Genomic DNA, 40,984 nt, shown 5'->3' on the forward strand with positions numbered 1-40,984 from the left:
GAGCAGCTCGCCGGACTGCCGCCGGCGCTGGTCGTCACCGGCGAGGCGGACGTGCTGCGCGACGAGGGCGAGGCCTACGCGACCAAGCTGCGCGCCGCCGGGGTCCCCGTGACCGCCGTACGGTTCCAGGGCATCATCCACGACTTCGTCATGCTCGACGCCCTGCGTAACACCCACGCGGCGCGGACGGCCGTCGAGCTGGCCTCCCGCACCCTGCACAAGGCGCTGCACCCGAACTGAGGCCGCCACCGCCGCGGTTGACCGGCGCACGCCGGCGGGATTTGATGAGGCCCATGTCCGGCAACTCGTCCCACACGACCGATCCGGTCCTCTCCTTCGCCACCCAGCGGGCGTGGGAGAAGTGGCTGGAGGAGAACCACGAGGACGCCACCGGGGTCTGGCTGAAGCTCGCCCGGAAGAACTCCGCGGCGCCCGCACCCGACGGCGTCGACTACCCGACCGCGCTCGAATCGGCGCTCTGCTTCGGCTGGATCGACGGCCAGAAGGGGAAACTGGACGAACGGCACTGGCTCCAGCGCTTCACCCCGCGACGGCCCACCAGCAGATGGTCCCAGGTCAACCGCCACAAGGCCACGCAGCTCATCGAGGAGGGCCGGATGCGGCCCGCCGGTCTGCGCGAGGTGGAGCGGGCCCGCGTGGACGGCCGCTGGGCGGCGGCCTACGCCGGCCAGCGCACCGCCACCGTCCCCGACGACCTCCGAGCGGCCCTGGAGGCCACCCCGGCGGCCGCCGCCTTCTTCACCACCCTGGACAGCCACAACCGCTACGCCGTCCTCCACCGCGTCGAGGCGGCGAAGAAGCCCGAGACCCGGGCGGCCCGCATCGCGCGGTTCGTCGCCATGCTCGCGGACCACAAGAAGCTCCACCCCTGAGGCGTGCCGTGGCTCTTGCCGAGTGACGGTGACACCGGTCCCCGTAGGGTGGGTGGCATGGCAGGGGCTGGTGAGGCGGAGCGCGCGGCGCTGCGCCGTGCGTTGGACGAGTTGGTCGCGCGGCTGGCCGCGGACGCCGATCGCGGGCCCGGCGCACGCCGTCGGTTCGAGCCGCTGGTGGAACGGCTGCGGACGCCGGCAGCGGCGTTCCTGCGAGCCGAGTTGGAGCAGCGACTCGCCCGTCACGTCGACGCGGACGACTCGTTCGCGCGGGACCACATGGCTCACGCGCTGGCGGGTGCCTGCGGCCGGGACGCCCTGCCGGCCCTGCTGCGCGCCATGGTGACCGACCGCAACGACGACGGTGACTCGTTGCAGCTCGACGTCCTCGAACTCTTCGAGGCGTGGCCCGAAACCTCGCTCGACCTGGCTCTGGACTTCTCCGTCTCCGACGATCCCGGGATGCGGAGAGTCGGTCTGTGGGGCCTGTGCGTCATCGATTCCGCGGGCACCAGGTATTTCGGGCGGGTCGCCGACGCGGCCCGGGACCCCGACCCGGGGGTGCGCGCCGACGTGACGAGCACGCTCGGCACCCTCTTCGGCACGGGTGATCCCGCACGCGCCCTGGCCGTCCTGACGACCGGCACGAAGGATGCCGCGCCCGGCGTCAGGCGAGCGGCCGTGGCGGCACTGGGGTCGTCCCGCGAGGACACGGTCACCGACGTCGTGGTGGCCTGCACCGGCGACGCCGATCGCCGGGTACGGTACTGGGCCGCGTGGTCGCCGGCGCGAAGGCCGGCCCCCGAGGCCCGAGCCGCGCTCGAACGGCTGACGACGGACCAGGACGCGGACGTGCGCGAAGCCGCGCGCAGGGCCCTGGCACCGCCGGTCACCTGGCCGTGAAGGGATCTTCGGCGGACGGGGACCCGCGTCAGGGGGTCGCCTCGGGGAGAAACGCGCACCACTGCGTCGTGTCCGCGCAATCCCCCGCTCCAGCGCTTACGATGCGGAAGCGAAGCCTCATCCCTCCGCCGACCCTCCCGACTGGAGCAGCCATGACCGGTGGTCCCGAGCCGATCAGTGCCGAGGCGCGACGTGCGTTGGAGCAGGAGCTGGCGGATCTGCTGGAGGAGCGGCGGATGGTCGCCGGGACGCTGAAGGACACTCCCGACGTGGGTGACCAGGCGGATCAGGCTGACGAGTTGCAGCGGGTGGACCAGCTGGACCGGCTGGACGGCCGGATCACGGACATCACCGAGCGGCTTCGGGAGGCGGATCTCGCGGGGCCCGCGCGGACCGACGCGGTCGGGGTGGGCAGCACGGTCACCGTGCGGTTCGCGGACGGCTCGGTGGAGACGCTGCAGATCGGCGAGGGGGCCGAGGCGCTGGACCAGAACCTGGTCACCGCGGACAGCCCGCTCGGCCGGGCCCTGCTCGGGTGCCGGGCGGGGGACAGCGTGCGGTACGACACGCCGGACGGGCCCGCGAGCGCGGTGGTGGAGTCGATCGGCGGAGCGCCCTCGTGAGCCTCAGGCGTTCTTGTTGACCGAGCAGTGCAGGGAGTCGCTGACCACGTCGGCGACGATCGTGTCCCCGGGCTCCGCCTCGCCGCTGAGCAGCAGCGTGGCGATGCGGTTGTCGAGCTCCGTCTGGATGGTGCGGCGCAGCGGGCGGGCGCCGAACTCCGGCTGATGGCCGTGGGCGATGAGCAGCTTCTTCGCGGCCTCCGTGACCTCCAGCGTCATGCCCTGGGCGTGCACCCGGTGCTTGCTCCGGTCCAGCAGATGGTCCACGATCTGCGACAGATTGTCCTCCGTGAGCCCGTGGAAGATGATGATGTCGTCGATGCGGTTGAGGAACTCGGGCAGGAAGCGGCCCCGCAGGTCCTCCATCAACTCGTCCTTCAGCTCAACCACATCGCCCTTGTGGCCGAGGATGCGGCGCGCGCCGATGTTGGACGTCATGATGACGACGCAGTGCCGGAAGTCGACGGTCCGGCCCTGGGAGTCGGTGAGACGGCCGTCGTCCAGGATCTGGAGAAGGGTGTTGAAGACGTCCGGGTGCGCCTTCTCCACCTCGTCGAACAGCACGACGCTGTACGGCTGCCTGCGCACCTTCTCGGTGAGCTGGCCGGCCTCCTCGTAGCCGACGTATCCGGGCGGCGCGCCGACGAGGCGGGCGACGGTGTGCTTCTCCTGGAACTCGCTCATGTCGAAGCGGACCATGCGGTCCTCCTCGCCGAACAGCAAGGCGGCGAGGGTCTTGGCGAGTTCCGTCTTGCCGACACCGGTCGGACCGAGGAAGAGGAACGAACCGACCGGGCGGTCGGGGTCGCCCATGCCCGCGCGGTTGCGGCGTACGGCCTGGGAGACCGCGGTGACCGCCTCGTCCTGGCCGACGATCCGCGCGTGCATCTCCTCCTCCAGCTTGAGGAGCTTCTCCTTCTCGCTGGCGGTGAGCTGGGAGACGGGGATACCGGTGCGCCGGGAGACGATGTCCGCGATGTCGGAGGCGGTGACGGAGACGACGCCCTCCCGGCGCTCCTCGATGCCGGCGAGTTCGGCCTCCACCTCGGCGACCTGCCGCTTCAGCTCCGAGGCCCGTTCGAAGTCCTCGGCGGAGACAGCCTGTTCCAGCTCGCGGCGCAGCTTGGCGATCCGGTCCTCGCGGCTGACCACCTCGGTGGAGCGGCCCGCGCTGCGCAGTCGTACCCGGGCGCCCGCCTGGTCCATGACGTCGATGGCCTTGTCGGGCAGGAAGCGGTCGGTGATGTAGCGGTCGGACATCTCGGCCGCGGCCGCCAACGCGCCGTCGCCGAAACGGACTTGGTGGTGCGCCTCGTAGGCGTCCCGCAGCCCTTCGAGGATCTGCACGGTCTCCTCGACGGTCGGCTCGGGAACCATCACCGGCTGGAAACGGCGCTCCAGGGCGGCGTCCTTCTCGACGTACTTGCGGTACTCGTCGATGGTGGTGGCGCCGACGACGTGCAACTCGCCGCGTGCCAGGGCGGGTTTGAGCATGTTGCCCGCGTCCATGGAACCCTCCCCCGTCGCGCCCGCGCCGACGACCGTGTGCAGTTCGTCGATGAAGAGGATGATGCTGCCGCTCGCCGCCTGGACGTCCTCGATGACCTTCTTCAGCCGCTCCTCGAACTGGCCCCGGTACTGGGCGCCCGCCACCATGCCCGACAGGTCCAGCGCGACGACCCGCTTGTCCTTGAGGGTGTCGGGGACCTCCCCGGCCACGATGCGCTGCGCGAGGCCCTCCACGATGGCGGTCTTGCCGACACCGGGCTCGCCGATCAGCACGGGGTTGTTCTTGGAGCGCCGGGACAGGATCTCGACGGTCTGCTCGATCTCCTCGGCGCGCCCCACCACCGGGTCGAGCTTGCCGGCCTTGGCCTCGTCGGTCAGGTCGCGGCCGAACTCGTCCAGGGTGGTGGCCGGCTGCCTGCGTTCGGGGGACGTGTTCTCGGGGCGGGCTGCCTGTTCGGCGAGGCCCGCCAGCTTCTGGCTGCCCATGCCCTCGGACCGCAGCAGCCGGGCGGCACCGCTGTCGCTGTCAGCGAGCAGCGCGGCGAGGATGTGCTCGGGGCCGATGTACGACACCCCGGCCGCCTGGGACCGGGCGTAGGCGGCGCCCAGGGTGCGCTTGGCCGCCGGGGTGAGCCCGGGCTGCGCGGAGGGCTGGCCTGACTCGCGGGGCAGTACCTTGGCGATCTCGTTGGCGAGGGTGTCGGGGTCCACGTCCACCTGGAGCAGCAGCCTGCGCGAGGGCTCGACCTTCGTGGCCGCCCACAGCAGGTGTTCGGTGTCGAGGTCGGCGGTGCCGTCCTCGGCGGCCCGCTGCGCGGCCAGGTTGAGGAGTTCCTGCGACGACTCCGTCAGCAACCGTCCGATCGGCACCCGCTGCACCGCGGGGGGCGAGGACGCCGGCGACATCCCGAAGAAGCGGTTCAGCAGTTCACTGAAGGGGTCCTGGGAACCGAAGGGGGCGCCGAACGGCATCGACATGAGAACTCCTGGAGCGCAAGGGGTCAGTACTCACTGAACCCCGGCGCCGTGTGGCCCGCAAGCGGAGGCCGGGCAGGGAGGTCGTCGAGGAAGTCGATGGTCGGCACGTGGAAGAGGCAGCCCGTGACCGGCACCGAGAAGTCCAGGATCCGGTCGTGCGCCGCGGGCCCCCGGCCGAGGAACATGTTGCGCAGCATGGACTCGGTGACCTCGGGTGTGCGGGCGTACCCGATGAAGTAGGTGCCGAACTCGCCCTGCGCGATGCTCCCGAAGGGCATGTTCTCGCGCACGATCCTGCGTTCGTTCCCGTGCTCGTCGGTGACGGTGTTGAGGGCCACGTGGGAGTCGGCGGGTTTCAGGTCGTCGGGGAGTTCGATGTTGGCGAGTCGGGTGCGCCCGATGGCCTTCTCCTGGTCCTCGACCGACAGGGCGTTCCACGCCTTCATGTTGTGCAGGTACTTCTGCACGATCACATAGCTGCCGCCGCGGAACTCCGCGTCCTCGTCGCCGACGAACACGGCGTCGTCCGCGACCTCGCCCTCGGGGTTCTCGCTGCCGTCCACGAAGCCGAGCAGATCGCGTTCGTCGAAGAACTTGAAGCCGTGCGCCTCGTCCACCACGGTGGCCGCGCCGTCGAGCCGCTCGGCGAACAGGCGGGCCAGCTCGAAGCAGAGGTCCATGCGGCGGCAGCGGACGTGGAAGAGGAGGTCGCCGGGGGTGCCCGGGGCCCGGTGACGGGGACCCGCCAGTTCCCTGAAGGGGTGCAGATCGCGGGGTCGCGGCCCGTCGAACAGGCGGCTCCAGACGGCCGACCCGATGCCGACGACGCAGCTCAGCTCCTCCGGCGGGGCGCGGAAGGCGACCGAGCGTCGCAGGGCGGACACGTCCTGCAACAGGTCCCGGACGGTGTCCTCGCCGCCCTGGTCGACGGTGACCACGAGGAACACGGCGGCCCGGGCGGGCGGGACGACGACGGGCTGCGACTCGGGCACGGGGACTGCCTCCTCGCACGGGGCGGAGCCGGACCGTTCCAGCATCACGCGGACCCGTCGGCTCGGCACGCCCGGCGCGGGCTCACACGGGGGTGTGCCCCTCAAGGTAGTCGCGCACGGCCGGGGGGAGCCCGGCGGTCGCGGTCTCCTCGATCGGCGTCCAGCGGATGTGCTCGGACGCGAGCCGGGCGCCGTCCGAGGGGTCCTCGCTGAGGAGTTGGCACACCACGGCCGAGGTGCCGTCCAGGGGTGTGGAGCCGTCGGCGAGGTAGCCGGTGAGCTCGTAGACGACGCGGGCGGCGGTGGCCTCCGCCGTCTCGGCCGGCTGACCGGCGCCCGACGGCAACTGCCAGCCGCCCGCCTCCCGCACCAGCAGCAGCCGTCCGTCGTACACGACGACGGCCCGCACGACGTTCTCCATGCGCTTCCTCCCCCTCGTCCGCCACTCCCCCGGTCGCTGCTCGACTACCCCGGCGGACGGGGCGGCACACCGGGTCAGGCCCGATCCAGCGGCCGGTACAGCACGGGCAGGTCCCCGGGCCGTACCCGGACGGTCACCGGCAAGGTGGCCTCCACCTCGCCGTCGGCACCGTAGGGAACGGGACGGGTCGCCTCGATGCGCAGTTCCCTCGCGTGCAGGACGCGTACTTCGGGGCGGTGTATGTGGGTGCCGGTCTTCAGCTCGTTCATCAGGGTGAAGAACAGCCGGCGGGGCGCCTCCCGGATCATCACGACGTGCAGCAGGCCGTCGTCGACCCGGGCGCCGGGGGCGATCCGGCGGCCGGAGCCGTAGTAGGGGGAGTTGGCGGCGACGACCGTGTAGCCGCGGTGGGTGTGCTCCTCGCCGTCGACGGTCACGCGGTAGTCGGCCGGCCGCCAGCTGGTCACCGCGCGCAGGCCGCCCGCGTAGTACGAGGCGGAGCCGCGCAGCAGCCGGGCGTGGTTGGCGTGCCGGTTGGCCAGCGCGTCGACCCCGGCGTAGACGCTGCCGAGGACCACCGTGCGCTGGTGGACGGCGGACTCCACCTCGATGGTGTCCACGGGCCGTGGCTCGGCGTGCAGCAGGATGTCGGCGAGTGCGGCGGGGTCGGCCGGCAGGTCGAGGGCGCGGGCGAAGTCGTTGCCGCGCCCGGCCGGCACGAGGCCGAAGACGGTTCCGGTGCCGCTCAGCGCGCCGCCGATGCCGCCGGTGATGCCGTCGCCGCCGACGGCGAGCACGATCCGGCCGTGCTCGCCGGCCCGGCGGGCGATGTCCTGGGCGTGTGCCAGGCTGCTGCTGTACTCGGTCTGGAGACCGGCCCCGGCCTCCCTCAGCAGGCGGGCCACCTGGAGCAGCGTGGCCGCCGCGGTGGAGCCGCCCGCGGTCGGGTTGACGACGGCGGTGAACTGGCGCATCGGGGGTGCCTCCGGGGCAGGCGGTCGGGTGGGGTCAGTCGGTCGGCAGCAGGACACCGGGGTTGAGCAGGCCGTCGGGGTCGAGGCGGCGCTTGACGGCGCGCAGTGCCTCGACGGCCAGCTCTCCGGCCTCCCTGACATACCAGTCCCGGTGGTCGGTGCCCACCCCGTGGTGGTGGGAGATGGTGCCGCCGGCGGCGAGCACGGCCTCGTTGGCCGCGTGCTTGGCGGGCGTCCAGTGGGCCACCGGGTCCTCGCCCTGGGCGCTGACGACGGTGAAGTACAGCGAGGCGCCGTTCTCGTACACATGGGAGATGTGGCACATCACCAGGGGCGGGGTGCCGGCTTCGGTGAGGGTGTCGGTGAGCGCCGTGCGCACGGCCGCGTACAGCTCGGGGACGCGGGACCAGAAGGCGGCGGTCTCCAGGGTCTCGGCGAACGCGCCGACGTCGAGGAGGGCGTCGCGCAGGTACGGCGCGGAGAAACGGCCGTGGGCCCAGCGCTCGCCGGGTTCCGTGCCGAGCGGGGTGCCGCCGCAGGCGGTGAGGACGGCGGCGGCCTGCTCACGCCGGTACACGGTCTCCTCCGGCGTGCCCTCGTAACCGGCGATGGCGAGGCAGCCGGCGTCGCTCTGCCCGAGGCCGGTACCGATCTTGTCGGGCGAGGCGAGGCCGATGAGGGTCTCGGTCTCGTCGGACAGGCGCAGCACGGTCGGCCGCGGTCCGTCCTGGGCGAGCCTGCGCAGCGCGGCGGCGCCCTCCTCGAAGGAGGCGAACCGCCAGCCCTCGTAGATCCTGGTCTCGGGCCGGGGGCGCACGCGCACGGTCACGGAGGTGATCACGCCGAAGGCGCCCTCGGAGCCGAGGATCAGCTGGCGCAGGTCCGGGCCCGCGGCGGAGCGGGGGGCGCGGCCGGTGTCGACGGTGCCCGCGGGGGTGGCGAGGGTGAGGCCGAGGACCATCTCGTCGAAGCGGCCGTAGCCGGCGGAGGCCTGGCCACTGGAGCGGGCCGCGGCGAAGCCGCCGATGCTGGCCCACTCGAAGGACTGCGGGAAGTGGCCGAGGGTGTAGCCCTGTTCGGCGAGCAGGGCCTCGGCCTCGGGGGCGCGCAGGCCGGGCTGGAGGACGGCGGTGCGCGAGACGGGGTCCAGGTCGAGCAGCCGGTTCATGCGGCGCAGGTCGAGGGCGACGAACGCGCCGCGCTCGGGGGCGAGTCCGCCGACGACGGAGGTACCGCCGCCGAACGGGACGGCGGCCAGGCCGTGGTCCGCGCAGGCGCGCAGCACGGCGAGGACCTCGTCGTGGGTGGCGGGCAGCACCACGGCCTGCGGGACGTCCGAGGTGTCGCCGGCGCGGATGCGCAGCAGGTCGGGGGTGGACTTGCCGCGGGTGTGCCGGATGCGGTTCTCGGCGTCGGTGCGGACGTGTGCGGCGCCGCCGACGGCCTCGGCGAGTGCCGTCAGGGCGGCGGGGCCGGCCGTGGGGGCGGGCAGGTCGATGTCGTCCAGGGCGAGCGCGGGGGTGCTGCGCGGCTTGACGCCGAGCAGGTCGCGCAGCAGCCCGGTCACCGAGTCGGGCAGCGGGGCCGCCTTGGCCGGGTCGCCCCAGCCGTTCCACAGCATGTCCATTGAACGGTCGTCCTCACAAGGTCGGTGTGCTCGGTCCGGGTGGCGGCCGTCGGGTGGTGCGCCGGGCGGCGGTGGGCCTCCGCTGGTTCCGCCCGACCCCCGGGGCGTTACACTGTGACACATGACGCCTATTCGTCACAACGGCCCGGACGGTTCCGGAGGCCCGGACAGCGATCCGGTGCTCGACGCGGTGCGCGACTGCGTGCTGGCCGTCGGGGTCCGCCGCACCACGCTCGCCGACGTGGCCCGCCGCGCCGGTGTCTCCCGGATGACCCTGTACCGGCGCTGGCCCGATCTGCGGACGCTGGTGGGCGATCTGATGACCCGTGAGTGGATCGACGTGGCCACCCGCGCGATCCCCGCGCCCGCGCCCGGCCTCGACACGCGCGCCCGGATCGTGGAGGGGATGGTGGCGGGCGTCCAGGCGTTCCGGGCGCACCCCCTCTTCCACAAGATCATCGACGTCGATCCGGAGCTGCTGCTCCCCTATGTGCTCGACCGGCGCGGGGCGAGCCAGCTGGCGCTGCTCGCGCTCCTGTCCGAGGCCCTGCGCGAGGGCCACACGGACGGCTCCGTACGCCCCTGCCACACCGAACGCCAGGCCCGCACCCTGCTGTTGACCGTGCAGTCCTTCGCCCTGTCCCTGCGCACGATGACCGACGAGGACGATCCGGAGCTGGACTCCGCCGCCTTCCTCGGCGAGCTGCGCACCCTCCTGGAGAGGATCCTCACGCCATGAGCCACACCGAGGCGATGCCCGGCTCGTCCCTCAGCGCGGCCCGGCGTACCCGGGAACTGGCCGAGGCCGCGGACGGCCGGACGGCCGACGTCCTGGTCGTCGGGCTCGGCGCCACCGGGGCCGGTGTGGCCCTGGACGCGGCGGCCCGCGGTCTGGACGTCGTCGCGGTGGACGCGCACGACCTGGCCTTCGGCACCTCGCGCTGGAGTTCCAAGCTCATCCACGGCGGGCTGCGGTATCTGGCGTCCGCGCAGTTCGAGGTGGCGCACGAGAGCGCGGTGGAGCGGGGAGTGCTGATGACCCGTACCGCCCCGCACCTGGTGGCCGCGCAGCCGTTCGTCCTGCCGCTGACGCCGATGGTGTCGACGGCTCAGGCGTCCATCGCCTGGGCCGGACTGCGGGCCGGGGACATGCTGCGGCTGGCCGCGCGCACCCCGCGCCAGGTGCTGCCCGCGCCGCGCCGGCTGTCGGCCACGGAGGCGCGGCACCTGGCGCCCTCGGTGCGGGGGGCCGGGCTGCGCGGCGGGCTGCTGTCCTGGGACGGCCGGGTGACCGACGACGCCCGGCTGGTGACCGCGCTGGCCCGTACGGCGGCGGCGCACGGGGCGCGGGTGCTGACCCGGACCCGGGTGCTGGAGCTGACCGGCACGGGCGCCCGTGTCCGTGACGAACTGACCGGTGAGGAGGGCGAGATCAGGGCCCGCGCCGTGATCAACGCCGCCGGGGTGTGGGCGGGCGGCCTGGTCGAGGGCATCCGGATCCGGCCCTCGCGCGGCACCCATCTGGTCCTGCGCTCCGAACGGCTCGGGGACCTGCCCGCCGGACTGCACATCCCGATCCCCGGCGAGACCAACCGCTTCGTGCTGGTGCTCCCCCAGGGCGACGGCCGGGTGTACGTCGGCCTCACCGACGAGCCGGTCGAGGGCGGCATCCCCGAGGTACCGGAGGTGCCCGAGACGGACATCGGCTTCCTGCTGGACGTGCTCGGCTCGGCCCTGGACACGCCCGTCGGCCGGGACGAGGTCGTGGGCGCCTTCGCCGGGCTACGCCCGCTGCTCGACACCTCGGCCGGTGACGCGCCCGCCCGCACCTCCGACATCTCGCGCCGGCACGCGGTGCTGACCTCGCCGGACGGGGTGACCACGGTGGTCGGCGGCAAGCTCACCACGTACCGCCGGATGGCGCAGGACGCGGTGGACGCCGCGACCGAGGCCCGGGGACTCCCCGTACCTCCGTCTCCCACCGCCGGCCTCCCGCTGGTCGGCGCCGCCGCGCCCGAACGGCTGCGCGCCCTGCCGGTGCCGCGCCGACTGGTCCGGCGCTACGGCACGGAGGCCCTCGCCGTGCACGCCCTCTCCACCGAGGACCCCGCCCTCGCCGCGCCGGTCCTGCCCGGCCACCCGGTCACCCGCGCCGAACTCGAGTGGGCGGCCCGGCACGAGGGCGCCCTGGACGAGTCCGACCTGCTGGACCGGCGCACCCGCATCGGCCTGGTGCCCGAGGACCGGGAGGCGGCGCTGGGGGCGGCGCGGGACGTGCTGGCGGAAGGGGTCCTGGGCTGAGGCGGCGCGTCCGCGGGGGCGGCGTCCCCGGCATCCGGCCCGGGGCGTGACCCTCCCGCGAGGGCGGCGGCCCGCGGGGCTCCGGCGACCACCGCCGGCCTCGCGCCCCGGAGAACGGTCGCCCCGGACACCGTTTCCGGAGACGGCCTACGGCGGCACACCCCGACGACCGCCGTGCGCACCCTGCCCCGCGGACGGCGGCCGGCCGCACACCCGCCACGACGGCCGCCGACGAACCGGTTCCGGAACGAGCTTCCGGCGCCCCCGACCAGGCCCGCCCGAAAAGCCGCTCGGGAGACGACCACCGGCGACACCCCGACGACGGCCACGCGCGACCCGCCCCGCCGACGGCACCCGGAGCCTCCATCCGCCGGCGGCGGTCCGCGGCTCGCTCCGGTCCTGCCGTCGCGGCTCTCTTCCCGGCCCCTGCCGCGCATCCGCCTCACACCAGCCGCCGGATGTCCCCCCGCACCCGGTAGAAGCCGCCCGCCGCCGGATGCAGCGCGTCCACGACGTAGCGCGCGCCCGGCTCGCGTATGGCGCGCGGGAACTGGACGTTCCAGGAGGTGTCGTAGCCGTCGGACACCACATGGACGCGGACCCGGCCGGCCTCCCGGACGCACTCCACGACGACCGATCCGGTGGGGGCCTGGGCCACGGTGGCGACCGCGTGGACGGCGGTGGCGGGGGCGTACGTCGGCAGGGCGGCGGCGAGTTTGACGTCACGGACCACCGGCACCGAGCCCTGCTGGGCCGCGCCGATCGCGGCTTCGCTCGCGTCCACGCAGACCAGGGAGCCGTCCGTGGTCACCAGGTACAGCCGTTCGTCGCGGTACTGCATCGACAGCGCCGAGCCGCCGCCCGTGCCGAGCTTCCACAGCCGGGTCCCGTCGCGGTCGAAGCAGTAGACGGACGACGCCGCGTCCCCGGCGAAGACGAACCGGCCGCCCGGCGAGGTGGCGCAGGAGTACACCGCGCTGTCGCAGGAGTACGTCGCCTCGATCGCGCCGGTCGCCTTCGACAACCGCTGCACCACGCGGTGCCCGGTGCCCGCGTACACCGCGTCGTCCTCCTGCCAGCCGAACAGCACCCCGCCGCGGGTGCGCGTGTGCCACAACTCGCCGCCGCCGTCGGGGCGGTAGGCGGTGACACCCTGATGGTGGCCGTGGTAGACGGCGTGGTCGTCGGCGCGCACCATCCAGGCGTGCTCGCCCTGGCTGCGGCGGGCCCACTGGTGTTCGTCCTCGTGGTCGATGACGGTGAGCCGGCCGGCGCGGTCGGAGACGTTGAGTACGCCCTCGTGAATGTCCAGCCAGAAGATGTCGACGTCGGCGGTGATGTCGTAGGCGGCGAAGGGCAGTTTGGAGGACAGGTCGTAGACCTTGCCGTCGTCACAGCCCGCGTAGATCCAGAAGTCGTCGGCGACCAGGCACTTCACGCCGTCCGGCAGTCCGAAGCGGGCCAGCACGGCGCCCTCGTGGTCCAGGGTGTAGACGTCGCCCGCCTGGTTGCCCACCCAGCAGTGCTCGTCGTCCACATGGATGCCGAACGCCGCCGAGCCGGTCCGGAACCGCCACAGCACCGGCGCCACGGCGCGGGCGGTGGAGGGGGCGGAACCGACCTGGCGCCGGGTCACCGGTCGCGGGGACCGGCCGCCCGGCACCGCCGGGGCGTACCCCTTGCGGACCTTCTCCCCCACCTTCTTCGCCGCGACGGCCCGCGCCTTCTCCATGGTCGGGAACGTGCTGGTCTGCGTCTGGCCGCCGGCACCGATCCGGCCGTACCGCACCGTCACCACCAGGCCGTCGACGCTGACCTCGTAGAACTTGTGCGCGCCCCCGCCCTCCTGGGACAGCTCCAGATACGTCGTCTCCGCCGTGCTCGCCACGGACATGGCACACCCCTCCCCACAGCGGACCCGACGGCCGTCCCCGCGGGTCCTCACTGGTCACACCGTAGGCGGGGGCACTGACAGTCGACCGGACGGCGAGAGCACCCCGCGGTCAGCCGCCCAGCAGTTCCGTGAACCGGCGCGTGTCGATGTTGCCGCCCGAGGCGATGATGCCGACGCGGGGCGGGAGGTCGTCGACGCGACCGGCGAGGAGGGCGGCCAGACCGGTGGCTCCGCTGGGCTCGAACACGGTCTTCAGGCGGTCGAAGGCGAAGCGCATGGCGTCGACGACCTCGGCGTCGCTGACCAGGGCGACGGAGTCGACCAGGTGCCGGTTGACGGCGAAGGTCAGCTCGCCGGGGACGGAGACGGCCTGGCCGTCGGCGACGGTGTGGGGCACGGGGACGGTCACGCGGGTGCCGCTCTCCAGCGAGCGCTTGGTGTCGTCGCTGCCCTCCGGCTCCACCCCGATGACCTTGATGTCCCGGTGCAGCCCCTTGGCCGCCACGGCGCTGCCCGCGATCAGGCCGCCGCCTCCGACGGGCACCAGCAGGGCGTCCAACGGGCCAATCTCCTCAAGGAGTTCGAGGGCGGCGGTACCCTGGCCCGCGATGACGTCCGGGTGGTCGTAGGGCGGGATCAGCGTGAGGCCCCGCTCCTTGGCGAGCGCCGTGCCGAGCGCGACGCGGTCCTCGGTGTAGCGGTCGTAGGTGACGATCTCGGCGCCGTACCCGGCGGTGGCCGCCATCTTGGAGCGCGGTGCGTCCTCGGGCATCAGGATGACGGCACTGGTGCCCAGTTCGCGGGCGGCGAGGGCGGTGGCCTGGGCGTGGTTGCCGGAGGAGAACGCGGCGACGCCCTTGGCCAGTTCCCCGGGTGCGAGCCGGGCGATGGCGTTGTAGGCGCCGCGGATCTTGAAGGCGCCCATGCGCTGGAGGTTCTCGCACTTGATGAACACCTTTGCGCCCACACGGGCGTCGAGGGTGCGCGAGGTGAGGACCGGGGTGCGGTGGGCGAAGCCCTCGATGCGCGCGGCGGCCGCGCGGATGTCGTCGAGGGTCACGGGCAGGTCGGCGCCGGACATGGCGAAGTCCTCTTTCTGTACCGGTGTTCGTCGGATGCTGCTGCTTCGGCCGCGTGCGCGACGCCGTCTCCGGGCCCTCGGCTCATTCCGGGTTCGACGGTGGTTTCGCGTAGTTGTAGACGGTCGCCCGCGACACGCCGAGGAGGTCGGCGATGGTCCGCGCGGCGTCGCGGCACTCGAAGTAGCCGTCGTGGTTGAGCTGTTGGACGAGCGCCTTCTTGTCCGTCCGGCTCAGCGACCGGGGCGGGGCGCCGCGCTCGGCGGAGAACTCCTCCACTGTCCGACGCAGTTCCTGGGCGCGGCGGTCGCGCAGCGTCTCCAGGGGCGTGTCGCCGTGTCCGCCGTCGGTGGCCACGAGATTCGCCAGGGCGAGGGTCACGGGCGACAGGACGGAGACGTCGAGGTTGAGACAGAGCGCCGCGATGTACCGGCCCTCGGCGTTCTTGACGCCGATGGAGGTGCTCTTGGCCGGGCGGCCGTCGGGGAACCGGTTGGGGTAGTTCTGCACGACGTCGGGGAAGGCGGGGTCTGCGATGCGGCTGAGTCCCAACTCGGTTGCGGGATCGCCGACCTGACGGCCTGACAGATTGTTCTCGATGGCCCGGACCGCGTGGTCGGGGTCCCGCAGGTCGTGCAGGACCACCTCGCACAGGCCCGGGAACATCCGGCCCAGGGCGACGGCGATCTTCTCGGCCTCCTGGACGAGATGCTCGTCCGCCGCCCCGCTGTCCATCCGTCGCCCCTCGCCAGGCTGTTTGGCCTTAAAATCTATTTCTGGACAATGAGGCTAAGCGATCGGTCGTCCGCTGTCCAGGGAATCCCGGCCGCGCGCCCGCCCTCCGCGTCAGCGGTCCTCGGCCAGGGCGACGAGTTCGGCGAACAGTCCGCCACCGTGCACGAGTTCGTCGTAGTGGCCCTGTCCACGATGCGGCCGTGCCGCATCACGATGATCCGGTCGGCGAGCCGGGTGTTCTCCAGCTGATGGGTGACCACGATGGTCATGCGCCGGGCGGCGATGCGCTTGATCTCCAGGAAGACGCGGTGCTCGCCGCGCGGGTCCGTCTGCGAGGTGGGTGCGCGGCTGCCCGAGGGTGATGTTCTCCCGGGTGCGCAGCGGCCGGCAGGCGAAGTTCTGCGGCACGAGCGCGGTGTGGGACCAGAACCGGCCCTGTCCACCGCCCAGGCCATGCGCGCGGTGCGGCCGAGCACTGCGGGCAGCCGGCCGCACATCGTGCGGAAACCGGCCTCTTCCAGCGGGTTCTTTCCGTACTCCCCTCGTAGCCGATCGTGGCCGGCGGCGGGGGTGGCGTCGGCGAGCCTTCTGTCGCGGTGTCGGTCACGGTCGCCTGCGCGGGGTCGGCACCGCACCCGGATGGCCCGGCGGTGCCAGGCTCAACGAGGGGGCGGGCGATTCGAACGCACTCGATTCCGGACGAAGCGGCGGCCCGTGATCCGGGGGCGTCGGGCGCGGTGGCGTAGCGGCGCAAGGCCCCCTGCGGGGGCGAGGGTGGCCGAAACGCCGGTCCTGGAGACGGGTGGGACGGCGGTGACGGTCGGAGTTCGCCCCGGGCCCGGCAGGCGACGGCGCGCTCCCGGACCGGGCCGGGATCGGCAGACCATCGCTCGTGGGGGGTCGGACGGGGCGGGGAACTACCCGAGCGCATGGATTCACCGTTCCCCGCCCCGGGTCGACCCGCCGCCGATATGTCGCCGACACGTCGACGGAGCGGCAGGGGGCCGGTCTGGGGCGCCGCGGCACGCAGAGGCCGTACCGCGGGCGTGCCGAGGTGTGCCGCGACGCGCAGGGGCGGGCCGCGGCGGTCGAAGATCTCGTTCAGACCCTCCGTCGCCGCCCGCCCGGGGGCCATCGGAGGCGGACCGACCGGGTGACAGGCGTCCCCGGGGCTCGCGGTCCGTCGTCCCCGGCGGTCCCCCGCTCGGTCGTCGAACGGCGCGTGGCGGCCTTGGACCGGTCCGGCAGGACCTTGTTCGCGAGGCCCTGGGCCCTGGTCTCCAGCGAGCCGGTGACGGCCGGTCCGCGACGGTGTCCGTCGGTCCGGGCAGGAACGGCGACCAGGCCCGTGCCCCGGCGGCCCATGCCGCGCGGCGGCGGCTCGGCGAGCCGTACGGTCGAGGTCGCGTACAGCTCGGCCACCGAGAGGTCGTCGTCGAGGTCGGTGTCCGTGAAGGCCCCGCCCCGCCCGGACCCGGTTTCGAGCACGGCGACGTCCGTGTCCGGCCGGTCGTCGCGGCGACCGGCCGGTCGGCACCTTCCGCGGCCCGAGGCCGGCCGGCACGGAACGGACCTCGGCGCCGGTCTCCCGCAGCCGGCGCGCGCGTGCTCCAGGCGGCCGTCCTCGGCGTTGACCACCAGGTCGCGGCCGTGCTCGGCGAACTGCCCGGCCAGCGCGTGTCCGATCCCGCCGGACGCCCCGGTGACCAGGGCGAGCGGCCTGTCGCCGGCCACACGGTCCGGGGTGACCGGCGACGCGGGACTCGACCATGCGGGGCTTTCCCGGGAGGGCGCGCGGGCAACCGGCCCACCGGGGGCTCCGGTTGGCGCCCGAGCCCGCTGCCACCGGGTTCTCCCGCGACGGCCCGCCCGATCCCGGCGCCGTCCCGTCGGCCCCCACCCGCATGGTGGCTCCCCACCGATGGTGCGACATTGGGATGAGACTGTCCGACGAGGGGGAATCCTGGAGGGGCGATGGGGCGTGACGTCCCGGCGCTCGTGTTCACCCGCGAGGACCGCCGCCGGTACCGGGTCAAGATGCAGGACTGCCTGGACGCGCTGGCGAAGATGCTGCGGGAGGCACGGTTCGACGCCGAGCGGCCGCAGGTCGGGTTGGAGATCGAGCTGAACCTGGTGGACGACGAGGCCGAGCCCGCCATGCGCAACAGCGACGTGCTGGACGCGATCTCCGACCCGGCGTGGTCCACCGAGCTGGGCCGGTTCAACCTGGAGATCAACGTGCCGCCGAGGCAGCTGACGGCGGGCGGTCCGGACGCCTGGGAGTCGGAGATCCGGGCCGCGCTCGACCATGCCGACGAGCGGGCGCGCTCGGTCGGCGCCCGGCTGATCATGGTCGGGATCCTGCCCACGCTGCGCCAGGAGGACATCGGCGAGGACTCGCTGTCGGAGAACCCCCGCTACCGGATGCTCAACGACCAGGTCTTCGCGGCCCGGGGCGAGGACCTGCGCATCGAGGTGGACGGCGTCGACCGGCTGCGCACCTACGCGGACAGCATCACCCCGGAGGCGGCCTGCACCAGCACCCAGTTCCATCTCCAGGTCTCCCCCGAGGAGTTCGCCGACTACTGGAACGCGGCGCAGGCCATCGCCGGGGTCCAGGTGGCCCTCGCGGCGAACGCCCCCTTCCTGTTCGGCAAGGAGCTGTGGCACGAGACCCGTGTCCCGCTGTTCGAGCAGGCCACGGACACCCGCCCGCAGGAGATCAAGGTGCAGGGCGTACGGCCCCGGGTGTGGTTCGGGGAGCGGTGGATCAACAGCGTCTTCGACCTGTTCGAGGAGAACCTCCGCTACTTCCCCGCTCTGCTCCCCCTGTGCGACGAACAGGACCCGGCGGAGACCCTGGACCGCGGCGACGTGCCCGAACTCGGTGAACTCACCCTGCACAACGGCACGATCTACCGCTGGAACCGCCCCGTCTACGCCGTCTCCCGCGACCGGCCGCACATCCGCGTGGAGAACCGGGTGCTGCCCGCGGGGCCGACCGTCGCCGACACCCTCGCCAACGGCGCCTTCTACTACGGCCTGACCCGGGCGCTGGTCGAGGAGGACCGGCCGGTGTGGTCGCGGATGTCCTTCAAGGCCGCCGAGGAGAACCTGCACACGGCCGCCCGGCACGGCATGGAGGCGCTGTTGTACTGGCCAGGGGCCGGCGAGGTCACCGCGCCCGAACTGGTGCTGCGCAGGCTGCTGCCGCTCGCCCACCGGGGCCTTGAGCACTCCGGGATGGACGAGGCCTGGCGGGAGCCGCTGCTCGGCATCATCGAGCAGCGCTGTGTGGCGGGCCGCAACGGGGCGGTGTGGCAGAAGGAGATGTTCCACCACATCACCGACACCACGCACTGCTCCCGGCACGAGGCGCTGCGCCGCATGACACAGCTGTACATCGACTACATGCATCTCAACGCCCCGGTCCACACCTGGCCGGTCGACTGAGGCCCGCCGGCTCCCGTACCGGTCAGGCCAGTACGAGTACCAGTGGTATCCCCTGGCAGGGCACCAGCCGCATCCCCTCATGGGCGCCGATCCGGCCCTCCCCGAGCAGCAGCTCCCCGAAGTCCGGCCCCTTGGTGAGGGATCCGGCCAGGTGCGCGGGGTCGGCGGAGGCGGCGACGCGGCCGCGGGCGTTGACCAGGTGGGCGGGGCGCGCGAGGTGGCGCAGCAGCGGGAGGACGGCGGCCTCGAAGTGGCGCAGATACACATCGGCCGCGGCCACGCCGGCGAACGCGCCCTGGAGGTACACCGGTTCGGACAGCGTGAGGCTGTACTCGTCGGAGCAGAGGTAGTCGACGTACGGCCCGGCCACCGCCCGCCGTCCGGTGTCGCGGGGCAGCGCGAACCAGTCCCAGTGGGTGTAGTCGGAGTACGCCGACCGGCCGGGGTCGAGGTCGAGCAGCAGTGGGCGTACGTCGCCGTCGGCGCCGCACTGCCACCACTCCAGCCAGACGGGCACGTCGGCGAGCAGCCCCGGGACGGCGACGAAGCCGGCGCCGGAGACCAGCTCGTCGCGGATGAGGCGCTGATGGAGTCCCGGGCGCAGGGCGGCGAGGTCTGCGCTGACGGGCTGACGACCCTCGGTGGCCGCCCGGGTGAGCAGGGCGGCCGTGTCGGCGCGGGTGGCCGCGACCGCATCGAAGACGGCCTCCAGGGCGCCGCCGACCTGCGCGGCCACCCATGGCTCCGGCTCCGTGCCGAGAGCGGCGAGCCCGGGGCTGACGCCCATCGTGTCCTCCAGGGGACGGGAACCGGACGCGGGACGGTCAGAGGGCGAGGCGTACGGCGACGAGCCGCGCCGTCGACTCCCTGACGCACCGCTCGGCCAGCGTGCCGGCCGTTTCGTGGGCCCCATCCTGCACCGCGGAGATCACATTGCGCTGCCGGTCCGCGACTTCTTCACGATAGGGGTCGTCGGCGAGGACGAGGCAGAGCAGGGCGCCCATCTCACCCTGGAGCGCGACCTGTTCGCGGGTGAGCCGGGCGGACTGGGCGGCGGCCGCGAGTTCGACATGGAAGCGGCCGTACAGCCGGCTCCGGGCCGGCGCGTCCTCGGCCCGTGACAACTCCTCGGCGGTACGGCGCAGTTGGCGCAGATCCTCGGGCTCGGTGCGCTGGGCGGCGAGGCGGGCGGCGGCGCCGGACAGGGCGGCCCAGTGGTCGCCGAGGTCGCGCAGTTCCTCGGAGCTCCAGCCGCGCAGCCGGGCCTTGAGCCGGTCCTCGGCTGGGAGTTCGGGCAGCGAGACGAAGCTGCCGCCGCCCCGGCCCCGGCGGGTGATCAGCAGGCCCTGTTGCCGCAGAGCCATCAGGGCCTCCCGCAAGGTGACCGTGGAGACACCGAGTTGTCCCGCGAGGACGCTCTCGCCCGGCAGTTGCTCACCGTCGGCGAGGAGGCCCAGCTCTATGGCGTCGCCGAGGCGGCGGACGACCGTGTCCACCCGGGCCCGGCTGTCCACCGGACTGAAGACGGCCCTGCGGGCGCCGCTCTGGTCCTCTCCCACGGCCATCACCTCATGCGTTGACTCAAGCTTTACCCCAACGGGCTCTTGAGATGAGAACTATGACTTCATATCTTTGCCGCCAACGTACCGCGCGCCAGAAAGGTTCCCCCATGCAGGGAATTGCGATCCGGCTGCAGGACCTGCGCAAGTCATTCGGGCAGACGGCCGCCGTGGCGGGGGTCGACCTGGAGATCCGGGACGGCGAGTTCTTCTCGATGCTCGGCCCGTCCGGCTCCGGCAAGACCACGGTGCTGCGGCTCGTCGCCGGGTTCGAGTCGCCCGACCAGGGCCGGATCGAGCTGGCCGGGCAGGAGGTCACCGGGCTCGCCCCGTTCGAGCGGGATGTGCACACCGTCTTCCAGGACTACGCGCTCTTCCCGCACATGACGGTCGAACAGAACGTGGCCTACGCGCTGAAGATCCGCAAGGTGCCGAAGGCCGAGCGGCTCGCCCGCGCCCGCGAGGCACTCGCAGAGGTGCGCCTCGCGGGCTACGGCGACCGGCGGCCCGCCCAGTTGTCCGGCGGCCAGCGCCAGCGCGTCGCGCTCGCCCGCGCCCTCGTCGGCCGCCCCCGCGTGCTGCTCCTGGACGAACCGCTCGGCGCCCTCGACCTGAAGCTGCGCGAGCAGATGCAGAGCGAACTCAAGGCGATCCAGCGGGAGTTGGGGATCACCTTCGTGTTCGTCACCCACGATCAGGAGGAGGCCCTGACGATGAGCGACCGGATCGCCGTCTTCGACCGGGGCCGCATCGCCCAGGTCGGCACCCCCGCGGAGATCTACGAACGCCCGGCGACCCCCTTCGTCGCCTCCTTCGTCGGCACCTCCAACCTGCTCGACGGGGAGGTGGCCCAGCAGGTCGTAGGCGCCCCGGGCATATACAACATCCGGCCGGAGAAGATCCGCGTCCTGAAGGAGTCCGCGGAGGCGGACGAGCCGGAGCATGCCACCGCCACCGGCACGGTCGCCGACGTCGTCTACCTCGGCGACGCCACCCGCCTCCTCGTCGACCTCGACGGCGGGGGCCGGCTCACCGCGGTGCAGCAGAACCTGGAGACCTCCGCCGAGGATGTCGCCGCCTACCGCGGCACCCGGGTCCGTCTCCAGTGGCACCGCCGCCACGCCGTCCGCCTGCCCTCCTGACCGCCTCCCCCACCTGGAGAAACGACGTGCGTCTCACCCGAACCCTGCGCACCGCCGCCTGCGCCGGCGCCGTGCTCCTGCTCGCCGCCGCCTGCGACTCCTCCGGCTCCACCTCCGCCCACGGCCTCAACCCGCCCCGTCTGAAGGCCCCGACGAAACTCGGCAGGACCGAGGGGCAGGTCAATCTGATCGCCTGGGCCGGCTATGTCGAGGACGGCTCCGACGACCCCAAGGTCGACTGGGTCAGCGACTTCGAGAAGCAGACGGGCTGCCAGGTCCACTCCAAGGTCGCCGCCAGCTCGGACGAGATGGTCAAGCTGATGAAGACCGGCGAGTACGACGCCGTCTCCGCCTCCGGCGACGCCTCCCTGCGTCTGATCGCCTCCGGCGACGCGGCCCCCGTCAACACCGCCCTGGTACCCAACTACAAGGACGTCTTCAGCGGGCTGAAGAACGGCGCCTGGAACTCGGTGCACGGCACGATGTACGGCATCCCGCACGGCCGGGGCGCCAACCTGCTGATGTACAACACCCAGAAGGTGAAGCCCGCGCCCACCTCCTGGTCGGCGATCTTCGAGGGCGCCTCGAAGTACAAGGGGCACGTCACCGCGTACGACTCGCCGATCTACATCGCCGACGCGGCCCTGTATCTCAAGTCCACGAGGCCCGAGTTGAAGATCAAGGACCCGTACGCGCTGGACCAGACGCAGTTCGACGCGGCCGTGGCCCTGCTGAAGAAGCAGAACGCGGACGTCGGGGAGTACTGGGGCGATTACCTCAAGGAGGTCTCCGCCTTCAAGAGCGGCGACTCGGTCGTCGGCACCACCTGGCAGGTGATCGCCAACCTCGCGGCCGCCGAGGGCGCCAAGGTCAAGGCGCTGGTGCCGAAGGAGGGTTCGACCGGCTGGTCCGACACCTGGATGGTCTCCAGCAAGGCCGAACACCCCAACTGCGCCTACAAATGGCTGAACTGGATCGTCTCCCCGAAGGTCAACGCCGAGGTCGCCGAGTACTTCGGCGAGGCCCCGGCCAACTCCAAGGCCTGTGCCCGGACCGAGGACAAGAACTTCTGCGCGGTCTACCACGCGGCCGACGAGAACTACTGGAAGCGGATCGCCTTCTGGAACACGCCCATCGAGCAGTGCCTGGACGGCCGGACGGACGTCAGGTGCGTGCCCTATGCCAAGTGGGTGCAGGCGTGGACCGAGATCAAGGGCTGAGCCGTGGCGAGTGAAGCGCCGACCACGGCGCGGGCCTCGGGGGTGCGGCGGCTCGCCGGGGCCCTGCACCGCCGCCCCCGGCTGCGCCTGGCCCTGCTGCTCACCGGGCCGCTCCTGTGGCTGATCGTCCTCTATCTCGGCTCGCTGGCCGTGCTGTTCGCCTCCGCCTTCTGGACCACCGACTCCTTCACCTCCCAGGTGGTGAAGGTCTGGTCGACGGACAACTTCCACCAGCTGGTGACGACGCCGGTGTTCCGCGAGGTGATCGCGCGCAGCGTGGGCGTCGCGCTCGCGGTGACCGTGCTGTGCGCGCTGATCGCCTTCCCGGTCGCCGTCTACACCGCACGGGTGGCCCCGCCGCGCCGCCGCCCGCTGCTGGTGGTCGCCATCCTCACCCCGCTGTGGGCGAGTTACCTGGTCAAGGTGTACGCGTGGCGGCTCATCCTGTCCCAGGGCGGGCTCGCCGACTGGCTGCTCGGGCCGTTCGGACTCAGCGGCCCCGGGTTCGGCCTGCCGGCCACGGTGCTCACGCTGACGTACCTGTGGCTGCCGTACATGATCCTGCCGATCCACACCGCGCTCGAACAGCTCCCGGCGCAGCTGCTCGACGCGTCGGCGGACCTCGGGGCCCGCGCGGGGCGCACCTTCCGCTCGGTGGTGCTGCCGATGGTGCTGCCGTCGGTGGCGGCCGGCTCGGTGTTCACCTTCTCGCTGAGCCTCGGCGACTACATCACCGTGCAGATCGTCGGCGGCAAGACGCAGCTGATCGGCAATCTCGTGTACTCCAACATCGAGTTGAACCTGCCCATGGCCGCCGCGCTGGGCACCGTCCCGGTGGTCGTGATCGTCCTGTACCTGCTGGCGATCCGCCGGACCGGCGCCCTCGACAGTCTGTGACCCACCCCCGGAGAGGATGAGCGACGTGCATCTCGGCCGCAGTGCGCGCATCGCCCTGCGCATCGGCGCCGGGCTCGGTTTCGCGGTGATCTACGTCCCGCTGCTGCTGGTCCTCGCCAACTCCCTGAACCCGGACCGCAGCGCGAGCTGGCCGCCGCCGGGCCTGACCGGGCACTGGTGGTCGGCGGCCGTGCACGACTCCGGCGCCCGGCACGCCCTGTGGGTGTCGGTGAAGGCGGGGCTCGGCGCGACCGCCGTCGCGCTGGTCCTCGGCACGCTGATCGCGTTCGCCGTGGCCCGGTACCGCTTCTTCGGCCGGGACACGGTGTCGTTCGTGGTGGTGCTGCCGATCGCGCTGCCCGGCATCGTCACGGGCATCGCCCTGAACTCCGCTTTCAGCACGGTTCTTCAGCCGCTGGGCGTGGGGCTCGGGCTGTTCACGGTGATCGTCGGGCATGCCACGTTCTGCATCGTCGTGGTGTTCAACAACGTGGTGGCGCGGCTGCGCCGCACGACGGGCTCGTACGAGGAGGCGGCCATGGACCTCGGCGCGACCACCTTCCGCGCCTTCTTGGACGTCACCTTCCCACTGGTGCGTTCGGCGCTGCTGGCCGGTGCGCTGCTGTCGTTCGCGCTGTCCTTCGACGAGATCGTGGTCACCACGTTCACCGCGGGGCCCGGCATCGAGACCCTGCCGATCTGGATCTTCGACAATATGACACGGCCTCAGCAGGCGCCGGTGGTGAACGTCGTGGCCGCCGTCCTGGTGCTGCTCTCGGTGGTCCCTATCTACCTCGCGCAGCGGCTGTCGGCGGACACGGCGACCTCCAGCCGGGTGTGAGCCGGGGTTCGGACACGCGCGGGGGACGGCCGGTGCGGGCGTGCCGCGCGCCGTACTGGAACCCTGCGGCCCATGAGCAACCCTCCCAGCGTGAACAGCTATGTCGACCGGGTCACCGCGGGACCCGGCGGGGCGATGACGGACGAGGCCGGGATCATCACCGGCGACCTCACCGTGGCCACGATCCTGCGGTCGGACGGCCGCAGCGCGCGCGTCGCCGTCCAGCACTTCGGCGGCGACACCTGGTACACCCTCACCGGCAGTCCGGCGCCGGTTCCGGACGGCCGACTCGCCGCCTATCACCGTGACTTGCTGGGCCGTATCCGCCGGGGTGGCGGCACCCGCGCGACCTGACGGACAGTCAATTCTGCCCAGCGAGCGATCGGTCGGCTCTTCCACGAACACACAAAAAGGCGGCTCCCGCACCTTGACCCCGGTTTGGTCCAGACCAATCATGGCCTGGACCAGTAGCCCCGGCCGGGCCCTGCCGTGCGACACCCCCACCTCGATCGACCGTCGTTCGCCAACCGGGAGAACCCGATGAGACGTCCGAGATCCGTACGCGCCCTGCTCACCGGCGTGGCCACCCTGGCCGCGTCCGCGGGGCTCGCCCTGGGGATCGGGGGCACCGCGCACGCGGCGACTCCGCTGCCCGCGCATGTGTTCGCCCCCTACTTCGAGGCCTACAACGGCGACAGCCCCGCCGCCCTCGCCCAGTCCTCCGGCGCCGGGTACCTCACCATGGCCTTCCTCCAGACGGAGAAGAAGGGCTCCTGCACGCCCTACTGGAACGGGGACACCGGCACCCCCGTCGACCCCTCGGTCTACGGCTCCGACTTCAGCGCCATCCGCTCGCGCGGCGGCGACGTCATCCCCTCGCTCGGCGGGTACGCGGCCGACAACGGCGGCACCGAGATCGCCGACAGCTGCACCGACGTCGACTCCATCGCCGCGGCCTACGAGAAGATCATCACCACCTACGACGTCTCCCGGCTCGACATGGACGTCGAGGACAACTCGCTGACCGACCAGGCCGGCATCGACCGCCGCAACCAGGCCGTCAAGAAGGTCCAGGACTGGGCCTCCGCCAACGGGCGCTCGGTGCAGTTCTCGTACACCCTGCCGACCACCACGACCGGCCTCGCCGACAGCGGGCTCGCCGTGCTGCGCAGCGCCAAGAGCGCGGGCGCCGAGGTGGACGTCGTCAACATCATGACGTTCGACTACTACGACGGCGCCACCCACCACATGGCCACCGACACCCAGACGGCCGCGAGCGGTCTGCACGACCAGCTCGCCTCGCTCTACCCGAACCTGTCGGACAGCCGGCTGTGGAACATGATCGGCGTCACCGAGATGCCCGGCATCGACGACTACGGCGCGGCCGAGACCTTCACCACCGCCGACGCCACCGCCGTGTACGACTGGGCGGTCTCCAAGGGCCTGAACACCCTGTCCTTCTGGGCACTCCAGCGCGACAACGGCGGCTGCCCCGGCACCGGCGGCTCCGACAGCTGCTCGGGCATCAGCCAGGACACCTGGTACTTCACCCACACCTTCGCGCCGTTCTCGGGCGGTACGACCACCCCGCCCGCCGACGACTTCTCGGTCTCCCTCTCCCCCGCCGCCGCCTCGCTCGACCCGGGCGGTTCCACCACGGCGACCGTGAAGACGTCCGTGACCTCGGGCAGCGCCCAGTCCGTCGACCTGACGGTCAGCGGCGCGCCGAGCGGGGTGACGGCCACGCTGAGCCCCGCCTCGGTCACCGCGGGCGGCAGCTCCACGCTCACCGTGAAGACGTCCGCCTCCACGGCCCCGGGCACCTACCCGCTCACCGTGACCGGCACGGCGGGTTCGGCCAAGCACGGCTCCACCTTCAGCCTGACCGTGAACGGGGCCGGCGGCGGCACCCCGACGGCCCTGGCCAACGGCGACTTCGAGAGCGGCTCGCTGTCGCCCTGGACCTGCGACAGCGGGGCCGCGGTGGTCTCCTCCCCGGCGCACGGCGGCGGCCACGCCCTGAAGACCGAGCCGGCCTCCTCGGCGACCGGCCAGTGCGCCCAGACCCTCACCCTCAAGCCGAACACGTCGTACACGCTCAGCGGCTGGGTGGAGGGGTCGTACGCCTACCTCGGCGTCAGCGGTGGGGCGACGGCCAGTACCTGGACCTCCTCCTCGTCCTGGCAGAAGCTGACGGTGCCGTTCACCACCGGCTCCTCCGGCACGGTCACCGTGTACGTGCACGGCTGGTACGCCCAGGGCGCGGTCTACGCCGACGACCTCGCCCTGTCCTGACCGCCCTCGCGGCCGGGCCCACCCGCTGATCGCACCGGGTGGGTCCGGCCGGGTCCTCGCCCCGCGCCGCGCGGTGATCTTCCGTAGCCTGAAAGAGGCTTCCCGGGAAGACGTGACCGCAGGCAGGAGAGAGGGCCGTGATCGAACTGGCCGCGGCGTTCGCCGTCGCGGGCGCGGCGAGCAACGCCGTCGGCACCGCGTTCCAGCGCAAGGCCGCCGCCGCGAGCAGCCGCGGCGGGATCCGGCTGCTCGCGGAGCTGGTGCGTCGGCCGTTCTGGATGATCGGCATGGCGGGTGTGATCTGCGCGGCCCTGTTCCAGAGCCTCGCCCTGGTCAACGGCCCGCTGGCGCTGGTCCAGCCGCTGTTCATCCTGGAGCTGCCCTTCGCGCTGCTGATCGCCGCCCCGCTGATGCACCGGCGGCTGCCCCGCTCGGGCTGGTGGGGCGTCGGGGCCTGTGTGGCGGGCCTCGCCGTGCTGCTGATCGCCGCCGCGCCGCACGGAGCGCTCGACCAGGCACCGCTCACCCGCTGGATCCCGGCCCTGTGCCTGTGCGTCGGCGCCATGGCCGCCACCGTGCTCCTCGCCGCCCCCGGGCGCCCGGCGCCCCGGCGCGCCGCGCTGCTGGCGGCCGCCTCCGCCACGGGCAACGCGCTGACCGCCGCGCTGCTCAAGTCGGCGTCGGGCACGTTCGCCGACCACGGGTTCCTGGCGTTCCTGCGGTCCTGGCAGACGTACGGCTTCGCGCTCACCGGGGTGGCCGCCGTACTGCTCCTGGAGAACGCGCTCCAGGCGGGCCCGCTGGCCGCCGCCCAGCCCGCGCTGACCATCGGCGACGCGGTGGTGAGCCTCGCCCTCGGCATCACCCTGTTCGACGAGCGGATCCGCACGGGCTGGTGGCTGGTGCCCGAGGCGGGCGGGGCGGTGCTGATCGTGGCGGGCGTGCTGGTGCTGAGCCGGGCCGTGCAGCATCTGCGCCTGCTCCAGGTGCCGGCCGAGGAGGAGGCCGCGACCTGAGCGGCGTGAGCGGCCTCGCGGATCAGCTCGGTCGCACGAGTCGTACGTCGTCCACGCCGAGCAGGCCGAGGAGCGGCACCTTGGCGATCCGCTGGGCGGGGTCGACCACGAGCCCGGCGCCGCGGACCAGGTCGAGCAGGAGTTCGGCGAGCGGCATGACCATGTGCCGGCCCCAGCAGCGCTCCGAGGAGTGGCCGAAGGGCAGGTAGCCGGGGGTGTCCTCGGGGTCCAGGTGGTCCCAGCGCTCGGGGCGGAAGGCGTCGGGCTCGTCCCACAGGGCGGGGTCGCGGTGGGAGAGCAGGGGCAGCAGCAGGACGTCGTCGCGGGCGCCGATCCGGCCGTCGATGGCCGGGTACTCGGGCGAGGCGTTGCGCAGCAGGTTCCAGGAGGGCGGCAGCAGGCGCAGGGACTCGTGGATGATGTTGCGGTTCGGGGTGCCGTCGGCGAAGGGCGCGCCCAGCCAGAGCGCGTTGGCGACCAGGGTGGAGACCGTGAAGCAGACCGGGGCGGCCGCCCTGCGGTACATGCCCATCGCGTACCGGCGTTCGTGGTAGCCCCGTGCCTGTGCCGTCCGCGCGCCGAGGCCGGTGAGCCGGTCGTCCGGGCGGGGCCAGCCGGGCAGCGCGGCGCCGACCGCGATCACCGACCAGGTGAGCTTGGGGGTGAGTTCGAGGGTGCGGCTCATCAGCATCCGCAGCCGCCGGGGATCGCGGCCGAGGACGAGGTCACGCAGGAAGAGGTGACCGGTCAGCGGCCAGGAGCCGGTGAGGTCGGCGTTCCTGGCCACGGGTCCGGCGAGGGCCTCGCGGACGTCGTTGCCGAGGGTGCGGGTGATCCGGGAGGCATCGGCGCGGCTGATGGAGCGGCCCTGCAACGGCTTGAAGGTGGGGCGTTCGGTCTCCGTCGCCCGGCGCGCGGCGAGGATGCGGTCGGACACCTCGGGCCCGGCGACGCCGATGGTGTCGGGCTCCAGCCGGAAGACGTCCTGGCCCAGGTGGTCGCGGATGAGCGCGGCGAGCCGCGGGGCGAGCACGGTGGTGCGCGTTCGCGCTGCGGGTGACGGCGACGGCGGCATGGCGGACGCTCCGGATGCGAGGACAGGGGCGAGATGGGCCGAGGGGGAGGCCGGGGAAGGCCGCGCCGCGGTGGGACACCGTCGTCCGGCCGGCCCCGGGAGGGTGCGCGGCCGGACAACGGTGTCAGGCGCCGCGCGGGGCGGCGGTACGCCGTCAGTACCAGATGTACCAGGCGTTCGCCTTGAGGCTCTTGCTGGCCGCGACCTTGTTGCGGATGGCGAAGAGAAGCTTCATCACTGCACCTCCTGTCGAGTGGGCTGGGTGACGCGTGTCGTCCCGTGCGAGCCCGTGAAGATCACGTGTCGGTGACTCCGGGAAGCTTCCCTTGATCGGTCATCGAATAATCACGATCGAACATAACTGGCCTTTCAGATAATGGAATTCGGTCATTTTCCCGTCATCGATGCCCTGATAGGACTCGACACCGACACCGGTACGCGCCCCACCGGTCCCCTGCGGCGTCCGCACTGATGGCGGAGGGTGGCGACCGTCCGGATGCAGGACGGCACGACGGCCACAGCGGACGGAGGGGCGGTCACGCCTCCGGGGATCCGGCGGGCGCAGATTGGCCGAATGCACACGTGGCGGACGGCCGCGTTCCGGCGCTCGCGCGGTTTCCGGGCCCTTTTTGTCCACCACGCCGGACCAAATGACCCCTTTCATACGCTTATCGTCCTTATTGTGCGGGGTAGCGGACGAGTCGCGTGTCCCGGTCGAGGAGGCGATGGCGTGGCGACGAGTGGAATCAGCCGCCGGAGGGTGGCGCGCCTGACCCTCGGCGCGGGCCTCGGCGTGGCCACCGGCACGCTGACCGGATGCGGCAGCAACGGGTGGGGCGGCGGTTCGGCGGGACCGGGCGGGGAGCGGCAGGCGCCCCGGCTGATCGGCGACGGCTCTACGTCGTACACCGGCCGGCAGCCGAACCAGCCGGAGGCGCCCACCCCGCTCGAACCGGGCGAGACCCCGCCGCAGTTCGTGGTGTTCTCCTGGGACGGCGCGGGCGAACTCGGCACCGGGCTGTTCCCGCGCTTCCTCGAACTCGCGCGCGAGCACGACGCCCGTATGACCTTCTTCCTGTCCGGCCTCTACCTGCTGCCGGAGGACAAGAAGCGGCTGTACCGGCCGCCGAACAACCCGGTCGGCGCCTCGGACATCGGTTATCTCACGGACGAGCACATCAGGCAGACCCTGAAGTACGTCCGCCGGGCCTGGCTCGACGGGCACGAGATCGGCACGCACTTCAACGGGCACTTCTGCGAGGGCTCCGGATCGGTGGCCGACTGGACCCCGGCGCAGTGGCACGCGGAGATCGAGCAGGCCCGGTCCTTCGTCAAGTCCTGGCGGACCAACACCGGCTGGCGCGACGAGCCACCGCTCCCCTTCGACTACGACAAGGAACTCGTCGGCGGCCGCACCCCGTGTCTCCTCGGCCAGGAGAACCTGCTGCCGGCCGCGCGGGAACGGGGCTGGCGCTACGACGCCTCGTCACCGGGCGGGGTGCAGCGCTGGCCACGCAAGCGGGGCGGCCTGTGGGATCTGCCGTTGCAGGGCATCCCGTTCCCCGGGCGCAGCTTCGAGGTGCTGTCCATGGACTGGAACATGCTGGCCAACCAGTCCCTGAACTCGACGCGCGCGCCGTCGTACAACTACCCCTACTGGCGCGCCCAGACGTCGCAGGCGTACATGGCGGGGTTCGACCGGGCCTACGAGACGAACCGCGCGCCGCTGTTCATCGGCAACCACTTCGAGCAGTGGAACGGCGGCATCTACATGGACGCGGTCGAGGAGGCGCTGCGGCAGATCGCCGGGCGGCCCGAGGTACGGCTGGTCTCCTTCCGGCAGTTCGTCGACTGGCTCGACGTCCAGGACCCGGCGATCCTCAGGCGGCTGCGCACCCTGGAGGTCGGCGAGAAGCCGGCGGGCGGCTGGAGTTCGTTCCTGCGCCCGGCCGGGCGGGGCTGAGTCACCGGGTGGCGCGGCGGCGGCGTACACCTCGGCGAAGACACAGCCCGCCCCGGCCGGCGCGGCGCCGATGTCACGCACGCGCACCCTGCGCGGGTGATCAGCCGGGGGTGGTCATGCGCTGGGTGCCGATGACGGACAGCAGCCGCAGGGCCTGTTCGGAGGGAGAGCCGGGGACGGCCGTGTAGATGACCACGTGCTGGTCGCGGTCGGTCACTTCGAGGGCGTCGCAGTCGACGGTGACAGGCCCGACCAGCGGGTGCCGGAAGGTCTTGGTCAGGGCCGGGTCGGCGGCCACGTCGTGGGCGGCCCAGAGTCGGGCGAACGCCTCGCTGCCCTCGCGGAGTTCGCGGATGAGGCCGGTCACCTCGGGGTCGTCGGGAATAGCGGACGGCGGCGGTGCGCAGCCGACGGGCCGCGCGCCGTGCGAACGCGTCGGCGTCGGACACCCCGTACAGGCGCCGGCCCTCGGTGAGCGGTCCGAGGAAGACCCGGCGGGCGAGGTTGCGGTCGCGGCGCGGCAGGGCCGAGAAGTCCTCCATGAGGGCGGCTGCCAGCTCGTTCCAGGCGAGCACCTCCAGCGTGGCCGAGGTGACGAAGACGGCGGCTCCCGGCAACCGGTGCACCAGGTCGAGGACGCTCCGCCGCACCTCGCGTGGGGGGCCGGGCGCGGGGATCGGCGGGGCGTCGGCCGGCCGGTGGAGGTGGTCGCGTTCGGCGTCCGACAGCCGCAGAGCCCGGGCCAGCCCGGCCAGCACCTCGCGCGAGGGGCGCGGGGCGCGGGCCTGTTCGAGGCGGGTGTAGTACTCGGTCGAGATGAACGCGAGCGCCGCCACCTCCTCGCGGCGCAGTCCCGGCGTGTGGCGGCGCGGCCCCGCGCGCAGCCCCACGTCGGCCGGTCCGACCCGCTCACGCCTGCTGCGCAGGAAGGCTCCCAGTTCCGCTCTGTCCACCGCTCCAGTGTGCGGGTCCGCCGGACGGCCCAGCCAGGTACAGGTGGTGCCTGGATGGGGCCGGACCGAAGGCGCAGGCTCGTGGACATGGACAGCACACAGAACAACGGGACACCTCGCTCGGCGCCTGCCGGGCTACTGGCCGGCAAGGTCGCTTTCATCACCGGTGCCGGACGGGGTATCGGCGCGGCGGCGGCGCGGCTGTTCGCCCGGGAGGGTGCGCGGGTGCTGCTCGCGGCACGTACGGAGGCTCAGCTGGAGGCGGTGGCCGAGGAGATCCGGGCGGCGGGCGGAACCGCGGACCACGTGGTGTGCGATCTGGCCGACGGGGCGAGCGTAGGCGCCGCCGTGGACCGCGCCGTTCAGCGGTACGGCCGCCTCGACATCGCGTTCGACAACGGCGGGATGATCCAGCGGCCGGTTCCGCTGGACGAGATGCCGGAGGCGGAGCTGGACCGCGTCTACGCGGTGAACATGAGGGGCGTCTGGCTGGCCATGGCCGCCGAGATCAGAGCCATCCGGGCGACCGCCGGGACCGGCGCCATCGTCAACAACTCGTCCGTGGGGAGCCTGCGCGGGAACCCCGAGCTGCCCGCGTACGCCGCGGCGAAGCGGGCGGTCAACAGCATGACCGCGTCGGCGGCCGTGGCCTACGGCCCGGAGGGCATCCGCGTCAACGCGGTCGCGCCGGGCTTCACGCTGACGGAGATGACCCGGACCTGGGAGGCCGCGAGTCCCGGCGTCGAGCAGCGGATCACGGCGGGGATCCCGCTGGGCCGGCCGGCCGCTCCGGAGGAGATCGCCGAGGCCGCCGCGTGGCTCCTCAGCGATCGGTCCTCCTTCGTGACCGGCACGGTGCTGCGGGTCGACGGGGGTGCCCGCGCCTGACCCGGGCTTTCGTCAGTCGAGGCCCATGACGCTCATGGTGCGCTCGGCCATGCGCTGCTCGCCGAGGGCGTTGGGGTGGACCGGCACGAGGTTCGAGCCGAACAGCAGCGGCTCGATCCAGCGGGTGCCCGAGGCCTGGCAGGCGTCGTGTCCGTCGGAGACCTGTGAGAAGTCCACGAAGGTCGCCCCGGTCTCCTCGGCGGCGCGCTGGACGACGGAGTTGAGGTGGGCCTGGAGGGCGCGCAGATACGGGATGTCGCCGGAGGCGATCGGCAGCTTGACGAAGCAGGACGCGTCGAAGGAGGAGGGCACGATCCACGGGTAACCCAGCACCGCCACCCGGGCGTTGGGCGCCTTGGTCCGCAGGGCGGTCAGGGCGCTCTTCAGCGCGGGGTAGGTGTTCGCGTCGATCGCGTCGTCGAAGGACGTTCCGTACTTGTCCTTGCAGGGGTGGCCGGAGCCGGCGCTGAGGACGCCGGCGACGCCGCAGTCCACGATGGCGCTGACGAAGGTGCTGTTGTCGTTGCCGCCGATGGTCAGGGTCACCAGGTCGGTGTCCGCGTTCACCGCGTCCAACTGCGGTGCCACGTTCGAGTACTGGGACTGGGTGAAGTCCTTGGTCTGGGCGCCGCCGCAGGTGACGTCCGTCAGCGAGGCGCCGGTTGCCTGCGCGAGGACGTGCGGGTAGTTCACGGTGGAGCGCAGGCAGAGCAGATTGCTGGTGTCGATGGGCGTGACACCCGAACCCGCGCTGTAACTGTCGCCGAGGGCCACGTAGTCGAGGGGCGTCGCCGCATGGGCGGGGGCGGCGGTGAGGCCGAGGGCCAGCGTGCCGGCGAGTGCGGTCGCCGCGGCGGCGACACGGCGCAGGGTGGGGGTGGGCATGAGGTGTGCTCCCTCTTCATACGCGACTGGTGCGGGACAGGGGGTATCGCCGGGCGTCGGGGCGCGGGTGGGGGCGTGCACGACGACGGCCGTGGAGCAGGGAGTTGCGGTACTACCAGCGAGTTCTACCGCTAGGTAATGTGCGGGCAGCTGATCGCCGAGTCAACATCACGGACCGAAGTTCTTGAAATGCTCATGAAATATGGGCGTCGAAATGCCGTTGTTACGGGAGGACTTGCCGGCACAGATCCAGGCGTGGGTGATGAGCTGTCAGGGCACCTCGGCGGTGCGATCGGCGCATGACGGATCATTCGAGCACGAATGGACCCGCGAGCGGTGTACCGACGGCCACCGACCCCGCCGTGTCGGTGGCCGGTGGTTTCCACGTATGCCACCGAGCCCGGCACCGCATTCGCCCGGGAGCCGGGCGCCTGACGCTGACCTGCGGGAACGGGGATAGAGTGCGGGGCATGGCGGGCCCTCGCCGGCATCCTCCCGCGCCCCGCCGCACCAATGACCCCCTTGCCGAAAGGACGATCATGGACCAGTCCTCCCCCGCGCCCACCGTGGAGCGTGTGGACGCGCGGCACCGCTACGAGATCCTGGTCGGCGGCGAACGCGCCGGCCTCACCGCCTACCGTGACCGGGGCGAGCAGCGGGTCTTCTTCCACACCGAGATCGACGAGGCCCACGCCGGGCAGGGCCTGGCCGGGCAACTGGTCGAGTACGCCCTCACGGACGTGCGCGCGCTCGGCAAGCGCATCGTGCCGGTGTGCCCGTATGTCGCCAAGTTCCTCAAGAAGCACGAGGAGTTCGCGGACATCACCGACGAGGTGACGCCCGAGATCCGGAACTGGCTGGACACGCAGCTCGGCTGATCCGCGGGCCTCCCGCCCGCCCCGGCGCCGAGGGCTTGCCATCCCCGCCCGGCGATGGCAAGATCCCTCCAGCTCGAACAGCCTTTTCACAGCCCTCACTTCTCCATGAAGGACTGAAGTCCATGGTCTCGGCGTCCCGCAGCGGCCGCCGTCGGAACTGAGCCCCCTGCCTGCGGCAGCGCGCTCCAGCGTTCCCACGCCCTCCTCACGGCGGCCCGACGATGCGGTGTCCAGCGCACCGCCCACCTCGCTCACCGAGGTGATCACTCGTACGCACGACCGCTTTCACCGTGAGGACCCTCAGCGTGTACACCGATGTCCAGAGTTTCGCCGTCGCCCATCTCCTGCGCCGCCCGGCGGCCTGCCGAGTGGGCGGTTTCGTCGTGGGTTTCGATCCGGCCACGACGAGCCCGTACGTCAACTACGCCACCCCCGTCCCCGGCGCCGAGCCCACCGACGCGGACGTGGCGGACCTGATCGCCGCGTTCCGCACGCGCGGGCTCACGCCCCGGCTGGAGTTCGCCCCGGACGCCGCCCCGCGGGTCGAACCGGCGCTCCGGCGGGCCGGGTTCGGCACGGAGGCGGTGCACGAGTACCTGGTCTGCACCCCCGCGACGCTCTCCGTGCCGACGGCTTCACCGGAGCCGGGGGCGTCGCCGGAACCGGGACGGACCCGGGACCGGGTCCGGGTGGAGGCGCCGGTCTCGGAGGAGGACTACGTCGCGATCGACACCGCGCTGGCCGAGGCGTTCGGCGGTGCGTGGGCGCCGTCCCCGGAGGGCGCGGCCCGCTTGCGGCGCACCGAGGAGAGCGGCGGGGCGGTCCGGTTCGTCCGCGCCGACGACGGGAGCTGTGCGGGCGGCGCCCTGTGCTCGGCGCCCGCCGAGGGCACGGCGGAACTGGCGGGCGTCGGCACGCTGCCCGCGTACCGGGGCCGGGGTATCGCCGCGGCGGTCACCGCGCAGCTGGCCGGGACGCTGTTCGCGCGGGGCGCCCGGACGGTGTGGCTGGAGTACTCGGGCGAGGGCTCGCGCCGCGTGTACGAACGCGTGGGCTTCCGGCCCGGCGGGACCCGGCTGTACCTGACGCACGAGGGGTGACACGGAGACCCTCAGGGCAGGGGGTTGTCCTTGACGAAGCGGCGGATCTCGTCGACGAGGGCGGCGGGGGCGTCCAGCTGGTCGAGCGTGCGGCGTCCGGGAACTCCACAGAGCGGGAGCACGGGAGGAGTCGCGCGAGGCGGCGGCCGGTGGCCGGTGGCCGGTGGCCGGTGGCCGGTGGCCGGTGGCCGGTGGCCGGTGGCATCATCCGGTCCTCGGCACCCCGGGCGACCAGGGGGCGGGTGAAGGAGGGGAGGTCGCCGGCCGCCTTCACCAGTTCCAGACCCTGTCGCGGAATTGTCCTTGATCGGTAACAGCGGGAGCCCGGGCGACTCCCCCGCCGTCCTGGCATGTGCAGCACACCACACAAGAGCCGGGGACACGGCGGGGAGCAGGGACGGACATGGCGCGGCACGCTGGGCGGGGATGGTACGGCCGGGTGATCGGGGCGGCGGTCGGGGTCACGGCGGTGGCGGCCGCCGCCTCGGTGTGGACCGCGCAGGCGGGGCAGAACACCCCGGCCGCACCGGCCCACCACAGCGCGCCGAAGGCGGTGGCCGTGTCCCCCGTCATCGCCCACTCCTCCGACGCGGGCGCGCACGCCGTCAACATCACCATCGACGACGGCCCCGACCCGACCTGGACCCCCCAGGTCCTCCAGGTGCTGCGGGAGAACGGCGTCAAGGCGACGTTCTGCATGGTCGGCCCCGAGGCGCAGGCGCACCCGGACATGGTCAAGCAGGTGGTCGCGGCCGGGCACCGGCTGTGCGACCACACGGTCTCGCACGACACCGGCATGGACCACAAGTCCGAGTCGTACCAGTCGCAGCAGATCCTGGACGCCGAACGGCAGATCACCGACGCGTCCGGAGGCGTGCGCCCGATGTACTACCGGGCGCCGGGCGGCGCGTTCACCCCGTACAGCAGGAAGCTCGCCGCCTCGCACGGGATGCGTCCGCTGGGCTGGAACGTCGACTCCAAGGACTTCGAACGGCCGGGCACCGACGCGATCGTCTCCACCGTCAGGAGCGAGCTGGCCAACGGTCCCACGCTGCTCTTCCACGACGCGGGCGGCGACCGCGCCCAGACCGTGGCGGCGCTGCGCACCCTCCTGCCGTGGCTGAAGCAGCAGGGATACGGCTTCGGCTTCCCGGTGCGCTGACCGCAGCGCGTCCCACCGGCCGGTGAACCCCCGGGAAATTCTTGGCCACCCAGCACCCCGGACGGGTGTTCGGTTCCTTCCGGGTGTCTACGATGAGCGCGTCCCGGCGGCGGTCAACCCGCCCCGCGGGCACCTGCGTACGTCGTCCGGAAAGGCTCAGCATGCCGTTGCCCCGCCTCGGCACGCGGTCGCATCGTCTCCGGACGGCGCCGACCGTGTTCCTCGTCCTCGCTGTCGCCCTCGCCCTGGTGGCCCTGTGCACCGGCGGCTCCGGACACAGGAAGTCATCCGCTCCGCGCCTCGTCGTCGAGGTCTCCGAGAGCCACTGCGGCCGGGGCTGGAGCCGCCCCGAGCCCGGGGTGCGGACCTTCGACCTGCACAACACCTCCGACGGCGCCGCCGAGGTCTATCTGGAGGACCCCGGCACCCACGCGGTGTACGGCGAGGTGGAGGGCATCGGCCCCGGCACCACACGCCAGTTGACGGTCCGGGTGGGCAAGGGCACGTACGCCTTCATGTGCGTGCCCGACGACGCCGACGCCGTCACCGGCCCGACCGTCCGGGTCACCACCGGACAGCGCGGCCCCGGCGCCGCGCCGGTCACCGAGCACGACCTCATCCCGCCCGCGCTCACCTACCAGAAGTGGGTGGGCGGCGGACTCTCCGCGGCCGTACGGCTTTCGGCCAGGCTCCAGGAGGCGATCGACCGCGGCGACCTCGCCGCCGCCCGCTCCGCCTGGCTGCCGGCACACCTCCAGTACGAGCGGCTCGGAGCGGCGTACAACGCCTTCGGCGACGCGGACGGGAAGATCAACGGCACCGACGCGGGGCTGCCCGGCGGGGTGCACGACCCGGGCTTCACCGGGTTCCACCGCATCGAGTACGGCCTGTGGCACGGCGGGTCTGCGAGTGGACTGCGCGCCCCGGCGGCGGCGTTGGTCAAGGCGCTCACCGGGCTGCGCGACAGCTGGGCGCAGAGCCGCATGGATCCCGCCCAACTCGGTCTGCGCGCCCACGAGATCCTTGAGAACACCGTGCAGTTCGAGCTGACCGGCCGCACCGACTACGGCAGCGGCAGCAACCTCGCCACCGCCCGCGCCAACCTCGACGGCACCCTCGAAGTCCTGTCGCGACTGCGCCCGCTGCTCACCACCCGGTACGCCGATCTGCCGGGACTCGACCGGGAGTTGACGCAGGCCGGACACACCCTCGACGGCTTCCGGCACGACGGGCGCTGGACGCCGCTCGACCAACTGACCCGCGCCCAGCGGGAGCGGACCGACTCGGTGCTCGGCGGCCTCGTGGAGCGGCTGGCGTCGGTGTCGACCCTGTGCGACCCCCGGAGGACCGTGTGAGCACCGCCGAACGACCCCATGGACTCGCCCGGCGCGGCTTTCTGCGCGGCGCCGCCCTCACCGGTGCGGGCCTCGCGACCGGCGCCGCCGCCCCCGGCGCCACCGCCGCCGAGCCGACCGCCGCCCTCGCGCCGTTCCACGGTGTCCACCAGGCCTCGGCGATCGCGGCCCCCCGCCGTACCTGTGTGTTCGCCGCCCTCGACGTGACCGCCGAGACCCGCGCCGAACTCGCCGACCTGATGCGCACGTTGACCGAGCGGGCCCGGCTGCTCACCTCCGGCGGCACGCCGGACCCGGCGGGTGTCACCGGGCCGCCCGCCGACTCGGGCATCCTCGGCGACCGGCTTCCCGGCGGGCAGCTGGCCGTCACCGTGGGCGTCGGCGCCTCGCTGTTCGACGACCGGTTCGGGCTCAAGGCGCTCAAGCCCAAGCGGCTGACCGCCATGCCCGCCTTCCCCGACGACGACCTCAGGCCCGAGTGGTGCCACGGAGACCTCAGCCTCCAACTGCACGCCGACGACACGGACACCACCCTGCACGCGCTGCGCGACCTCACCCGGCACACCCGGGGCGGCATCCAGGTCCGCTGGCGGATGGACGGCTTCTCCAGCCCGCCCCGGCCCTCCGGCACCCCGCGCAATCTGCTGGGCTTCCGGGACGGCATCGCCAACCCGGACACCACCAGCGCCCGCGAGATGAACCAACTGATCTGGGTGGACCGCGCCTTGGGCGAGCCGGACTGGGCCGTCGGCGGCAGCTACCAGGTCGTTCGGCTGATCCGGATGCTCGTGGAGTTCTGGGACCGGGTGTCGCTCAGCGAGCAGGAGCGGATCATAGGCCGGTCCCGCTCCTCCGGCGCGCCGCTGGACGGCGACCGCGAGCACGACACGCCCGCGTACGCGGACGATCCCAAGGGCGACGTCATCCCGCTGGACGCGCACATCCGGCTGGCCAACCCGCGCACTCCTGCCACCGCCCAGCAGCGGCTGCTGCGCCGCGCATACAACTACGACCGGGGCATGGACGCCAACGGCAACCTCGACATGGGACTGCTGTTCTCCTGCTACCAGCAGGACCTCGTACGGCAGTTCGAGACCGTGCAGCACCGGCTGACCGGCGAGCCGCTGACCGACTACATCAGCCCCTTCGGCGGCGGCTACTTCTTCGCGCTGCCCGGGGTGCGCGATGCCCAGGACTGGTACGGACGCGCCCTGTTCGCCTGACATGCCCGGACGCCCGCCCGCCCGGTCCGGCCCCTCTCCCCGCCTGACCGGGCAGTTCACCCGAACCTGTCCGGACAAGCCGACAGCCCGCTTGGTCAACACCCTGTCAAGTTTTCCCCCAGGTTCCCTGACTCGGTATTCATCCACGCGACATCATTGCTCCGCCGACGCGCCCCGCAAGGAGCGCAGCATGCCTGCTCGTACACCGCACAGACGTACTGTCCAAAGGGGTAGACCACCATGGCCAGCAGAGGAAGACGAGCCGCGACGCGCAGCCTGGTCGCGCTCGCGGGGGTCGCGGCGCTCACCGCGCTCGGCGGCAACGCGCCCGGGTGGGCGGCGACGCCCGCCCACGTGCACGGGGCCTCGTCGACCGCGACGCCGATCAAGCACGTTGTCGTGCTCTTCGACGAGAACATCTCCTTCGACCACTACTTCGCCACGTACCCGAAGGCCGCCAACACCGACGGCACGAAGTTCACCGCGTCGAAGCACACCCCGAAGGACATCGACACGCTCGCCCACGCCGGGCTGCTGGAGAACAACCCCAACCAGTACGCGCCGAAGCGGCTGTCCCCGTCCCAGGCGATGACCTGTGACCAGAACCACTCCTACGGCGCCGAGCAGTACGCCTACAACGGCGGCAAGGCCGACCAGTTCGTGCAGAACACCGAGGTCGACAAGTGCAGCGGCGGCCTGTTCGGCGAGCCGGGCCTGGTGATGGACTACTACGACGGCAACACCGTGACGGCGCTGTGGAACTACGCCCAGCAGTACACGCTGAGCGACCGCGCCTACAGCTCCACCTACGGCCCGTCCACGCCCGGGGCGCTCAACCTGGTCTCCGGCAACACGCACGGCGTGGTCTCCATCGACCCCACCACCGGCGAGCAGACCGGCAAGCCGGACCGGTACACGGTCCAGTCGCCGGACGCCAACGGTGTCGGCACGGTCGTCAACGACCCCGACCCGGCCTGGGACGACTGCTCCGGCAAGGACCACACCAGCAGCAACGCGCTGGCGTCGATGCAGGGCAAGAACATCGGTGACCTGCTCAACGACAAGAACGTCTCCTGGGGTTGGTTCCAGGGCGGCTTCCGCCCGACGACCGCGTGGAACGGCCAGTCCGGCTCCTACGCCAAGTGCGACGCCACGCACACCAACGTCGGCAACGCGTCCGTGGTGGACTACAGCCCGCACCACAACCCGTTCTCGTACTACAAGTCGACGGCCAACCCGCACCACCTGCCGCCGAAGTCCGTCTCCGAGATCGGCCACAACGGTCAGGCCAACCACCAGTACGACCTGACCGACTTCTCCGCCGCGCTCAAGGCGGGCAAGCTGCCGTCCGTCAGCTTCCTGAAGGCCGGCTCGTACCAGGACGGCCACGCCGGCTACTCGGACCCGATCGACGAGCAGCACTTCCTGGTCGACCAGATCAACGCGATCCAGAGCTCGCCGCAGTGGAAGTCCACCGCGATCGTGGTCGCCTACGACGACTCGGACGGCTGGTACGACCACGCCTTCGTCGCCCCGCGCAACGGCTCGACCGACAGCTCGGTCGGCTCCAACGGCAAGGCCACCGACGCCCCGGCCTGCCAGAGCGGCCCGAAGGCGGCCGGCGGATACGCGGACCGCTGCGGCCCCGGCACCCGCCAGCCGCTGCTGGTCATCTCGCCCTACAGCAAGGTGAACAAGGTCGACCACACGCTGACCGACCAGGCGTCCATCACCCGCTTCATCGAGGACAACTGGCACACGGGCCGCATCGGTGACGCCTCCTTCGACGCCCAGGCCGGCTCGCTCGGCGGGATGTTCGACTTCCGTCACCCGAACAACAAGCAGGTGCTGCTGAACTCCGACGGCTCCGTGAAGTCCGTCGGTCCGATCAAGCACGTCGCCCCGGTGCACACCAGCATCACCCCGGGCCCGGCCCTGCAGAACGCGGCCGACGCCACGGACGCGTCCTTCCCGGCCCTCCCGGTCGGCCTCGGCGTCGGCGCCCTGCTGGCCGCCGGTGTCACGGGCACGTACCTCACGATGCGCCGCCGTCAGCAGGCCTGACGACAGCAAGCGCACACGGGTGTGCCCCCGGCCGACGGCCGGGGGGCACATTGCGGGGCAGCGCGTCGCCATGGATGGGGCCCGGC

Annotated in this window: 36 protein-coding genes and 2 pseudogenes; 22 read left to right on the plus strand and 16 right to left on the minus strand. The window is 72.5% G+C overall.

The features are described from left to right. The 4 genes from ACWDD7_RS34370 to ACWDD7_RS34385 form a co-directional block, all read left to right on the plus strand. On the plus strand, positions 1-240 hold a 240-nt coding region (locus ACWDD7_RS34370; protein ID WP_450460284.1), incomplete at its 5' end, for an alpha/beta hydrolase fold domain-containing protein. A 53-nt stretch (positions 241-293) separates the two neighbouring features. Continuing rightward, the gene (locus tag ACWDD7_RS34375; RefSeq protein WP_450460286.1) at positions 294-893 is read left to right on the plus strand and encodes a YdeI/OmpD-associated family protein; all 600 of its coding nucleotides are present in this window, start codon (positions 294-296) and stop codon (positions 891-893) included. Positions 894-950: 57 nt separating this feature from the next. After that, positions 951-1,796 carry a HEAT repeat domain-containing protein gene (locus tag ACWDD7_RS34380; protein ID WP_450460287.1) on the plus strand — a complete coding sequence of 282 codons (846 nt, stop codon included), beginning with the start codon at positions 951-953 and terminating at the stop codon, positions 1,794-1,796. A 152-nt stretch (positions 1,797-1,948) separates the two neighbouring features. Further along, a complete protein-coding gene (locus tag ACWDD7_RS34385; protein WP_450460288.1) occupies positions 1,949-2,419 on the plus strand; it encodes a GreA/GreB family elongation factor in 471 nt (156 codons plus the stop codon). Between the two features lie 3 nt (positions 2,420-2,422). On the opposite strand, the gene ACWDD7_RS34390 is transcribed toward ACWDD7_RS34385, so the two are convergent. From ACWDD7_RS34390 to ACWDD7_RS34410, 5 genes are all read right to left on the minus strand, one after another. Beyond that, positions 2,423-4,906 (minus strand): ATP-dependent Clp protease ATP-binding subunit, encoded by a 2,484-nt coding sequence (locus ACWDD7_RS34390; RefSeq protein ID WP_450460289.1) that lies wholly within the window; start codon positions 4,904-4,906, stop codon positions 2,423-2,425. 23 nt (positions 4,907-4,929) lie between these two features. After that, the gene (locus ACWDD7_RS34395) at positions 4,930-5,898 is read right to left on the minus strand and encodes a Dyp-type peroxidase (RefSeq protein WP_392217935.1); all 969 of its coding nucleotides are present in this window, start codon (positions 5,896-5,898) and stop codon (positions 4,930-4,932) included. Between the two features lie 82 nt (positions 5,899-5,980). Continuing rightward, entirely contained in the window at positions 5,981-6,319 is a 339-nt protein-coding gene (locus ACWDD7_RS34400; protein WP_450460290.1) for an NUDIX domain-containing protein, read from the minus strand. A gap of 74 nt (positions 6,320-6,393) precedes the next feature. After that, positions 6,394-7,293, minus strand: a complete 900-nt coding sequence (locus ACWDD7_RS34405) for a YegS/Rv2252/BmrU family lipid kinase (protein WP_450460291.1) — start codon at positions 7,291-7,293, stop codon at positions 6,394-6,396. Positions 7,294-7,327: 34 nt separating this feature from the next. Next, on the minus strand, positions 7,328-8,920 hold the full coding sequence (locus ACWDD7_RS34410) for an FAD-binding oxidoreductase (RefSeq protein ID WP_450460292.1): 1,593 nt from the start codon (positions 8,918-8,920) through the stop codon (positions 7,328-7,330). 121 nt (positions 8,921-9,041) lie between these two features. On the opposite strand from ACWDD7_RS34410, the gene ACWDD7_RS34415 reads away from it, so the two are divergent. Next, positions 9,042-9,659 carry a TetR/AcrR family transcriptional regulator gene (locus ACWDD7_RS34415; protein WP_450460293.1) on the plus strand — a complete coding sequence of 206 codons (618 nt, stop codon included), beginning with the start codon at positions 9,042-9,044 and terminating at the stop codon, positions 9,657-9,659. After that, positions 9,656-11,221 (plus strand): glycerol-3-phosphate dehydrogenase/oxidase, encoded by a 1,566-nt coding sequence (locus ACWDD7_RS34420; RefSeq protein ID WP_450460294.1) that lies wholly within the window; start codon positions 9,656-9,658, stop codon positions 11,219-11,221. The genes ACWDD7_RS34415 and ACWDD7_RS34420 overlap by 4 nt, the downstream gene beginning before the upstream one ends. A 442-nt stretch (positions 11,222-11,663) precedes the next feature. On the opposite strand, the gene ACWDD7_RS34425 is transcribed toward ACWDD7_RS34420, so the two are convergent. The 5 genes and pseudogenes from ACWDD7_RS34425 to ACWDD7_RS34445 all read right to left on the minus strand — a co-directional run bounded on the left by ACWDD7_RS34425 (position 11,664) and on the right by ACWDD7_RS34445 (position 16,663). Then, positions 11,664-13,115, minus strand: coding sequence for a WGR domain-containing protein (locus ACWDD7_RS34425; protein WP_450460295.1), 1,452 nt, complete (start codon positions 13,113-13,115; stop codon positions 11,664-11,666). Between the two features lie 109 nt (positions 13,116-13,224). Further along, entirely contained in the window at positions 13,225-14,196 is a 972-nt protein-coding gene (locus ACWDD7_RS34430) for a threo-3-hydroxy-L-aspartate ammonia-lyase (RefSeq protein WP_450460296.1), read from the minus strand. Positions 14,197-14,278: 82 nt separating this feature from the next. Continuing rightward, entirely contained in the window at positions 14,279-14,929 is a 651-nt protein-coding gene (locus tag ACWDD7_RS34435; RefSeq protein ID WP_450460297.1) for a helix-turn-helix transcriptional regulator, read from the minus strand. A 111-nt stretch (positions 14,930-15,040) separates the two neighbouring features. Beyond that, a pseudogene (locus ACWDD7_RS34440) lies at positions 15,041-15,355 on the minus strand (ABC transporter ATP-binding protein); the annotation flags it as partial. 675 nt (positions 15,356-16,030) lie between these two features. Continuing rightward, entirely contained in the window at positions 16,031-16,663 is a 633-nt protein-coding gene (locus ACWDD7_RS34445) for a hypothetical protein (RefSeq protein WP_450460298.1), read from the minus strand. Between the two features lie 240 nt (positions 16,664-16,903). Between ACWDD7_RS34445 and ACWDD7_RS34450 the strand changes: the two genes are divergently transcribed. Beyond that, complete coding sequence (locus tag ACWDD7_RS34450; RefSeq protein WP_351868320.1) at positions 16,904-18,382, plus strand: glutamate-cysteine ligase family protein; 1,479 nt, start codon at positions 16,904-16,906, stop codon at positions 18,380-18,382. A gap of 22 nt (positions 18,383-18,404) precedes the next feature. On the opposite strand, the gene ACWDD7_RS34455 is transcribed toward ACWDD7_RS34450, so the two are convergent. Together ACWDD7_RS34455 and ACWDD7_RS34460 are read right to left on the minus strand one after the other, a co-directional pair. Further along, on the minus strand, positions 18,405-19,169 hold the full coding sequence (locus tag ACWDD7_RS34455; RefSeq protein WP_450460299.1) for a cache domain-containing protein: 765 nt from the start codon (positions 19,167-19,169) through the stop codon (positions 18,405-18,407). A gap of 37 nt (positions 19,170-19,206) precedes the next feature. After that, positions 19,207-19,947: a FadR/GntR family transcriptional regulator gene (locus tag ACWDD7_RS34460; protein WP_450460300.1), complete on the minus strand. Its 741-nt coding sequence runs from the start codon at positions 19,945-19,947 to the stop codon at positions 19,207-19,209. Between the two features lie 104 nt (positions 19,948-20,051). Here ACWDD7_RS34460 and ACWDD7_RS34465 point away from each other — a divergent pair, with 104 nt between their 5' ends. The 7 genes from ACWDD7_RS34465 (at position 20,052) to ACWDD7_RS34495 (ending at position 27,352) form a co-directional block, all read left to right on the plus strand. Continuing rightward, positions 20,052-21,083, plus strand: coding sequence for an ABC transporter ATP-binding protein (locus ACWDD7_RS34465; RefSeq protein WP_450460301.1), 1,032 nt, complete (start codon positions 20,052-20,054; stop codon positions 21,081-21,083). Between the two features lie 26 nt (positions 21,084-21,109). Next, the gene (locus ACWDD7_RS34470; RefSeq protein WP_450460302.1) at positions 21,110-22,303 is read left to right on the plus strand and encodes an ABC transporter substrate-binding protein; all 1,194 of its coding nucleotides are present in this window, start codon (positions 21,110-21,112) and stop codon (positions 22,301-22,303) included. A gap of 3 nt (positions 22,304-22,306) precedes the next feature. Next, positions 22,307-23,200, plus strand: a complete 894-nt coding sequence (locus tag ACWDD7_RS34475) for an ABC transporter permease (RefSeq protein ID WP_450460303.1) — start codon at positions 22,307-22,309, stop codon at positions 23,198-23,200. Positions 23,201-23,225: 25 nt separating this feature from the next. After that, positions 23,226-24,041, plus strand: coding sequence for an ABC transporter permease (locus ACWDD7_RS34480; protein ID WP_351868365.1), 816 nt, complete (start codon positions 23,226-23,228; stop codon positions 24,039-24,041). A 72-nt stretch (positions 24,042-24,113) separates the two neighbouring features. Next, positions 24,114-24,395 (plus strand): hypothetical protein, encoded by a 282-nt coding sequence (locus tag ACWDD7_RS34485; protein WP_351868337.1) that lies wholly within the window; start codon positions 24,114-24,116, stop codon positions 24,393-24,395. Positions 24,396-24,581: 186 nt separating this feature from the next. Beyond that, entirely contained in the window at positions 24,582-26,336 is a 1,755-nt protein-coding gene (locus ACWDD7_RS34490; protein ID WP_450460304.1) for a carbohydrate binding domain-containing protein, read from the plus strand. A 137-nt stretch (positions 26,337-26,473) separates the two neighbouring features. Further along, positions 26,474-27,352: a DMT family transporter gene (locus tag ACWDD7_RS34495; protein ID WP_450460305.1), complete on the plus strand. Its 879-nt coding sequence runs from the start codon at positions 26,474-26,476 to the stop codon at positions 27,350-27,352. Between the two features lie 22 nt (positions 27,353-27,374). Here ACWDD7_RS34495 and ACWDD7_RS34500 read toward each other — a convergent pair whose 3' ends face one another. Together ACWDD7_RS34500 and ACWDD7_RS34505 are read right to left on the minus strand one after the other, a co-directional pair. Next, positions 27,375-28,427 carry a cytochrome P450 gene (locus ACWDD7_RS34500; protein WP_392218526.1) on the minus strand — a complete coding sequence of 351 codons (1,053 nt, stop codon included), beginning with the start codon at positions 28,425-28,427 and terminating at the stop codon, positions 27,375-27,377. Positions 28,428-28,581: 154 nt separating this feature from the next. Further along, entirely contained in the window at positions 28,582-28,662 is an 81-nt protein-coding gene (locus tag ACWDD7_RS34505) for a tryptorubin family RiPP precursor (protein ID WP_351868368.1), read from the minus strand. A 495-nt stretch (positions 28,663-29,157) separates the two neighbouring features. On the opposite strand from ACWDD7_RS34505, the gene ACWDD7_RS34510 reads away from it, so the two are divergent. Then, on the plus strand, positions 29,158-30,390 hold the full coding sequence (locus tag ACWDD7_RS34510) for a hypothetical protein (RefSeq protein ID WP_450460306.1): 1,233 nt from the start codon (positions 29,158-29,160) through the stop codon (positions 30,388-30,390). 100 nt (positions 30,391-30,490) lie between these two features. On the opposite strand, the pseudogene ACWDD7_RS34515 reads toward ACWDD7_RS34510, so the two are convergent. Beyond that, positions 30,491-31,343 (minus strand): annotated as a pseudogene (locus ACWDD7_RS34515) (helix-turn-helix transcriptional regulator). 87 nt (positions 31,344-31,430) lie between these two features. Here ACWDD7_RS34515 and ACWDD7_RS34520 point away from each other — a divergent pair. Then, positions 31,431-32,231 carry an SDR family NAD(P)-dependent oxidoreductase gene (locus tag ACWDD7_RS34520; RefSeq protein WP_450460307.1) on the plus strand — a complete coding sequence of 267 codons (801 nt, stop codon included), beginning with the start codon at positions 31,431-31,433 and terminating at the stop codon, positions 32,229-32,231. 12 nt (positions 32,232-32,243) lie between these two features. Here ACWDD7_RS34520 and ACWDD7_RS34525 read toward each other — a convergent pair whose 3' ends face one another. After that, the gene (locus ACWDD7_RS34525; protein WP_351868345.1) at positions 32,244-33,116 is read right to left on the minus strand and encodes an SGNH/GDSL hydrolase family protein; all 873 of its coding nucleotides are present in this window, start codon (positions 33,114-33,116) and stop codon (positions 32,244-32,246) included. Between the two features lie 539 nt (positions 33,117-33,655). Between ACWDD7_RS34525 and ACWDD7_RS34530 the strand changes: the two genes are divergently transcribed. From ACWDD7_RS34530 to ACWDD7_RS34555, 6 genes are all read left to right on the plus strand, one after another. Beyond that, positions 33,656-33,994, plus strand: a complete 339-nt coding sequence (locus ACWDD7_RS34530) for a GNAT family N-acetyltransferase (protein ID WP_450460308.1) — start codon at positions 33,656-33,658, stop codon at positions 33,992-33,994. Positions 33,995-34,299: 305 nt separating this feature from the next. Then, positions 34,300-35,094: a GNAT family N-acetyltransferase gene (locus ACWDD7_RS34535; protein WP_450460309.1), complete on the plus strand. Its 795-nt coding sequence runs from the start codon at positions 34,300-34,302 to the stop codon at positions 35,092-35,094. 403 nt (positions 35,095-35,497) lie between these two features. Next, complete coding sequence (locus tag ACWDD7_RS34540) at positions 35,498-36,256, plus strand: polysaccharide deacetylase family protein (protein ID WP_450460310.1); 759 nt, start codon at positions 35,498-35,500, stop codon at positions 36,254-36,256. A gap of 161 nt (positions 36,257-36,417) precedes the next feature. Continuing rightward, a complete protein-coding gene (locus tag ACWDD7_RS34545; RefSeq protein ID WP_450460311.1) occupies positions 36,418-37,611 on the plus strand; it encodes an EfeM/EfeO family lipoprotein in 1,194 nt (397 codons plus the stop codon). After that, positions 37,608-38,834: an iron uptake transporter deferrochelatase/peroxidase subunit gene (gene efeB / locus ACWDD7_RS34550; RefSeq protein ID WP_351868361.1), complete on the plus strand. Its 1,227-nt coding sequence runs from the start codon at positions 37,608-37,610 to the stop codon at positions 38,832-38,834. Before ACWDD7_RS34545 ends, efeB begins: the two co-directional genes overlap by 4 nt. Before the next feature lie 240 nt (positions 38,835-39,074). Next, on the plus strand, positions 39,075-40,898 hold the full coding sequence (locus tag ACWDD7_RS34555; protein ID WP_450460312.1) for a phospholipase C: 1,824 nt from the start codon (positions 39,075-39,077) through the stop codon (positions 40,896-40,898). Positions 40,899-40,984 lie beyond the last annotated feature (86 nt).

This window comes from Streptomyces sp. NPDC001056, assembly GCF_053598955.1.

Bases quoted from the DNA above. Each gene is read 5' to 3' on its own strand.
- ACWDD7_RS34435 (WP_450460297.1), bottom strand. From the start codon at position 14,929: ATGGACAGCGGGGCGGCGGACGAGCATCTCGTCCAGGAGGCCGAGAAG.
- ACWDD7_RS34420 (WP_450460294.1), top strand. From the start codon at position 9,656: ATGAGCCACACCGAGGCGATGCCCGGCTCGTCCCTCAGCGCGGCCCGG.
- ACWDD7_RS34490 (WP_450460304.1), top strand. From the start codon at position 24,582: ATGAGACGTCCGAGATCCGTACGCGCCCTGCTCACCGGCGTGGCCACC.
- ACWDD7_RS34400 (WP_450460290.1), bottom strand. From the start codon at position 6,319: ATGGAGAACGTCGTGCGGGCCGTCGTCGTGTACGACGGACGGCTGCTG.
- ACWDD7_RS34375 (WP_450460286.1), top strand. From the start codon at position 294: ATGTCCGGCAACTCGTCCCACACGACCGATCCGGTCCTCTCCTTCGCC.
- ACWDD7_RS34385 (WP_450460288.1), top strand. From the start codon at position 1,949: ATGACCGGTGGTCCCGAGCCGATCAGTGCCGAGGCGCGACGTGCGTTG.
- ACWDD7_RS34415 (WP_450460293.1), top strand. From the start codon at position 9,042: ATGACGCCTATTCGTCACAACGGCCCGGACGGTTCCGGAGGCCCGGAC.
- ACWDD7_RS34410 (WP_450460292.1), bottom strand. From the start codon at position 8,920: ATGGACATGCTGTGGAACGGCTGGGGCGACCCGGCCAAGGCGGCCCCG.
- ACWDD7_RS34530 (WP_450460308.1), top strand. From the start codon at position 33,656: ATGGACCAGTCCTCCCCCGCGCCCACCGTGGAGCGTGTGGACGCGCGG.
- ACWDD7_RS34425 (WP_450460295.1), bottom strand. From the start codon at position 13,115: ATGTCCGTGGCGAGCACGGCGGAGACGACGTATCTGGAGCTGTCCCAG.
- ACWDD7_RS34390 (WP_450460289.1), bottom strand. From the start codon at position 4,906: ATGTCGATGCCGTTCGGCGCCCCCTTCGGTTCCCAGGACCCCTTCAGT.
- ACWDD7_RS34540 (WP_450460310.1), top strand. From the start codon at position 35,498: ATGGCGCGGCACGCTGGGCGGGGATGGTACGGCCGGGTGATCGGGGCG.
- ACWDD7_RS34485 (WP_351868337.1), top strand. From the start codon at position 24,114: ATGAGCAACCCTCCCAGCGTGAACAGCTATGTCGACCGGGTCACCGCG.
- ACWDD7_RS34405 (WP_450460291.1), bottom strand. From the start codon at position 7,293: ATGCGCCAGTTCACCGCCGTCGTCAACCCGACCGCGGGCGGCTCCACC.
- ACWDD7_RS34455 (WP_450460299.1), bottom strand. From the start codon at position 19,169: ATGGGCGTCAGCCCCGGGCTCGCCGCTCTCGGCACGGAGCCGGAGCCA.
- ACWDD7_RS34460 (WP_450460300.1), bottom strand. From the start codon at position 19,947: ATGGCCGTGGGAGAGGACCAGAGCGGCGCCCGCAGGGCCGTCTTCAGT.
- ACWDD7_RS34500 (WP_392218526.1), bottom strand. From the start codon at position 28,427: ATGCCGCCGTCGCCGTCACCCGCAGCGCGAACGCGCACCACCGTGCTC.
- ACWDD7_RS34380 (WP_450460287.1), top strand. From the start codon at position 951: ATGGCAGGGGCTGGTGAGGCGGAGCGCGCGGCGCTGCGCCGTGCGTTG.
- ACWDD7_RS34465 (WP_450460301.1), top strand. From the start codon at position 20,052: ATGCAGGGAATTGCGATCCGGCTGCAGGACCTGCGCAAGTCATTCGGG.
- ACWDD7_RS34505 (WP_351868368.1), bottom strand. From the start codon at position 28,662: ATGAAGCTTCTCTTCGCCATCCGCAACAAGGTCGCGGCCAGCAAGAGC.
- ACWDD7_RS34525 (WP_351868345.1), bottom strand. From the start codon at position 33,116: ATGCCCACCCCCACCCTGCGCCGTGTCGCCGCCGCGGCGACCGCACTC.
- ACWDD7_RS34555 (WP_450460312.1), top strand. From the start codon at position 39,075: ATGGCCAGCAGAGGAAGACGAGCCGCGACGCGCAGCCTGGTCGCGCTC.
- ACWDD7_RS34545 (WP_450460311.1), top strand. From the start codon at position 36,418: ATGCCGTTGCCCCGCCTCGGCACGCGGTCGCATCGTCTCCGGACGGCG.
- ACWDD7_RS34450 (WP_351868320.1), top strand. From the start codon at position 16,904: ATGGGGCGTGACGTCCCGGCGCTCGTGTTCACCCGCGAGGACCGCCGC.
- ACWDD7_RS34430 (WP_450460296.1), bottom strand. From the start codon at position 14,196: ATGTCCGGCGCCGACCTGCCCGTGACCCTCGACGACATCCGCGCGGCC.
- ACWDD7_RS34520 (WP_450460307.1), top strand. From the start codon at position 31,431: ATGGACAGCACACAGAACAACGGGACACCTCGCTCGGCGCCTGCCGGG.